Origin of the sequence: Mesorhizobium sp. LSJC269B00, from assembly GCF_000502815.1 — a bacterium.
GTDB lineage: Bacteria > Pseudomonadota > Alphaproteobacteria > Rhizobiales > Rhizobiaceae > Mesorhizobium.
In genome coordinates this window covers 1-57,671 of sequence record NZ_AYVN01000004.1, presented here as the reverse complement: position 1 = coordinate 57,671, position 57,671 = coordinate 1, and the positions used below count along the sequence as shown (strand labels likewise).

General features: G+C 60.8%; 45 protein-coding genes and 1 pseudogene (1 of these 46 running past the window's edge). 31 read left to right on the top strand and 15 right to left on the bottom strand.

What is annotated here, in order from left to right; translation table 11 throughout:
- From X771_RS153645 to X771_RS153665, 5 genes are all read left to right on the top strand, one after another.
- Window positions 1–624 carry the 3' portion of a glycosyltransferase gene (locus X771_RS153645; protein WP_023681098.1) on the top strand. The gene continues 507 nt to the left of window position 1, outside the view, so only the last 624 of its 1,131 coding nucleotides appear in the window; its start codon lies off the left edge, out of view; the stop codon is at window positions 622–624.
- On the top strand, window positions 621–1,715 hold the full coding sequence (locus X771_RS153650) for a glycosyltransferase (RefSeq protein WP_023667985.1): 1,095 nt from the start codon (window positions 621–623) through the stop codon (window positions 1,713–1,715). Before X771_RS153645 ends, X771_RS153650 begins: the two co-directional genes overlap by 4 nt.
- On the top strand, window positions 1,712–2,815 hold the full coding sequence (locus X771_RS153655; RefSeq protein WP_023681097.1) for a glycosyltransferase: 1,104 nt from the start codon (window positions 1,712–1,714) through the stop codon (window positions 2,813–2,815). The genes X771_RS153650 and X771_RS153655 overlap by 4 nt, the downstream gene beginning before the upstream one ends.
- 23 nt (window positions 2,816–2,838) lie before the next feature.
- The gene (locus tag X771_RS153660) at window positions 2,839–3,879 is read left to right on the top strand and encodes a UDP-glucuronic acid decarboxylase family protein (protein ID WP_023681096.1); all 1,041 of its coding nucleotides are present in this window, start codon (window positions 2,839–2,841) and stop codon (window positions 3,877–3,879) included.
- 94 nt (window positions 3,880–3,973) lie between these two features.
- Window positions 3,974–4,159 (top strand): hypothetical protein, encoded by a 186-nt coding sequence (locus X771_RS153665; protein ID WP_023667982.1) that lies wholly within the window; start codon window positions 3,974–3,976, stop codon window positions 4,157–4,159.
- Between the two features lie 8 nt (window positions 4,160–4,167).
- Here X771_RS153665 and X771_RS153670 read toward each other — a convergent pair whose 3' ends face one another.
- Window positions 4,168–5,982, bottom strand: a complete 1,815-nt coding sequence (locus X771_RS153670; RefSeq protein ID WP_245262557.1) for a hypothetical protein — start codon at window positions 5,980–5,982, stop codon at window positions 4,168–4,170.
- Window positions 5,983–6,067: 85 nt separating this feature from the next.
- On the opposite strand from X771_RS153670, the gene X771_RS153675 reads away from it, so the two are divergent.
- The 11 genes from X771_RS153675 (at window position 6,068) to X771_RS1000000166685 (ending at window position 15,040) form a co-directional block, all read left to right on the top strand.
- Complete coding sequence (locus X771_RS153675; protein WP_023681094.1) at window positions 6,068–7,171, top strand: myo-inositol-1-phosphate synthase; 1,104 nt, start codon at window positions 6,068–6,070, stop codon at window positions 7,169–7,171.
- Window positions 7,168–7,764 carry a histidine phosphatase family protein gene (locus tag X771_RS153680; protein WP_023667978.1) on the top strand — a complete coding sequence of 199 codons (597 nt, stop codon included), beginning with the start codon at window positions 7,168–7,170 and terminating at the stop codon, window positions 7,762–7,764. Before X771_RS153675 ends, X771_RS153680 begins: the two co-directional genes overlap by 4 nt.
- 14 nt (window positions 7,765–7,778) lie before the next feature.
- The gene (locus X771_RS153685; protein ID WP_023687793.1) at window positions 7,779–8,879 is read left to right on the top strand and encodes a glycosyltransferase; all 1,101 of its coding nucleotides are present in this window, start codon (window positions 7,779–7,781) and stop codon (window positions 8,877–8,879) included.
- The gene (locus tag X771_RS153690; RefSeq protein WP_023687792.1) at window positions 8,879–9,682 is read left to right on the top strand and encodes a sugar phosphate nucleotidyltransferase; all 804 of its coding nucleotides are present in this window, start codon (window positions 8,879–8,881) and stop codon (window positions 9,680–9,682) included. The genes X771_RS153685 and X771_RS153690 overlap by 1 nt, the downstream gene beginning before the upstream one ends.
- 3 nt (window positions 9,683–9,685) lie before the next feature.
- Complete coding sequence (locus tag X771_RS153695) at window positions 9,686–10,447, top strand: TIGR04290 family methyltransferase (protein WP_023687791.1); 762 nt, start codon at window positions 9,686–9,688, stop codon at window positions 10,445–10,447.
- Window positions 10,440–11,372 (top strand): beta-xylosidase, encoded by a 933-nt coding sequence (locus tag X771_RS153700; RefSeq protein ID WP_023687790.1) that lies wholly within the window; start codon window positions 10,440–10,442, stop codon window positions 11,370–11,372. The genes X771_RS153695 and X771_RS153700 overlap by 8 nt, the downstream gene beginning before the upstream one ends.
- Window positions 11,373–11,378: 6 nt before the next feature.
- Window positions 11,379–12,536, top strand: a complete 1,158-nt coding sequence (locus X771_RS153705) for a glycosyltransferase (protein WP_031202573.1) — start codon at window positions 11,379–11,381, stop codon at window positions 12,534–12,536.
- 8 nt (window positions 12,537–12,544) lie between these two features.
- The gene (locus tag X771_RS153710; RefSeq protein WP_245262552.1) at window positions 12,545–13,522 is read left to right on the top strand and encodes a GNAT family N-acetyltransferase; all 978 of its coding nucleotides are present in this window, start codon (window positions 12,545–12,547) and stop codon (window positions 13,520–13,522) included.
- A 4-nt stretch (window positions 13,523–13,526) separates the two neighbouring features.
- Window positions 13,527–14,429 (top strand): class I SAM-dependent methyltransferase, encoded by a 903-nt coding sequence (locus X771_RS153715; protein ID WP_023687787.1) that lies wholly within the window; start codon window positions 13,527–13,529, stop codon window positions 14,427–14,429.
- A 73-nt stretch (window positions 14,430–14,502) separates the two neighbouring features.
- Window positions 14,503–14,721, top strand: a complete 219-nt coding sequence (locus tag X771_RS153720; RefSeq protein ID WP_023687786.1) for a hypothetical protein — start codon at window positions 14,503–14,505, stop codon at window positions 14,719–14,721.
- A gap of 142 nt (window positions 14,722–14,863) precedes the next feature.
- Window positions 14,864–15,040 carry a hypothetical protein gene (locus X771_RS1000000166685; protein WP_023667969.1) on the top strand — a complete coding sequence of 59 codons (177 nt, stop codon included), beginning with the start codon at window positions 14,864–14,866 and terminating at the stop codon, window positions 15,038–15,040.
- Here the strand turns inward: X771_RS1000000166685 and X771_RS153725 are convergent, their stop codons facing one another.
- The 5 genes from X771_RS153725 to X771_RS153745 all read right to left on the bottom strand — a co-directional run bounded on the left by X771_RS153725 (window position 15,041) and on the right by X771_RS153745 (window position 20,972).
- The gene (locus X771_RS153725; protein ID WP_023667968.1) at window positions 15,041–15,604 is read right to left on the bottom strand and encodes a sigma-70 family RNA polymerase sigma factor; all 564 of its coding nucleotides are present in this window, start codon (window positions 15,602–15,604) and stop codon (window positions 15,041–15,043) included.
- A 624-nt stretch (window positions 15,605–16,228) separates the two neighbouring features.
- Window positions 16,229–17,200 (bottom strand): amino acid ABC transporter permease, encoded by a 972-nt coding sequence (locus X771_RS153730; protein ID WP_023687785.1) that lies wholly within the window; start codon window positions 17,198–17,200, stop codon window positions 16,229–16,231.
- Between the two features lie 19 nt (window positions 17,201–17,219).
- Window positions 17,220–18,500: an FAD-binding oxidoreductase gene (locus X771_RS153735; RefSeq protein ID WP_023687784.1), complete on the bottom strand. Its 1,281-nt coding sequence runs from the start codon at window positions 18,498–18,500 to the stop codon at window positions 17,220–17,222.
- Between the two features lie 144 nt (window positions 18,501–18,644).
- Window positions 18,645–19,472: a transporter substrate-binding domain-containing protein gene (locus X771_RS153740; RefSeq protein ID WP_023687783.1), complete on the bottom strand. Its 828-nt coding sequence runs from the start codon at window positions 19,470–19,472 to the stop codon at window positions 18,645–18,647.
- Between the two features lie 297 nt (window positions 19,473–19,769).
- Window positions 19,770–20,972: an MFS transporter gene (locus tag X771_RS153745; protein WP_023687782.1), complete on the bottom strand. Its 1,203-nt coding sequence runs from the start codon at window positions 20,970–20,972 to the stop codon at window positions 19,770–19,772.
- Between the two features lie 176 nt (window positions 20,973–21,148).
- Here X771_RS153745 and X771_RS153750 point away from each other — a divergent pair, with 176 nt between their 5' ends.
- The 3 genes from X771_RS153750 to X771_RS153760 all read left to right on the top strand — a co-directional run bounded on the left by X771_RS153750 (window position 21,149) and on the right by X771_RS153760 (window position 24,316).
- On the top strand, window positions 21,149–22,060 hold the full coding sequence (locus X771_RS153750) for a LysR family transcriptional regulator (protein WP_023681081.1): 912 nt from the start codon (window positions 21,149–21,151) through the stop codon (window positions 22,058–22,060).
- A gap of 289 nt (window positions 22,061–22,349) precedes the next feature.
- Window positions 22,350–22,553 carry a hypothetical protein gene (locus X771_RS153755; RefSeq protein WP_023667962.1) on the top strand — a complete coding sequence of 68 codons (204 nt, stop codon included), beginning with the start codon at window positions 22,350–22,352 and terminating at the stop codon, window positions 22,551–22,553.
- A gap of 788 nt (window positions 22,554–23,341) precedes the next feature.
- A complete protein-coding gene (locus X771_RS153760) occupies window positions 23,342–24,316 on the top strand; it encodes a L,D-transpeptidase (protein ID WP_023667960.1) in 975 nt (324 codons plus the stop codon).
- An 89-nt stretch (window positions 24,317–24,405) separates the two neighbouring features.
- On the opposite strand, the gene X771_RS153765 is transcribed toward X771_RS153760, so the two are convergent.
- The 5 genes from X771_RS153765 to X771_RS153785 all read right to left on the bottom strand — a co-directional run bounded on the left by X771_RS153765 (window position 24,406) and on the right by X771_RS153785 (window position 31,444).
- Entirely contained in the window at window positions 24,406–26,376 is a 1,971-nt protein-coding gene (locus X771_RS153765; protein ID WP_196813856.1) for an adenylate/guanylate cyclase domain-containing protein, read from the bottom strand.
- A 90-nt stretch (window positions 26,377–26,466) separates the two neighbouring features.
- A complete protein-coding gene (locus tag X771_RS153770) occupies window positions 26,467–27,291 on the bottom strand; it encodes a FecR domain-containing protein (RefSeq protein ID WP_023687780.1) in 825 nt (274 codons plus the stop codon).
- Window positions 27,288–28,505, bottom strand: coding sequence for a tetratricopeptide repeat protein (locus X771_RS153775; protein WP_197031261.1), 1,218 nt, complete (start codon window positions 28,503–28,505; stop codon window positions 27,288–27,290). Before X771_RS153775 ends, X771_RS153770 begins: the two co-directional genes overlap by 4 nt.
- Window positions 28,506–29,035: 530 nt before the next feature.
- Window positions 29,036–30,223, bottom strand: coding sequence for a magnesium transporter (locus tag X771_RS153780; RefSeq protein ID WP_023736095.1), 1,188 nt, complete (start codon window positions 30,221–30,223; stop codon window positions 29,036–29,038).
- A gap of 504 nt (window positions 30,224–30,727) precedes the next feature.
- On the bottom strand, window positions 30,728–31,444 hold the full coding sequence (locus X771_RS153785) for a pentapeptide repeat-containing protein (RefSeq protein ID WP_023687777.1): 717 nt from the start codon (window positions 31,442–31,444) through the stop codon (window positions 30,728–30,730).
- 1,435 nt (window positions 31,445–32,879) lie between these two features.
- Between X771_RS153785 and X771_RS153790 the strand changes: the two genes are divergently transcribed.
- From X771_RS153790 to X771_RS153805, 4 genes are read left to right on the top strand one after another with little or no spacing between them, the layout of a single operon-like run.
- A complete protein-coding gene (locus tag X771_RS153790) occupies window positions 32,880–34,328 on the top strand; it encodes a TolC family protein (RefSeq protein ID WP_023687776.1) in 1,449 nt (482 codons plus the stop codon).
- Between the two features lie 37 nt (window positions 34,329–34,365).
- A complete protein-coding gene (locus X771_RS153795; protein ID WP_023687775.1) occupies window positions 34,366–36,498 on the top strand; it encodes a type I secretion system permease/ATPase in 2,133 nt (710 codons plus the stop codon).
- Between the two features lie 42 nt (window positions 36,499–36,540).
- Window positions 36,541–37,830: an HlyD family type I secretion periplasmic adaptor subunit gene (locus tag X771_RS153800; RefSeq protein ID WP_023681070.1), complete on the top strand. Its 1,290-nt coding sequence runs from the start codon at window positions 36,541–36,543 to the stop codon at window positions 37,828–37,830.
- A complete protein-coding gene (locus X771_RS153805) occupies window positions 37,820–38,461 on the top strand; it encodes a ribbon-helix-helix domain-containing protein (RefSeq protein WP_023681069.1) in 642 nt (213 codons plus the stop codon). The genes X771_RS153800 and X771_RS153805 overlap by 11 nt, the downstream gene beginning before the upstream one ends.
- Before the next feature lie 85 nt (window positions 38,462–38,546).
- On the opposite strand, the gene X771_RS153810 is transcribed toward X771_RS153805, so the two are convergent.
- Window positions 38,547–39,485 (bottom strand): transglutaminase-like cysteine peptidase, encoded by a 939-nt coding sequence (locus X771_RS153810; protein WP_023687774.1) that lies wholly within the window; start codon window positions 39,483–39,485, stop codon window positions 38,547–38,549.
- Between the two features lie 2,854 nt (window positions 39,486–42,339).
- Between X771_RS153810 and X771_RS18265 the strand changes: the two genes are divergently transcribed.
- The 8 genes from X771_RS18265 to X771_RS153845 all read left to right on the top strand — a co-directional run bounded on the left by X771_RS18265 (window position 42,340) and on the right by X771_RS153845 (window position 52,555).
- Window positions 42,340–45,759 (top strand): VCBS domain-containing protein, encoded by a 3,420-nt coding sequence (locus X771_RS18265; protein ID WP_023687772.1) that lies wholly within the window; start codon window positions 42,340–42,342, stop codon window positions 45,757–45,759.
- On the top strand, window positions 45,756–47,786 hold the full coding sequence (locus X771_RS153820) for an Ig-like domain-containing protein (protein ID WP_023687771.1): 2,031 nt from the start codon (window positions 45,756–45,758) through the stop codon (window positions 47,784–47,786). Before X771_RS18265 ends, X771_RS153820 begins: the two co-directional genes overlap by 4 nt.
- 47 nt (window positions 47,787–47,833) lie before the next feature.
- Window positions 47,834–48,388, top strand: a complete 555-nt coding sequence (locus X771_RS1000000165880) for a calcium-binding protein (RefSeq protein WP_023713333.1) — start codon at window positions 47,834–47,836, stop codon at window positions 48,386–48,388.
- Between the two features lie 68 nt (window positions 48,389–48,456).
- The gene (locus X771_RS153825; RefSeq protein WP_023687769.1) at window positions 48,457–48,828 is read left to right on the top strand and encodes a hypothetical protein; all 372 of its coding nucleotides are present in this window, start codon (window positions 48,457–48,459) and stop codon (window positions 48,826–48,828) included.
- 34 nt (window positions 48,829–48,862) lie between these two features.
- The gene (locus X771_RS153830) at window positions 48,863–49,612 is read left to right on the top strand and encodes a transglycosylase SLT domain-containing protein (protein ID WP_023687768.1); all 750 of its coding nucleotides are present in this window, start codon (window positions 48,863–48,865) and stop codon (window positions 49,610–49,612) included.
- A gap of 98 nt (window positions 49,613–49,710) precedes the next feature.
- A complete protein-coding gene (locus tag X771_RS153835) occupies window positions 49,711–50,910 on the top strand; it encodes an ABC transporter substrate-binding protein (protein WP_023687767.1) in 1,200 nt (399 codons plus the stop codon).
- Window positions 50,911–50,923: 13 nt separating this feature from the next.
- Window positions 50,924–51,637: a thermonuclease family protein gene (locus tag X771_RS153840; protein ID WP_245262551.1), complete on the top strand. Its 714-nt coding sequence runs from the start codon at window positions 50,924–50,926 to the stop codon at window positions 51,635–51,637.
- A 165-nt stretch (window positions 51,638–51,802) separates the two neighbouring features.
- Window positions 51,803–52,555 (top strand): GGDEF domain-containing protein, encoded by a 753-nt coding sequence (locus X771_RS153845; protein WP_023687765.1) that lies wholly within the window; start codon window positions 51,803–51,805, stop codon window positions 52,553–52,555.
- A gap of 240 nt (window positions 52,556–52,795) precedes the next feature.
- Here the strand turns inward: X771_RS153845 and X771_RS1000000166670 are convergent.
- The 3 genes and pseudogenes from X771_RS1000000166670 to X771_RS1000000168770 all read right to left on the bottom strand — a co-directional run bounded on the left by X771_RS1000000166670 (window position 52,796) and on the right by X771_RS1000000168770 (window position 56,207).
- Window positions 52,796–53,544, bottom strand: a pseudogene (locus X771_RS1000000166670) (hypothetical protein).
- A gap of 932 nt (window positions 53,545–54,476) precedes the next feature.
- Complete coding sequence (locus tag X771_RS153850; RefSeq protein ID WP_023687762.1) at window positions 54,477–54,698, bottom strand: hypothetical protein; 222 nt, start codon at window positions 54,696–54,698, stop codon at window positions 54,477–54,479.
- A 1,317-nt stretch (window positions 54,699–56,015) separates the two neighbouring features.
- Window positions 56,016–56,207: a hypothetical protein gene (locus tag X771_RS1000000168770; protein WP_023670919.1), complete on the bottom strand. Its 192-nt coding sequence runs from the start codon at window positions 56,205–56,207 to the stop codon at window positions 56,016–56,018.
- Window positions 56,208–57,671 lie beyond the last annotated feature (1,464 nt).

Genomic DNA, 57,671 nt, shown 5'->3' with positions numbered 1-57,671 from the left:
GCGGACGATCGCCTGTTCAAGCCGCACCCGGAGATCCACCCCACCTCCGATCTGGTCTGGATCGGCAACTGGGGCGATGATGAGCGGACCGCCGAACTCAAGGAGTTTCTGATCGAGCCGGTGCACGATCTCGGCCTTGATGCCGCTGTTCACGGCGTACGCTACCCCAAGACCGCACTTGCGGATCTGGCCACCGCAGGACTGCGCTATGAGGGGTGGATCGCCAATGCCGACGTGCCGAAGGCCTTCGCCGCGCATCGTGTCACCGTTCACGTTCCACGGCGCCCCTATCGCGAGAGGTTGCCCGGAATCCCGACGATCCGCATGTTCGAGGCACTCGCCTGCGGCATTCCGCTGATTTCAGCGCCATGGTCCGATGTCGAGCAGCTTTTCAGGCCCGGTGTCGACTTCCTGTTTGCCGAGAATGGCTCGCAAATGCGGCAACAGCTTCGGACGGTGTTGTCCGACGAGGACTTTGCGGCCTCCCTGGTGACCTCGGGTCTCGAGACCATCCGCTCGCGGCACACCTGCCGCCACCGCGTCGACGAGTTGCTCGGCGTGCTCACGCAATGCGCGAACCGACACACCGCCGTCCCGACAGCCGCAAAGGAAGCCGTCGCATGAAGATCGCATTCTATGGATCGAGCCTTTTGTCGTCCTACTGGAACGGTGCCGCGACGTACTATCGCGGTTTGCTCAAGGCACTTTCGCAATTGGGTTACGAGATCACGTTCTACGAACCCGATGTCTACGACCGGCAGAAGAACCGCGACATCGAAGCTCCCGACTGGTGCACTGTCGTCGTTTATGAGGCGACCCAGCATGCGCTGATGCAGGTCGCGGCACGTGCCGCCGGCGCCGACATCGTCGTCAAGGCGAGTGGCGTCGGTTTCGAAGACGAGGCGCTGCTTCGCGCCGTTCTCGACCACGCCCGCAGCGACGCGCTTGTCGTATTCTGGGACGTGGATGCGCCAGCCACGCTTGCCCAGTTGCGCGACGAGCCGGACCACCCGCTCCATCGTGCACTGCAGGAGATCGACCTCGTGCTGACCTATGGTGGCGGCGATCCCGTTGTCTGGGCCTATCGTGCCATGGGCGCCAAGGAGTGCGTGCCCATCTACAATGCGCTCGATCCCGAAACGCACCATCCGGTCGCCAGCAAAGCGCGTTTTGCCTGCGACCTGGCGTTCCTCGGAAACCGGCTGCCGGACCGTGAAGCGCGTGTCGAATCGTTTTTCCTCGATCCCGCCAGCCAGCTGCCGAAACAGCGTTTCCTGCTCGGAGGCTCGGGTTGGGGCGACAAGCCGCTCCCCACCAATGTAGGCTGGCTCGGCCATGTCGGCACCCGCGATCACAACGCCTTCAATGTCACCCCAAAAGCCGTGTTGAACATCAGCCGCGACAGCATGGCCGCCAACGGTTTTTCACCGGCCACGCGAGTGTTCGAGGCGGCCGGCGCGGGCGCCTGTCTCATCACGGATGCATGGCTGGGCGTGGAACTGTTCCTGAAACCAGGCGAGGAGATCCTGGTCGCGCGTGACGGCGGCGATGTCGCCGAAATAATGCGCTCGCTGACCCCCGGGCGGGCCAAGGCAATCGGCCAAGCCGCACTTCACCGCGTGCTGGCGGACCATACCTACGCGCTTCGGGCGGATGTGGCGGATGCCGTCTTCAAACGTCATTTCGAGCACGGGGCCGTGGAGGCAGCGGAATGACCAAGAAACTGGACATCGTCTTTCTCGGCCTGTCGCTGTCCTCATCCTGGGGAAACGGCCACGCCACGACTTTCCGGGGTCTTTTGAAAGGCTTGCACGGACTCGGTCACCGGGTGACTTTTCTGGAGCGCAACGTGCCCTGGTACGCCAATCACCGCGATCTGCGCGATCCGGAGTTCTGCGCCTTGCGCTACTACGAAACCACTGCGGAGCTGCAACGCGACTACGCACAGTGCCTGGAGCAGGCCGACATCATCGTCATCGGATCCTTTGTTCCAGAAGGACGCCAGGTCATCGACATCGTCGCCTCGCTTTGCAAGGGGCAGCTCTGCTTTTACGACATCGACACCCCGGTGACCCTGGCCAAGCTTTCAGCCGACGATTGCGATTATCTGAGTTCGCGGCAAATTCCGTATTTCGATGTCTATTTCTCCTTCACTGGCGGACCAACGCTCAACCATCTGGCGCAAGACTTCGGCGCGCGCCATGCCGAACCTCTCTATTGTTCGGTCGATCCAGAACGGCATCACCCGACAGGAGATCCGATCCGCTGGGATCTCGGCTATCTCGGCACCTACAGCATGGACCGGCAGACAACGCTGAACGCTCTGCTGCTCGAGCCCGCACGGCATATGCCGAACCTCCGTTTCGTCGTGGCCGGCTCCCAATATCCATCCGACATCATCTGGCCGGACAATGTCGAACGCATCGAACATTTGCCGCCAGCCGATCACGCCGCGTTCTATAGCCGTCAGCGCTACACGCTGAATGTCACACGCAGTTCCATGATCACCGCAGGATGGTCGCCCAGCGTGCGCCTGTTCGAAGCGGCGGCTTGCGGCACGCCCATCGTCAGCGACCACTGGCCAGGGCTCGACAGCTTCTTTCCCGCATCGGCGATCCACACCGCCGCGGAGACGGACGAAGTCATCGATATCCTCGTTGGCGAGTCCGAGCGCGCACGCCTGGCCATGGCCGGCCGGGCTCGCAAACTCGTCCTCGCTTCCCACACCGGTGGGGCCAGGGCTCGCGAATTCGTGGCGGCGCTGACCCAACCAACGGCGACGGCCCTCGATCTCGACATTGGAAGTGCAGCATGAACGGCAGACAGGAGAAAACAGCGATGCGACAGACAAGAAAGGCGCACAGGGCAAAGACGGTGCTTGTTGCCGGCGGCGCGGGTTTCCTCGGTTCGCATCTTTGCGAAGTATTGCTCCGCAACGGCTGGCGCGTGATCTGCGTCGACAATTTTCTGACCGGGCGCATGGAAAACATCATCTCGATCATGGACCGGCCGGGTTTCCGGTTGATCGAGCAGGACATCTGCCGGCCATTGGATCTCGGCGAGCCCGTGGATCACATCTTCAACCTGGCCTGCGCCGCCTCACCGCCGCGTTATCAGGCCGACCCGATACACACCACGCGTACCTGCGTGATCGGAACCCTCAACCTGCTCGAACTCGCTGTCCGCAATGACGCGCGACTGCTGCAGGCCTCGACGAGCGAAGTGTATGGCGATCCGGAACAACACCCGCAAAGGGAGGATTATGTCGGCCATGTGAACTGCACCGGCCCACGCGCCTGCTACGACGAGGGCAAGCGCACCGCCGAAACGCTTTGCTTCGACTATCTAAGGGCCGGCAAGGCCGACGTCCGCGTCGCGCGCATCTTCAACACCTACGGTCCGAGAATGGATCCGGCCGACGGTCGCATCGTCTCGAATTTGATCATGCAGGCGCTCGAGAAGCGTCCGCTGACGATATTCGGCGACGGCCAGCAGACGCGATCCTTCTGCTATGTCTCCGACTTGATTGATGGATTGATGCGCCTGATGAACATCGACCCCAATCCGGGCAAGCCGGTCAATCTGGGCAATCCCGGAGAATTCACCATCGTGCGACTGGCGGCATTGGTGAAGGCGATGACCGGCACCAAGTCGGATCTGAAATTTCTGCCCCTGCCGCAAGACGATCCTCGGCGCAGGCAGCCTGATATTTCGCGTGCGAAAACGCTGCTCGGCTGGTCGCCGAGAGTGCCGCTCAACGAAGGGCTCAAGCTGACGATCGATTATTTCGCGGCGCTCGAAGGCACCGGCATCGGCGATCAGATGACAGGCCTTGCCAAAAGGAGACCCGCAGGCGGGCTGCAGAACCTTCCTGCATGACGCGGGCCGCGGCCGGACCTGCCCGGAGATCGTTCGGAACATCCATCCAACCTTGTAGTTTGGCGGGAGGGACCCGATACGGAGGATCATCCTCATGCAACCCAAGCGACCCGCGAAGGATGTCGACAAGATTGCCGAACGCGAGGCGGCTGCCTATCTGCGGCGCTCCTCGATCACCTATCTCGAGTGCTGCGTCAGCCTGATGATGACGCATCTGCAGCGCGAGGAAGTGGCCGCTATTCTCGAGCAGGAAGCAGACATGCTACGAAGGCTGGATTGATCGAAACGCTACACCTGAGATTCGTCCAGGAATCGTATCAGCCCCGCCCTGTATCGGTCTCCGGTCGCGGCCAGCCTTGCTTTTTCCTGGCCATTTTCGGATTGCGCAGCCGTGCTCCAGAGCCCGATTTGGAACGCCAAATAGCAGGGTTCGAAAAAATCGATGTGGCCATTGTCAATATCGAGCCCCATCCCCTCGACCAATGTCGTCACATCGCTGTCGGACAGTCCATATTCGACACGGGCGCCGGCAATGTCCCACTCTATCGGCTGGCAGCCAATCAAATCGTGTGCCCGGCAATGGTCGACGGCATCTGTCTTGACCACCGAGCCGTCGGCACAAACGAGAAACTCCCACGCGTGAAGCTTTCCGTCGATTTCCACCGGCTGCAGAACATGCGCAGGGGTTTTTTTCGAGAGCCAGCCGCGCAACGTCGCCGCTCGGTTCTCGCCCAGAGCTTCAGATGTATTGAAAACAGCCATTTCCGTGAGTGCGAGCAATGATGCACCCGGTTCGCAGGTTCGGAGATTGAGCGCCCGCCAGGTTAGATAGCGCGCCAACTCCGCGACCAGCCTTCCTCTTGGCAGCGGCGCCTGGTCCATCGTGGTGCCGTCAATCCACCGTTCGACCAGAAAGCCGTGGCAAAGCCCGACCACTTGCGATCCGAACCCGGCTTTCCCCAACATTTCCGCGGCTCGTCTCTTACGCCGTCCGGTTTCGCCGAGGCCGGCGAATTTGACGAGCCAGCGACCACACCCCGCGGACGCCAGGAATTTACGCCGCTCGATGCCGCGCGGGCTCGGCGGCCAATGCTTTTCGTCGACGTAGTGGACGCTCCTCCATTCGCCACCAGACAGTTCGGTCAGGCGTAATTCGGGGCTGCCGACCGCCTCGGCCACCCATTCGCTAAGCGTGGGAATGTTCGAGCTTTCGGGGAAGGTGCATTCGAGCGCCGTCGCCACATGTTTCGGACAGCGCGACCATGTCTCCCTGGCCTCCCGTGACGCTTCGATGCCCGGGTCGCCAGGATGGCTGGGAAACAGGTGAATGCGGTCCATACCAATACCCAGTTCCCGCAGCCACGCGACGACGGCGTGCATCGAACTGCCGGACAGACCGGGACCTTCGTCTACAACGGCGAAGCGTGCCGATGGATTGTTCTTCCAGGAAGCGATCGAGCGCGGATCGGCATTGATGTGCCTGCGGAAAGGATGGCCGACCGGACGAACGCTGAACGGCGCCGGCGCGCCAATCGCGGCAGCCACTATGGCGGCAAGCCCCAGGCCGATGCTGCGGATGCCGATCACGCATGTGTTCGCATCGAGACCTGACTCCTGCGCCGCTCCCAAATAGCTTTCGGGATAAAGCGCGTAATGCGCGTAACCCTCGGCAGAACCGGTCAGAACCTCAGCCTCGCAATCCAACCCGTCCAGCAGTTGGAGAAGTCCCGGCTCGATGCCACCGCCCACGGCGAAACCGCTTCGCCACGACTTCGCCACCTCTGCCGCAAGACCAACCAGCAATCTGGCGCCTTGCTGTTGCCGCGGCGAAAAGATGTCGATGCCCCTGTTCTCGAAATCGACATCGGCAAGCGCGCGAACCAGTTCCGATACGCTGATGAATAGGCCGACCAACGCGGCATGGCGTCGGACGCCATGAGCCATGCGGTCCAGACTTTGAGCAATTTCGCTCGCAGCATCGCGAAGCCGTTCTGCGCTCTGCCTCCGCTTCTGGTCGCCGTAAACAATCATCGATCGGTTTTCCAATGCTTCGCCTTGCGGCAACGCAGCGAGCGCTGCTTCGATCCATGCTGTCTTGCGCAATTTTTCGGCAGGCCAAGGAACATTCCGGCACGCTGGTGGTTCGGCTGCAGGAACTTACCTTTGAACAGCATAGGGCGGCAGTTTCGTGGGATCGAAAAAGGTTCGTGTCGGTATCGTCGGGGTCGGCAATTGCGCATCCTCCCTGGTGCAGGGCCTCTCCTATTATCGTCACGCAAAAAGCAACGAACCAATCCCAGGGCTGATGCATGCCGACCTCGGCGGTTACCATGTCGACGACATCGAGATTGTCTGCGCATTCGACGTCGCCAGGAGCAAGGTTGGCCTCGACGTCGCTGAAGCAATCTACGCCGCCCCGAACAACACGTTCCGCTTTGCCGATGCGGCGGCAAACGGCGTTCGCGTCGAGCGCGGACCGACACTTGACGGCATCGGAAAATACTTGCGCGACGAAATCGAGGAGGCGCCGGAGCCGGTTGCCGACGTCAGCGAAATCCTGCGCAACAGCGGCGCCGACGTGCTGGTCTCTTACCTGCCGGTGGGCTCCGAGGAGGCGACGCGCTTCTACGCCGAATGCGCGCTTGAGGCCGGCTGCGCCTTCGTCAACTGCATACCCGTTTTCATCGCCTCACGTCCGGAATGGCGCCGGCGCTTCGAGCAGCGAGGGCTGCCGCTGGTCGGCGATGATATCAAGAGCCAGGTCGGGGCGACCATCGTTCACCGCCTGCTGGCCAATCTCTTCCGCGAGCGCGGCGTGCGCATCGATCGCACTTATCAGCTGAATTTCGGCGGCAACACCGACTTCCTCAACATGCTGGAACGCGAGCGGCTGGAATCAAAGAAAATTTCCAAGACCCAGTCCGTGGCCAGCCAGTTCGATGTTCCCCTGGAGCCGGGCAATATTCATGTCGGACCCAGCGACCACGTACCGTGGCTGACTGATCGCAAATGGGCCTATATCCGAGTGGAAGGGACGACCTTCGGCGGCGTGCCGCTCAACGCCGAGCTCAAGCTGGAAGTCTGGGATTCTCCAAATTCAGCCGGCGTGGTGATCGATGCGATACGCTGCGCCAAGCTTGCGCTCGATCGCGGCATAGCGGGAGCACTGACCGGTCCCTGCAGCTATTTCATGAAGTCGCCTCCCGAACAGTTCACCGACGCCGAAGCGCGGCAGCGCACGCTCGCCTTCATCGCCGGCAAGGACGAGCCTTTGCTGGATGCCGCGGAATGACGACAACGTTCTTTTTGATCCGTCATGCAGCGCACGACAATGTCGGCTCCTATCTTGCAGGACGGATGGATGGCGTTTGCCTTGGCGAGGCTGGGAAGGCGCAGGCCGCGCATCTTGGTGGCCGCATGGCCCGGGAGCCGATTGAAGCCATCTTGTGCAGCCCGCGTGAGCGTACGCAAGAGACGGCCGTGCCGATCGCGCTTGCCTGCGGCGTCGGTGAGATTGCGATCTGCGCCGAACTCGATGAGATCGATTTCGGCGATTGGTCGGGAAAGACCTTCGACGAGTTGAACGGCGACGCCGGCTGGCGGGCGTGGAACGACCAGCGGCAGGAGGCCAGGACACCGAGCGGCGAGACCATGCTGGATGTCCAGGAGCGGATCGTCGCACTGATGAACGCAGTGCGCGAGCGGCATCCGAACCAGTGTGTCGCCCTGGTCAGCCACGCCGACGTCATCAAGGCCGCCGTCTGCAAGGTGCTTGGCTTGCCGGTCGGCGACTGCTTCCGCTTCGACATCGATCCAGCCTCGATCACGACGATCGTGTCGGGTGACTGGGGCTCCAAGCTCCTGCGAATGAACGAAGCTGCCTGACGAGGACTTTCCGGATGCAGATGGTCATTTTCGGTCTCACTGTTACATCATCATGGGGCAACGGCCATGCCACGCTCTGGCGCGGACTGATCCGCGCCCTGGGTCGGCTGGGATGGTCCATCACCTTCTTCGAACGCGATACCCCCTACTATGCCGGGACGCGTGATCTCGATCGGCTCGATGGCGGCAACGTCGTCATTTATCCGGACTGGGAAGACATCCGTCGCGTTGCGGAGCGGGCAATGAAGCAAGCGGATGTCGTCGTCGTTACCTCCTACTGTGCCGACGCCGTGGAGGCCTCGCGGCTGGCGCAGCAGACAGGTCGCGGATTGCGTGTCTTCTACGATCTCGACACTCCGGTCACGCTTGCCCGCATCGAGCAAGGCGAGCGTCCGCCCTATTTCGGACCTGAGGGTCTTGCCGATTTCGACCTCGTTTTGAGTTACACCGGCGGCTCTGCGATCGAGGCGCTTAAGTCGGTTTTAGGCGCGCGTCACGTGGTGCCTCTCTATGGGCATGTCGATCCCGACCAACACCGGCCGGCAGAGAAGCGGGCCGAATTCGCCGGTGATCTGTCCTATCTCGGAACTTACGCGGCGGATCGCCAGGCCGGCGTCGAAAAGCTGCTAGTCCGCCCGGCCGCGCGCCTGCCCGACCACCGTTTCATCATTGGCGGCGCGCAATATCCGCAGGAATTCCCATGGAGTGACAACATCTTCTTTGTCAGGCATCTTCCGCCAGCCGACCATCCGGCTTTCTTCTCATCATCTCGCCTGACACTGAACGTCACCCGGGAGGCGATGGCGCAAAAGGGCTGGTGCCCGTCGGGACGGCTCTTCGAAGCGGCCGCGTGTGGGGCTGCCATCGTCACCGATGCATGGCCGGGCCTGGCCGAATTTTTCGAACCCGGCCGCGAAATATTGTTGGCGCATGACACCGATGATGTGGTCGCCGCATTGCAATTGCCGGAGTGCGAGCTCGACGGCATTCGAAGGCGTGCCCGCGACCGGGTCTTGGGCGAACACACTTCCGCACGGCGCGCGGCGGAACTGGATCGCATCCTGAACGATGCCTTTCAAAGATCTCCCGGCGAACCGATGAGGGAAGCGGTCTGATGTTGGGCATCGTACCCGCTGCCGGGCGCGGCAGCCGCATTCAGCCGCTCGGCTTCTCGAAAGAGCTGCTGCCGGTCGGTAGCCGGATCGATGGACAGACCGAGCGTCCCTGCGCCGTGAGCGAGTATCTGGTACGGCGCATGGTGCAGGCCGGCGTCGACAAGATTTGCTTCATCATCGGATCGGGCAAATCCGACATCCTTGAATACTACGCCGCCGGCTACGGTGACGCGGCGGCTCTCTTCGTGGTGCAGCCGAACCCCGTCGGTCTGTGCGATGCGATCTTCCGGGCGGCGCCCCTCGTCGCGCCCGACGAGGTCGTCCTGGTCGGCCTTCCCGATACGATCTGGTTTCCCGAGGACGGTTTCCGCCATTTGCCCGACGATCAGCTCTCATTTCTGCTTTTCCCGGTGGATCAGCCGGAATTCTTCGACGCCGTCGTCATCGACGTCCACGAGCGCGTGATCGAAATCCAGGTCAAGCGGCAGGATGCCGCCACGAACTGGGTTTGGGGTGCGTTCAAGATGCCGGGCCATATCCTGCATCAGCTTGCGGCACTCTGGCGTGAGCGGGAGCGCAGTGACGAATATATCGGCACTTTGGTCAACGCCTATATTGCGGCCGGCGGTACAGCTTTTGGTGTCAGGGCTGGGTCGGACTATGTCGATGTCGGCACTTTCAACGGCTATCGCACAGCGCTGCGGTTGCTTGAAAACGACGCCTCATCCGCGCACCGCCGGCCCACCATGATCATGCCCGGCGCGCAGTCGCATGTACCCGTCGTTCCTGGCGAAGGAGCCTGAGCCATGCTGCATTCCCATGCCGAAATCCGCCGCCGCATCGATGCGCTCGGCCCATGGTTCCACAACATGGAACTTGCCGGCGTCGAAACCGCTCCCAACCATTTTCTGGGCAACTACCCGCTGATCAAATGGCGCAAATTTGCCAATGCCATTCCCGCTGATCTGACAGGCAAGGCGGTACTCGATATCGGCTGCAATGCAGGATTTTACTCCATCGAGATGAAACGGCGAGGTGCTGACCGTGTCCTCGGCATCGATTTCGATGACGCCTATCTGGCCCAAGCTCGCTTTGCGGCCGAGGTTGCCGATTGCGAGATCGAATTCCAGAAGCTTTCGGTCTACGACGTCGGCTCGCTGCGCGAGACATTCGATGTCGTGCTGTTCATGGGGGTGCTTTACCATTTGCGCCACCCCTTGCTCGCGCTCGACCTGATCCGCGAACATGTCGCCCGTGACCTGATGATCTTCCAGTCCATGCAGCGCGGCAGCGCGGATCTGCCCGAGTTGGAAGAAAACTATCATTTCTGGACGCATGACCTGTTCGACCAGCCGCAATTTCCCAAGCTGCATTTCATCGAGCACCGCTATGCCGACGATCCCACCAACTGGTGGATTCCAAACCGCGCCTGCACCGAAGCGATGCTGCGCAGCGCCGGTTTCGAGATCGTTCTGCACCCCGAGCAGGAGGTCTATTTCTGCCGCGCAGCCGGGGACCCGGCCGGCGGCGGCGCCATCTATCCCTCGAAAGGACAGCTCCATGATTGAAGCCGCCATGATCTGGAACGAGCCCAACAACAAATCGCATTGGGACCCAGAGCTCGATCCCGATTGGAGCCGCTTTGCCAGGATGGCGATCTTGTCGGCTGACGCAATCGCGTCGGAGAACCCGTCTTTGACGAAAGTACTCGGTGGCATCTCGCCGATAGATCCGGGCTTTATCACCCGCATGAAGGAATTCGGCGTGCTGGACCATGTCGATGCCGTCGCCGTGCACGGCTTTCCGCTCGACTGGAACCTGTGGCAGATCCACGAATGGCCGCAGAAGATCGGCGAGATCGCGACCGTCACCAACCTTCCCATCTGGGTCAGCGAAGTCGGCGTATCGACCTTCGGCGCGGAAGAAATCCAGGTCTGGGGGCTCAAGCGCACCGCCGAGTTGCTGATTGGCAACGCACCACGTATCCAGTGGTACAGCCTCTACGATCTTCCGCGCGAATGGGAAGCAACGACGCGGCATCGCGAGGCGGAGGGCTCTTCTTACTATCGACATTTCCACATGGGGCTGCTGCGCCAGGACGGCACGCCAAAACCAGCGCTGGAGGAGTTCCTGCGCTACTCGCCCGCAATGGGGCTGGTGCAGTGGTTTCATTTCGAGGACCCCCGGCTGGACGATGCTGTCGCCTGGATGAAGCGGCTGGGCGTCACCAATATGCGCACGGGGCTTTCCTGGGCAGACAGCTTCCGACCGAACGCGCTGGACTGGTTCGACCGGCAGATGGAGGCACTCGCCGATTTCGACGTGACGGTCACCTTTTGTTTTACACCGGAGCATCGGGGAATGATGCCCCACCACACCAGCCCGCCACTGGTGCCGGAGGAGTTCGCGGAATTCTGCGCAACCATGATCCGCCGCTATGCGCCCGGCATGGCGTCCAATTCGCTCCCGACGCGGCGGGCCTCGGCAGCGTGAAATGTCATGCTACCGATGCATCAGACGCCCGACACATTGGACGAATTAGCGGCACCATCGACAGGTGGTGCGGCGTACGGGACCGAGGCCCAACCAGCCGCGGCGCTCACTGTCCTCAATGTCGCCTACCCTCTCGCACCCGTCGGACCCGATGCTGTCGGCGGTGCCGAACAGGTTCTGTCGATGCTCGATCGGGCGCTGGTTCGCGCCGGCCACCGCTCTATCGTCATTGGCTGCCGCGGCTCCAGCGCGAGCGGTACCCTTGTGGAAATACCGGCTGAAAACGGCGTGCTCGACGAGGCGGCGAAGAGCCGCGCGCAGCAGGCTCATCGCAAAGCGATCGCCGCTGCCCGCGCCCGATGGCCGATCGATGTGGTTCATCTGCACGGCATCGATTTTCATGCCTATCTGCCCGACGATGGTCCGACCCTGGTGAGCCTCCACCTGCCCTTGGACTGGTATCCGGCCGAGGCTCTGCGACCGACGCGCGACGACCTGTGGCTCCATGCGGTCTCGCCCACCCAGCAGCAAACGGCGCCACCAGGGGCCAGACTGGTGGCGCCGATTCCCAACGGCGTTGACATCGAAGCACTGAGCCTGGTGCAGCCGAAGCGAGACTTTGCCCTGGTTCTCAGCCGGGTCTGCCCGGAAAAGGGCATTCACCTGGCCCTGGACGCGGCCAAACAGGCGGGCGTGCCCCTGGTCATCGGCGGCAAGGTCTACCCCTACGAAACACATACGCGCTACTTTCGCGACGAGGTCCAATCCCGTCTTGATGCTCGCCGCAGCTTCTTGGGCCCGCTCGGTTTTAACGCCAAGAGGCGCTTTCTCAACGCAGCCCGCTGTCTGGTCATTCCAAGCCTCGCCGCCGAGACAAGCTCGCTTGTCGCCATGGAGGCCCTCGCCTGCGGTACCCCGGTGGTCGCATTCCCGAATGGTGCGCTTGCGGATGTAATCGAGCACGGCAGGACGGGCTTTCTCGTCAATACAGTCGACGAGATGGCCCAAGCCATTCTTGCGGCGCCCAGCCTGGACGCCGAGGCGTGCCGGGTGGAGGCGCGACGGCGGTTTTCGCTGGAACGGATGATCTCGTCGTATATGGCTGCCTATCAGGCGCTGGCACAACTTGGCACAGATTGCCGGCGCTTCGCTGCGGCACCGTGAGAAAAGCAGTGTTGCGCAGTGAAATCATCGATGACCCCGTAAAATTCGATGCCTTGACGCCGCACTGGTGGAAACTGTGGGAGCAGAGTTCCTGTGCGACGCCGTTCCAATCCCCCGCCTGGCTGGTGCCATGGTGGCGCGCATTCGCACCCGGTGAACTGGCGACAGTCGCGGTCTGGCGTGGCGGCGATCTGGTCGGGCTGGCGCCACTCTATCTCGAGCATGGAACGGCCGGTTCGAAGCTGCTTCCGGTCGGTATTTCGCTCAGCGATTATCTGGACATCCTGGCTGTCCGGGATATCGAGGCGGCGGTCGTGTCCACAATTGCCGAAACGATCTGCTCGGTCGGGTGGTCACAATGGATATTGTCTGATCTGCCGCAAAACAGTGCCGGTCTTACGATCGCGCATCCCGGTTTAACGGTCGAGAGGCCGGTAATTCATGCAGCCTGCCCCGTGCTTGCTGTTGCCGGCGACGACACGTTGGCCGGCTGCGTTCCCGCTCGGCGCAGGCGCCAGTTGCGCCGGGCGCGCCAAGCGGCGTCCAGACGCGGCCGGCTCGCGTTGGCGTCAGCCCGGGGCGATCAGAACTTCCTGAACCAATTGATCCGCCTGCACCATGCACGCTGGGTTGGACATGGAGGTGGTGTATTGGCCAACCCCGCCGTGCAGCACTTCCATGGGCTTTCACTTCCCTTGCTCGATGCTCACGGTCTGGTCCGATGCTGGTTGCTCGCGATCGATGGCACGACTGTCGCCGCCTATTACGGATTTCACCACCGCGGCCGCGCCTATGCCTATCTCGGCGGCCTCGATCCTGCTTATGCCGAGGAGAGCCCAGGGGCGATCCTGATCGGCCACGCGATCGCGGAGTCGATCCGCGAGGATGCGCGCGAGTTCGACTTCCTGCGCGGCCAGGAGGCCTACAAATACGGCTGGGGCGCCGTTGACAGGTGGACGATGCGGAGGATCTGGACGCGGAGTTGATGTCATGAGTGTGCACGCGCAGCGCCGGACATCGGTCAGACGGGCGGTCGAAGGTTGTGTGGCCGATGGTGCCTGCGCCGAAGCTGTTCTCGTCAGGCTGGCGCTTCACCTGCCGCCCACAATTGAAGCGGCGGAATTGGCGGAGGTCGTGCTGAAAGTCCGTCCGGCGGATACCGGCGATGCTGAAAGACTGCGAAAGGTCGCTGGACTGCTGCGCCACAAACCGGGCGTCCTTGCCACTTTGCGAGCGACAGGCGGCGCCGTTCGGCATGAACGCGGTAACGGCGAGACGGATATCGCCGTCGTCACGCGGCTGGCCTCGAGTTTTGATGCCGCGGCAGCAATTTCGACAGCCGCAAGTGTCCAGTTAGGATCCCTTGGCGATGACAAGCGGCTGACAGCCATGACCGACGAAATCGTTGAATGGCTCGAGGCGCGAGAATTCACCGGAATTGAACGAGACATTCTCGACATCGGTTGCGGCATCGGACGTTTCGAGCGCGCGCTGTTCAATTCCTTCAAGCGGATGGTCGGCATCGACATATCGTCGCGGATGATCTCTATCGCCTCCGAGCAATGCGCAACGCTCGGCAATGTCGAACTGCGCCAAACCTCCGGTCTCGATCTGGCCGACTTCGACGACGACAGTTTCGATTGCGTGTTGGCGGTCGACAGCTTTCCCTACCTGGTCCTGGCCGGCATGGCTGAGCGGCTTTTCGATGAAATTGCGCGCGTTCTCAAACGGCCGGGCCGGCTCGCATTGCTGAACTATTCTTATCGCGGATCGCTTTCTTTGGATCGGGCCGACATCGGCCGTCTTGCGCAAGCTCACCAATTGCGGGTCGTCATCGACGGCGAGAAGCCGTTTCGGTCATGGGATGGCGACGCCTTCCTGCTTGCTGGGTGAGACGGAACATTACAGCGCGATGCCGGTTCGGGCGTCGGCACCGATCGGTGTCCTGAATTCGAAGGAGGAGATCATGGCATCCGGCAGCAAAAAGCATTTCGGACAAGGCAGCCAAGGCAAAGGTGCCGGCGCCGGCGCAATGACCACCTTGGACAAGGACAAGATCGAGGAAAACGCGGTTTTGTCCAACCGCGACAGGAAGCAACATGGCCGAGAGCGCGGGCTGGACGGCAATCGAACCAAGTCCGATCAATTTCAGGATCACGCCGCAAACCGGTTGCTGAAGGACTGACGCCACCGCGCCGCGTCTTGCCGCGGCACGGAGAAAAAACTGTGCAAGGGCCGCCGGTGAGCCTCTCGGCGGTCGACAACGCCTTGTAGTGCCGAGCGCTCATCATCAGACTTGGATCTAGGGATGCTATCAAGAGAACGTGATGTCTCATTCGAGCGACGATACCACGGATCTGCTTGTCGAGATGGCAGTGGATCAGGAGATTGCTTCCCTGCTGGCCGCCATAGAGCAGGAAAAGATACCAGACCGCCTATCCAAGCTGGCGATCCAATTGCAAAATGCTCTCGTCGAGAAGCGTCGGCGAGACGTGAAGAGCTGATTATCTGCGGCTGTCGACCTCTATATCGAGCTGACCATCCGACAGCTGATTTCGCCTTTCTATCAATGTCTGCAACGAGCTCTCCCCGAGTAGCTCAAGGATGTTGGCGCGGGCACGGTTCAGCCGGCTCTTGACCGTCCCTACCGCGCAGCCGCAGATTTCGGCGGTTTCCTCGTAGCCCACTCCTAAAACGCCGATCAGCATCAGCACCTCGCGCTGATGTTCGGGCAGCTTTTGGATGGCGCCGTGAACTTCCTTGCTCTGAACGGTCCATTCCTGGGTAGCTTCCGAAATCGGTCTCGAAGACGCGCAGTCTAGAAGGCCTGGCGCTTCCCGTGCAGCGATCTTGATCCGGGTGTAGTAGGTGTTGCGCATGATGGTGAAGAGCCACGACTTCATGCGTGTACCAGGTTCGAACTTGTCGATGTTGGCGAGCCCTTTGGTCAACGTTTCCTGCACCAGATCGTCGGCATCGTCTGGAACGCGGCAGAAGGTGCGCGCGAAAGCCCGCAGGGCAGGTATCAGATCAACGATGGAAACGTCATTGGTTTGTTGGTCGGCCAAGAGATAGCCTCCGGATGACAATGGTCCAGCTCCCAGAAGAAAGAGTGAATGAACGAAGCCAGAGCTAAATGCATGGAAGTTTGGTTCGTTCCCGCCGTTGGAAACAACTCTTCGAAAATTCCACCGGGCGCGAACACGCCGACTACGGTCTTCCCCCAACCACGCCCACTTCAAAGGAACGAAACACCATGCCGAGCTTCATTCCCGGGAAGTCTCGCCGGTGCGTTTGGCTGTGCAGGGCATGGACCGAGTCGTGCGGCTGGTAACGCGCAAACCACTGCTGACAAACCTATTGGCGAACCACGTGGCGAACTCGGCTACCATCGATACATAGCGATAATGGTTGGCCCGGAGACATGTTAGAGTCATTTATTTTGTTAACTTATTGGCGCGGGTGAAATCCAGCAATCGGTCGTAGTTGCCGGGCGGTCGGCCAACGAACATGCTCGTCCAGCACTTGCTCTATTCTGCCCTCCGATCGGGCTAAGCCGATGAAATACCGGGTTGATTCACCCCTCACGACGTCGCCGAACGGCATGCTGTCGCGTACAATCTGCAGCTGCTCTCCGAAGCTGGCTGTTGCGGTGCTGTGCAACTCGCTTTGGCGAAGATCACGGATGACGATCAGCGCTTGAGTGAGCGCCCGAACCGGTCCTCGATCCGCGACTGAAGGAACTCGAGCCCCATCGAGAGCAGCCAATAGATCATCGAGGCGGTGATGAGCATCTCGATGTGGCGGAACTCGGTCTGGCCCTGCGTGCGTGCGAGATACATGATCTCCCAGACCCCGACCACCGAGACCAGCGAAGAATCCTTCAGCATCGCAATGAACTGGTTGCCGGTCGGCGGCACGATGACGCGCATCGCCTGCGGCAGGATGACCAGGAACATCGTCTGGTTAGCGCTAAGGCCGAGTGCCGTAGCACCCTCGGTCTGGCCGCGCGAGATGCTTTCGATGCCGGCCCGGAAGATCTCGGTCATGTACGCGCCGTAGCAGAGCGACAGCGCCATGATGCCAGCCGGCACGGCGCCGATCACGTAGCCAATCTGCGGCAGGCCGAGATAGATGATGTAGATCTGCATCAGCAACGGCAAGCCACGAAACAGAGAGGTATAGAAGGTCGCCAAGCCATAGACCACGCCGTTGCGGGAAAGTTTGGCGATGGCGCCAACGAAGGCGATGAGGGTGGCGATGGCGATCGAAATGGCCGAAATGTAGAGGGTCGTCACCACACCCTTCGAGACGAGGAAGCCGATCTTCTTGGCGATGAACGCGAAGGACAGGTCGAAGGAATAGAAAAACAACATTAGCAACACGAACAGCTCTATCCAAACTGCCACAATCTGCTGTTTGCGGCTGAGATACCGCAGCGCGTTCCAGTTCGCCACCAAGATCAATGCGATCAGCACCGCCGAGACCGCCCGCCCGACGTCCGGGTTGGCGGCGAGCCACTCGACCGACCCCGGAACGAGCTTGCCGAGCCAACTGGCTTTGATGCCGAGCCCATACAGGCCGGCGGCGATGGCGGCGAGCACGAAGAACACGCCAACGCGGCGCGCCGCGTCCGGGTGGTTGAGCAATAGTCGGCCGATCACGTCTTCGATCTCCCTGCGGTCAGCGGGCCCGCTCGCGCCACCAATCCTGCGCCTGCAGCTTCCAGTAGGTGAGTTGCGCAACCGCAAGTCCAGCCGGGCCGCCCGCCCAGGCAAGGCCGAATGGTGCAAACAGCCGGTAACGGTCCGATTGTCCCAGTATGGCTTCGGCGATCAACTTGCCGGCGATCGCCGTGGTGTTGATGCCATGGCCACCAAAAGCCGTGAGGTACCAGACGCCCGGCTGCAACGGGCCTATCTGGGGCATCATGTGCCGGGCATAAGACATGAGCCCGGACCAGGCGAGTTCGGTCTTGAGGTGTTCGAGCTGCGGATAAGTGGTGACCATCTCACGGCGCAATTGCCTCGCCAACACGCCCGATGAGGCTGCCCGGGTGGTGATGCGCCCTCCCCAGAGCAGCCGCCTGCCGCCTTCGACAACACGGTAATAATCGCCTGCGCGACGGTTATCGCCGACGGCGTCGGTCGTCGTAATCGCCTTGGCGATGAGGTCAGGCGCCTCCTCGCTCACCATAACGTAAGTGGCGATAGGCAGGAATGCCCGCTGCAGCCGGCCGACCAGTGGGCCCGTATATCCGCCGGTGGCAACTACGGCCTGGCGGGCGCGCACTTCGCCGCTGTCGGTACGCAAGATCTTTTCGGCGCCGTCAAGGTTGGCTTCAACGGCAGCCGTTCTCTCGTATATCCTGCCGCCCAGCCGCTCGATCTCGCCAGCAACGGCGCGCAGATAGTTAAGCGGATGCATGTGGAAGGCGCTGGGATCGCGCAGGCCTTGGTGGTAGCGATCCGAATGCAGCACCGCTCGCACCTGGTCGCGATCGAGATAGTCGAGCCGGTAGTCGAAATCCCGCGCCAGTTGCTCGGCATATGCCTTGAGCACGGCGCCGCCATCGTGGCGAAGCACGCTCAATATACCGGAGCGCGGCTCTGCCGCCTTGACGTCGAGATCGCGGATCGTCTGCCGCACGAAGTCGACGCCTTCGATGGACAGGCGGTGCAGTTTTTGTGCCGCGTCGACGCCGGCCATCGCGGCGATGTTGTCGGTGCCGGTGGCGAAACCGGGATTAACGAAGCCGCCATTGCGACCGGAAGCGCCGAATCCTATCCGCTGCGCCTCAAGCACGACGACCTGCTGGCCGGCGCGAGCCAGCTGCAACGCCGTCGTCAGGCCGGCCAGTCCGCCGCCGACAACGACTGTCTCGCACTCGGAAACGCCGCTCAGCGGCGGTCTGATGGTGTTGTCGGCAAGCGTGCGTCGGTAATATGTGTCAGGACATGTCATGATCAATATGATGAGGTGGCGGCACTAGAGCATTTTGCAGGCAGGCGGAGCCGCCCGGTGTCGTGGAAATGCGGCTGAAACAAAACAGATGGAGCGGGATGTTCAATTGAATGCACCCCGCTCAAGCTTTATCCACGATGCCTCTCAGTCAGAGCTGTAATCCTTGCCGTACCACTTGGTGGTCAGTTTCGCGAGGGTACCGTCCTTCTTCATCTCGTCGAGAATGCCGCCGATCTTGGCATTCCACTCGGCATCACCTTTTTCCGCGATCACCACCAGTGGCTCACGGAAGGCATAGCCGCCTTCCAGGACACGCAACGGGTAGCCGTTCTTTATCGCGTTCTGAGCCGTCTGTTCTGGTGCGATGACCGCGTTGAGGCGCACGCCGTCGCCGAGCCTCAAATCGTCGAACGGCAGCATTGAGTCAGCGAAAGTCCTGATCTCACCGGGCTCCAGCTTGTATTCGATGGGCGGCAGGCCGGGAGCATCGATCTCGAGTTGTCTACGGATGAAATCCTCCGACGTGGTGGCGGTCTCGACGCCGATGATCTTGCCGTTCAGGTCGGCGACCGATTTGGCCGGGCTGTCCTTGTGAACCACGTAAACGTAGGGGCTATAATAATAGATGCCTTCGAAATCGATCACCTTGGCCCGCGCTTTGGTCGGCGTCACCGAGCCGACACCCAGATCGTAGCGTCCCTGCCAATGGCCGCCCGTCATCGTCGCCCAGTCCGGCGTGTCGAAACTGACCTCGACACCGAGGCGCCTTGCGATCTCTTTCGAGACGTCGATGTCGAAGCCGACCAACTGATTGCTGTCGTCGAGGAAACTCTGCGGCGGCCAACCGCTGTTTGTGGCGACCACCATTGCCTTCTTCGAGGTAACCCGGTCGATGGTTTCACCCGCCGACGCCGCAGACGCGAACGCGAGCGTGGTAGTGGCCAAGGCCAGCCACGCGATCAATTTCCTCACTTGAACCTCCCTCTTCATCGTTATTCAGACATGCTTCCCAGAGCGCGCTCCCGTAGAGAAATAGCAATTGAGAGCGCGGCATGAGATCGATCTCATATCAGCACACATATCGACGAGGGGATCAAGTCCTTTTTCAAGTAGCCAGTTGTCCTCCGGGGGCGCAAAGCATCGGCACCCGCACGGTGCGGCGGAACCCGCGTTTGATGTGACGCGCGTGACTTTCAAGACAGAGGAAACGAAGATCTACTTCAACCTATCACATCATTGTCGGATGGGCGGCACAGGATGGCTTGCTGTCTACGAGTTTCCGATGTTCCGGTTAAGCATGGGTGCGCGGCACACCGGCAGCAGCACCAGCAGGATGATGGCGGAGTCGACCCAGAGGACCCTGTTCACGCCCATCGTGTCGACGATCTGACTGGTCGCTAGGGTACCCACGGAGATGGCAAGATTGAAAGTGAAGCAGTAGATGGCCGTCGCGGTCTCCGCGCTTTCTGGTGCTGCACTCAGCACCCACGTCTGCAGCGTGATGGGCGCCGCGCCATACGCGAAGCCCCACACCAGCAGCAGGATGGTTCCTGTGAGCGGCGTGACCCCGAGCAACGGGAAGAGAGCCAGCGTGGCGCCGAGCCCAATGACGATGCAGGCCAATGTGCGACCGACGGATTTGGCGGCCCAGACGCCTGCGACGGCGTTGCCAATCATTCCGAGAATGCCATACCCCAACAGTAACCAACCTATGCTCCCTGCAGTGACGCCCGAGACCTCCAGCAACACCGGGCTCACGAAAGTGTAGGCACCGTAGTGGGCAGCCACCAGCAGTGCGGTCGCAACCACGCCCGACAGGAGGGCGGGATTGCGCAATTGCGCACGCAGGGCTTTCACCTCCACAGGCTGCGCCGCCTCCAGCTTCGGAAGCACAAGCAGGGCGGCGAGCAGTATGGCAAAGCTCAGGCCGGCGAGAGACCAGAACGCGCCGCGCCAGCCGACTAGATCACCGATGATCGTGCCGGCCGGCACGCCCAGCACCGCAGCGGCACTTACACCGCCGAAGACAATAGTCATGGCGCGCGGCACGGAGGGTCCAGGAACAAGGCGTACTGCGATGCTCCCGGCTATCGCCCAAAAGCCACCGATGGTGATCCCGACGAGCAGCCTGGACGCAAGCAGAACGGGAAAGTTCGTTGCGAGCGCTGAAATCACGCTCGCCGCAGCCATTACCGCGAGCAGGCCCGCCATCAGAATACGCCGGTCGAGCCTCCCCACTGCCAACGGCAAACCGATAGAAGCGAACGCCGCAATTACGCCGGGTATCGTCACCGTGAGACCGCCACTCCCAATAGAGACATTCAACTCGGAAGAAATTGCCGGAATCAGCCCCACAGGGAGTTGCTCCGCAGTGATCATCGAAAAAATACCCAGCGATACGGTGAGCACGGAGAGCCACATGCGAACAGTGGCTCCCTGTTTCTCCTGAAGGGCTGCTTTGGTCAGAGACATGATCACCTCCAGCCCGCGAGAAGGCACTCGACGCCGACGTTTCGGGCAAATGTTAGAGAGACGGATCGGGCAATTGATCCCGGCCTGGCTTCAGATAATCTGTCCACTGTGGATTGATAATCGAGGGAAATATGGATGGTGAACTCACGAAACGTGAATGAAAGAGGTGATTGCAGTTGGACCGGCTGACCAGCATGACCGTGTTTGCCAACGTCGTCGGTGAAGGCAGCTTCGCTGGAGCGGCCAAGCGGATGCGACTATCGCCAGCGGCTGTGAGCAAGCATGTCCAAATGCTGGAAGAGTGGCTTGGCGCACGCCTTCTCAACCGGACGACCCGGCGCATCAGCCTGACAGAGCTCGGCGCCTCCGTCTACGAGCGCAGTCTGCGCATAATCGAGGATGTCGAGGAAGTTCGTACGAGCGCGGCCGAGAGCAAGACACGTCCGACCGGCTCACTGCGTGTCAGCGCGCCGATCTCCTTCGGCGCGATGCACCTTGGGAGAGTCGTTGCAGAATATCTCGCGGTCTACCCGGAGGTGTCGGTTGAGTTGGTGTTGGACGACCGTGTGGTTGACATCGTGGAAGAGGGCCTGGATGTCGCGGTACGCATCGCTCCACTCACGGTTTCCAATCTGGTTGCTCGCCGAATCGCGCCGTCACGCGAGGTGGTCTGCGCTTCGCGCGATTATCTGGACAGACGCGGGCGTCCCACAAAGCCGTCGGATCTCCACGACCATGATTGTCTGGACTACGCGTTGCGCGCCAGCCGCGGAAAATGGCGGTTCGACGGACCAAAGGGGCAAGTGGCGGTAAAAATCACTGCACGGATGACGGCAACGAACGGGCAGCTCCTGCGCGATGCGGCGCTGGGTGGAGCAGGCATAGTACTTTGCCCCACTTTCCTTGTTGGAGAAGCCATTCGTTCGGGCCAGCTGGAGACAGTGATGCCCCAGTTCAAGCCGGTAAGCCGGTCGATCTACGCGATGTACCCGTCAAGAAGGCATCTTTCCGCCAAAGTTCAAAGCTTCGTGACGCTTCTCGCCGCCCACTTTGGTGAGAACCCACCTTGGGACAACTTTGGACCATGACGACTGGAATGTTGAGCCCAGAGGCCGCGCGCACTTGCACGGCCTTACTGTGCATGGGACCAGCACCGAGGGCCAAGGGCCGGTGCATATCGAGCCGTCCAGCACCTTTTCGAGACTGAAGCATCCGCTATTTGCCGACGGTCAGTCGCTGAGGCTCAATCCACCGCCCATGCTAAGCGCCGCCACAGCGCGAGTTGTAGCATCTGCGGTGTCTCTGGTTCTCTGCGGCCACCGGCGGAACGGGTTGTAAGCAGGCGCGTTCCTCCAGCGTCAAGCTTGGAGAACATACATGGATGACGAGCTGCGCCTGAAGTTACAAGAGCTGAGCCAAAGCATGCAAACGCGAGCGGCCGAACTTTCGACGCTCGGCGGCAGCGCAGACATAAGTACGGTGATGTCGGGGATCGCCGTCGCTCTGGAGGCGCTGCTGGTGATTGCCGAAGAGATGAAAACGCCACGTTCCGGCCCTTCGGTCCTGCCCGACGCTACATGAACATCTCCGATCGTTTGGGAGAGGCTCCAGAGCGAGAGCGCCTACCGCCCACCAGCAAATCGCTCGCCGAGGAACTGGCTTTAATCCACATTCCGGGTTGGAGAGTGGAGAGCGCAATCTACTCGGTGGAGTACTCCAGGTGGGGTGAGCGTCGGCAGAAATGGATTTTGCACTCGACGATGCCTTTTGGGTAATCGAGGACGGCCTTAGGACGGAGGACCACGATGGCTTGGATGGCCGCAATTTGCCCGATTACAGATGAGCAGGCGCTCGTTAATTCGGAGACAGTTGGTGACATCCGGGAGTTTCGCTGTCCGAGTTGCGGCGACTTCAAAATCACGAACTCGGCCACCGCGATGTTCAAAGGCCTATCGGCAGAAGTTGGAGCGCTTCGAATACGCTAGGGCAATCGCGGGCGACAACGCGATCACAGTGACGACGGAACATGGATCTATCGATCCCGAAGATCAATAGAATACCCGCCCGACAAGCTGGTTCCCAGCGCATCTCCTCACTTGCTGCCCTGAGACCATTTGACTGCCGGTCCAGGTAGTGGGCAGTTTGAAGGTAGAAGCTCACGTCAACATGGCCAGGCCATTTTTACACTGCCGATCTGCGCGGCCAGCAACGCCTCTCGTGAGGGGCAAGGCATGGGCATCGAACGTCTCGGACCGGTCGGCGGCATAAGGCTGGTTGCCTATGATCCTCCTACCGGCGAATGGAACCAGATCTGCGACAGCGCGTCATAGAAGCAGATCAGGTGCGATTTAACGTAAGGAGTGAAATCGATGATCAGGCTCCTTCTCCTCCTCGCCATTGCACTCGCCTTCGCATGCGGCGGGACGGAGGCGGCCAAGCTGGACCTAGCCGCGGTAAATCAGGCGCAATTCTCCGCCGGCGATCCGAAAGGGCTCGATCCTGCCGTGCTGAAGGCGCAAATTTTTTTGGATCGTGCGCGCTTCTCACCGGGGCTCATCGACGGCCGCCTTGGAGAGAACTTCGCCAAGGCGGTCAAGGCCTTCCAGGCGTCGAACGGACTGGCGCCAGATGGCAAGCTCACCCAGGCGACTTGGGACAAGCTGATGGCAACCTCCACCAGCCCAGCTCTGGTCACCTTTGAACTGACCCGCAAAGATGTACGCGGCCCCTTCACCAAACGCATTCCGCGGCGCATGGAGAGGATGGCTCGCCTGAGAAGGCTTGGCTATCACGACTCGATCGAGAAGCTGGCGGAGCGCTTCCATGTGAGCGAACCATTGCTCAGGAGGCTAAACCCAGGCACCGGATTCAGGAAAGCTGGAACCACGCTGCTGGTACCAGATGTTGGCCGGGGTGAACCTCCCGCCACCATTGCCGGCGTCGAAGTCGACAAAGGCGCTCATCAGGTGCGCGTGCTCGACCCCTCCAATAAAGCGCTTGCCGTCTACCCTGCCTCGATCGGGAGCGACGAGAAGCCGGCACCAAGTGGGCAGGCAGAGATCCAAAGGGTGGTGCACAACCCGACCTATCACTACGATCCCGATTTTGCATTCAAGGGAGTCAAAACCAAGCGGCCCTTCACCATTGCTGCCGGCCCTAACAATCCCGTGGGATCAATCTGGATCGACCTCTCCATCGAAAGCTACGGCATTCACGGCACGCCCGAACCCGGCAAGATCGGGAAGACCTTCTCTCACGGCTGCATCAGGCTCACGAACTGGGATGCCGAGGACCTCGCCTCAATGGTGCACAAACATATGAAGGTGACTTTCAAGGACGAGTGAACGCAAGCCGTCGCATCCCTCGATGGTCGCCGAAACAAGATGTCCGTCTGTGCCCGTGACAATTGCATCTTGCGATCCGCTGGATCCGATCAGCGGATGCTCCGGGTTCGGGGTGTCAGGTCAAGCGGCGCCATTTGCACGGATGGCGGCGAACCAACCACCATGGCGGGGGCGCCAGATTGCTCACCACGTTGGCTCTCTACTTCGCGGCTCATACCTTGTTGAGCAGCTTGCATCTCCGGAACGGTGAAAACCGGGACCTCGCCCTTGAAACCCTGGAGCTCAAAGGCGCCCGCCTGAACGACCGGCATCGATGCTCCTGCCGCAAAGCCGGGTCCAAGCACCAGGGGGATGCCCAGCTTCTTGGTCGTCGATTCGAGCCGTGCCGCGCGGTTCACGGGGGAGCCGATCGCGGTGTAATCGAAGCGCCGTTCGGAGCCGAAATTGCCTACCGAGCAGATGCCGGTCTCGATGGCGACGCCGATTTCGATGGATCGATGGCCATCCGCGGTGAAGGCGGCGTCTTCGCGCCTCACCCGCTCGATAAGGGCAAGGCCCGCGTCCAGCGCACGCTCACGATGATCGGGTTGATCTAGCGGTGCGTTCCAGAAGGCCAGTACCGCATCGCCCATGAACTTGTCGATGGTGCCGTCGCGCTTGAGGATCTCATCGGTCGCAATGCCGAGGAAATGGTTGACCACCTTGGCGATCTCTTGGGTGTCGAGCTGTTCGCTCATGGTCGTGAAGCCACGTATGTCGCTGATCAAAATGGTGATCTCGCGCTTCTCGCCGGACAGGATTGCCTCGGTGTCCGAGCTTGCGAGGCGCTGCACCACGGAGGGCGACAGATATTGGGAGAACTGTCGCGTGAGGGTGGACCGGCGCTGCTCGCTGCGCCTGTAGAGGACATAGCCTTCGAAGCCCGCAACCATGATGGTTGCAAGCGCCGGCTGCAGCGGGTCATAGAGTGCACCCTGCAGGCTGTACTCGAGAGCGCCGAACACGAACGGCGTGACGGCCAGCAGCGCCAGGGAGAGGGCGCCAAGCACGACACGCCCGGCGAGCACTCCGGAAACCCCGATGAAAACGACGGCACTGAGGAGAAACCAGAGCCGCTCGAGCATACGCGCGTGCGCTGGCTCTGCCAGGAAGCGCCCGGCAAGCATCTGGCCGATCGCATCGGCGTGGATCTCCGCTCCTGGTCGCGCTGGACTCGTCGGCGTGGGCAGGTACTGCGTCAGGCCCACAGCCGACAGGTCGACAATGGCGATGGCGTCCCGCAGCCGCGGATCGCCATGGCCCGAAAGGATAGTGCTGGCAGACAGGCGAGGCGTGTCGGTGGCGGTTTCCCAGAGGCGGATGCTCCCCTCCGGCTCGAGCGGCACAATGGCGCCTGCCATCCTGAGTGCGTCGAACCCGGCTGCATTCATCCGGGCTGTGTAACCGTCCTGTCCAGCGTAAAGGCGCAGGAGCTCGAGTGCGAAAGACGGCCACAGCTGCGCGCGTTGAGGGGTGTTGCGAAGCCAGAGCAGCGGCACATGGCGCAGTACGCCGTCGGGATCGGGCAAGGTGCGAATCACGCCGAGGCCTGCGGCGGCGTTCGAGAATTCGGCAAGCGACCCGGTAAGACCGGTGAAGCCGGGAAGTGTATCGGGTACTTGCCCGACGATCGACCAGCCGGCTTTGGGTTCTGCTTCTGAAACCGTCGCTTCATTGCCCAGGCTGACGGCAAGCGCCGTTCGATTTTTGGACAGCGCCGCTGCCAGGCGCTTGTCTCCGGCCATGCCCTCAGGCGAGGTGTCAGCCTCGGGGAGTACCAGCGCAAGCCCGACCACCGCCGCACCGGACTGCGTGATGCCATTGACCAGATCGGCCAAGAGGCCACGGTTCCAGGGCCATCGCCCATGTGCCTTGAGGCTGGCGTCGTCTATCGAGACGATCACGACAGGATTGCTCGTCGCCTGACGTGGGGCGAGAAACTGATAGAAGTCGTACGTCCGCTCACGCAGGCGCGACAACGGCCCGTCAAAAGCCAAATGGCAAGCGAGCAGCAGGAGCACGACCACAAGGCCGGATATTTTGCGTCTGCCGGCTTGCCGCCAATCAGCCCAGCGCCTACCGACCGAGTGGCTCATCTCGTGCAGCCAGGCCTAATCGCAGTTGTAGTAGTAGCAGCAACCCTCACCCTCACACTCGCCCCGCCGCCCCCCGCTGCCCGCAGGTGGCGTTGGGCTGTCAGGGAATTCCATGACCACTCCTGGCAGTGCGCCGTCCCTGGACCCGCAGACTTTGAGCGAGGAGCCTAGAGCCGACGCACAAATTGCGCTTACGTCCAACCCAGGACCCGGTGCGCCCGGCAGGCCGGTTCCCGCTATCCGGTCGATACTGTCCAAGATCGGGAAGGCGTCGATGCCGCCGTAGCCGGCCAGAAGCTTGCCATCGTCCGACGTGCAGGCGTAGCCCGGGTTCGTGATGACCAGCCGTTTGCCATTGATCGTGCAGGTCATGCGGCCGGCGCGCAATATGCCGACGGTCTGGCCGGCTGCCACCAGCACTTCGATGATGCCGCCTCTCGCTCCGAGCACCATGTGCGGCGTCGCAACCTGCATGACGCCCCCTTTCGAAACCTGGCCGCCATAAAAACGGGCCAGGCCGCTGTTCATCCCGATGTCGATCTTTCCCGACCCGGAGCCCGGATTGTAGACGAACTCATCGATCGTCAGGCTGGTGTTTGGACCAATTTTGGCGCTCGATTCATCCCGGAACACCAGCATTCCGAGACCGGTGGGATTGCTGCGCAACTGGTCGCCGAGTTCGACGCCGGCGCCAACGTTCATCGTCCCGCCGTTATTGCGGACGATGATGGTCTGGTAGGCCGTCATCGACCCGACCGTCTCAGCAGCGGATGGTGCCGCGAAGGCGAGGCAGGCGATAAAAATGACGATCTGATGATACCTCATCGCGGCCTCTTTCAATTGAGCGTCAACGTATAGCTCATGAGCATTTCGAACGATTTTCGGTCGCGGTTGGCGAGGGCGAAGTTGGTTTTGCGGTAGGCGAGATCGACGCTGATCTTCTGCGCTTCCGTCAGCTGAAAATCGCTTTCCGAGGCAATGCGCCAGAAGTCGCTCTTGATATTTGTGCCGATGCCGACGGACAGATCGGGAGTGTCGCTGTGGCCGGCCGATAAGGCGATCTGGTGCGACCATGCGAAAAAATCCGGTACGTTCATCAACAGGCCGCCATAGCGGACCTCGCCCGTATAGCTGCGGCTGATTTCGCCCGATCCGGAAGCGAAGTCATTCGAGCCGACAAAGCGCAAGCCGAGCGCCTGGCCATTGCGGAAGCGGTAGCTGCCGCCTGCCTCATAGAAGACCCTGCTATCCGCGAAAATGCCTTGCGAGGCGCTTAGATCGATGTAGCCGCCACCGGCGAAGAGCGTCGTCTCGACCGTCGGGCGAACGACGAAACGTCCACTGAGGCCGATACCGGTTTCGTAAATGTCGCTGTCGAAACGATCCGTAACGGTGAACGCGGAAAGCAGCAGGCGCAGCGAATCGATCCCGCTGTTGGGCAGTCCCTTGTCCCAGGTTATCGCTGCGTTGCCGTGGATAAAAGTCTTCTCGCCACCCGGAACCGACAGGTCTTCCGTGAAAAGACGCTCAGTCGCGGTCAACGACCCCGAAAGAACGAGCGCGTCGGCACTTGGCGTGCCGAGGTCCCACCGCACAAAACCTTCCGCCTGCCCGTAAGGCGAGACGAAGCTGTCGTCGTCCTGCGCCCCGCCTGGCTCAAAATCGGTGAATGCGCTGAATACGCCGCCGGTCAGGGCGAGTTCCCAGGTGACGCCACGCAACGCGCGCTCGATGCGGGCGAGCAGGCGAACAGCTTCCTGTTGCTCACTTGCGGTCAGACCCCCGACTTCGATGCCGTACTGCACCTGCCGCCGGGCCAATTCATAGGACCCGACATGGTAATACAACCGGCTGGCCGCAAGCCGGGCGCGCGCATCGCGGGGGTACTGGATCAGATACTGCTCGATCGAGGAGATCGCCTGATCGTATTGCCCAGCGTTGACCGCAACCGTGACGAATTGGGCGAGCGTTCCATTGTCGGCCGGACTGGCGATGCGGGCCGCAAACGCATCGTCATAGGCCCCAAAAAGACCTTGTGCGCCGGCCGGCAACACGCCGGCACAAAGCAGCGCTGCGGCGAAGCCGAAGATCGTTCGAAACGAAGATTGCATGCCGAGAACCCACCCCAAACCCGACTAGTGCGAGGGATTTAGCACGACTGCAAGAAAAAGGCGACTGAACGGTCGCCGGACTTATGCGAGTCCTCAGCAGCTGTTGCAGCTGCGCAACAAGATATCGGGTTTATTCCTATTTCGGCTGCGCTGATTGTCAAAAACTCTTCTCAACATTGCTGCACGTGATTGAAGTATTTGGCCCAAGGCTTAACAAAATCAAATCTCATCAGTAGTGGATCGCACAGCCGACAAGATTAATATTGGGTGGGCGATCCTGCGTATCTGGTCACCAGGCTTCAAGGTCACCCACGGCTTCTCCAAAGGCCTTCCGTCGCGTTTCGCAAGGGACGGAGAGCTGCCGGAGGTGCTTCTCACGAGGCGTGTGCGATTCGGCCCGGCTTGCAATTTCTTTGAACGCGAGGTCAGCTCATTGCCTCAACGCCCAGGGACGCGTCACCGCACGCAGCTTGCTACAGCACGAGCATGGTGGCCAGCCCCAGCATCAGGCCCATGCCTACAATATCGGTCACGGTGGTGAGGAAGATCGCCGAGGCGACCGCCGGATCGGCGCCTACCCGGCGCAGGCCCAACGGGATCAGCACGCCGGAGATGCCGGACATGAGGCACGATCCGGACATGGCAAGCAGGATCACAAGTGCCAGCATCGGCGCCTGCGCCGCCGACGCCGGTTGCCTCGAGGCATAGAACCACATCGCCGCAGCCGCAACAACGCCGACGAGCACGCCGTTGGCGGCCGCGAGCGCGCCCTCTCTCATCACCAAGTGCAGCTTCGGTCGTTTGTCCACATCCCCCAGGGCAAGGCCACGCAGCGTCATAGCCAGTGCCTGGCAGCCGGTGTTTCCGCTCTGCCCGGCCAAGACCGGGAGAAACGCCGCCAGAGCAACGATCTTCTCGATCGTGCCTGTGAACGAACTGACCACGAATGCGGCCATGAAGGCCGTCAGGAGATTCAACTGCAGCCACGGATGACGCTTCAGGAAGGCTGAAAACAGCGGCGTAAAAGAGCGCTCCTCCTTCTGGAGGCCTACCATCTGGCCAGACTGGGCGGAAATCTCGATGATTTGCTGCTCGAACAATCGCCAGCCGCGAACCTGCCCGAGCAGCCGGTTCTCCGCATCCACCACCGGATAGACAGGATAGTGACGCCGTACCGCCGCCTTGCATGCGTTACTCAAAGAGAGACCGACATCAAGAGCGAACGGCCTGGGCAGCATGATGTGATCGACAATCGCGTCGGGTTCGCTCAGCATCAGATCGCGCAGGACCGCCAGGCCAACCAGTCTATTGCCCTCGTCCGTGACGTAGAGATAAGTGAGCTCGGTCGGCACCTGGGCGCCTCTGACAGCTTCCACCGCGGCAGCAACCGTCGTCCCGACAGGAACGCTGGCGGGGATCGGGTCCATCACGTCGACGAGCGACTCGGGGATCGCGAAACCCATCTCACCGTCATGAGAGCTGATGGGCCGCATATGCAGTGGCAAATGCTCGGCCACCTTACGGGCGTGCCCGTCCGGCAACAGCTTTAGTGTGTCGCGGATGAACTCGGGAGACTCTCTAGCGAGCAATTCAGCTGCGTCATCAGGTGCTCGAGCACGCAGCGTGCGCACCAACTTCTGAACGCCGGTCTCTTCGTTCATTTGCTATGGCCCCCCAATTGGAAAGTGAAAAAGTTGTGAAGTATCGGATCGCACCGGGGCGGAAATACGACAGCTTCTTCCGGCCCCAGCAGTCCGCTTTGTGGTTGTCGCAAGCGCCGCCTGCACACTCCTAGCTTGAGAAGGCAAAGCAGACGTCTACATTTTGGGCGTGCCTTCGGTCAGGTCAGCATGGGAGTGTCCGCGCTACTTCCCTCGCTTTTCAATCTTTAGATCTGGGAGGTCGGGTCGCTTGGATACCACACCGGCCTCCTTCAAGGCTGTGTATCCAACCTTTTTGAGGAGCTTCTCTGTTTTGGCGCGCTCCTTGTCCAGAGCGGTATCACCTTTGACCTTGGGCATCCGTCCTCCATTTGGTCGTTGTCGTTCGCCGGTAAATGAGATTGCCGGAAATGTCCCGCAGTGTCGTGCTTTGACCCGCGGCCGAGGACTGAATTGAGGCGCTTTGCCGCCCGGCAGCCTTTGGGCGGGAAGCGGACGGGCGGGCTATTCCTGCTGGAATTGACAGGGCCAATCTTCTGGCCTCGTCATGCCAGAAGGCAACTCGGTCCGGGCGTCTCCACAAGCCATGTTGAGCTGCCACTGGGACAGACCCGCCGAATTGGATAGATCGAGGCCCTCGATACGGGTCAGAAAGAAAAAAGCGCCGTCAAAGTCTATCGGTGCGGTGAACTTCGCTCCTCGGAAATCCGCCCGCGCGAGATTGGCAAACGAAAAGTGGCTGCCGCTGATATCGGCGTCATGGAACTGTGCACGCCCCAATTCCGCCTTTGTGAAATCAACATTGACCAGATTGGCGTTCTGGAAATTCGAGCGCTGCACTTCCGCGCCCGTAAACACAGCGCCCTGCGCGTCCATCTGGCTGAAGTCGGTCCTGTACGCCTCGATTTTGTCGAACCGGGCGCCTTTGGCGGTCGAGCCGGCCAGGGAAGCGCGCACAAGCGTTGCCTTCTCAAAATTTGCCGCAAGGAGATTGCTGTTCCTGAGGTCGGTCGAAGTGAAATCAACACCGAACAGGTTTGCCCCGCTCAGGTCCTGTCCTTCCAGGATGAGAAGCTTTTTGTCACACTCCTGCCAATTGACGCCAGGCGTCGCGGCTGCGTAGCAATCTTGAGCGGCGGTGGCGTTTTGCCAAGCCAATACAGTGCAAACCGCCAGAACCAAGCCGGATCCGCCGTAAGCTCTGGTTCGTCTCAAAGTCATTGTTGCTGGACCCCTCTGCTACTCGTCGACAATCAGCCTTACCACATCTGCTGACACTCGAGCCACGGTAACGACCGCCGTCACAGTTGCGCATCAACGATCCGCCGATAGCCAGCGGCAGCTTGCGAAATTATCGAGAGGTGGGGAAAAGCTTTGACGGTAGAGTGCTTTTTCGCGGATGCGATCACAAAACAAAGAGTTCGGCGTAAGCCGTGAGTTATTGGTGGGCCCGGAGGGCAAACGGAAATTGTTGATTTTGCTGGATTTTGGTGGGCCAAAATCTGAAAGGTCCCGTATCATCCCGTATGCTCCCGCGACCCCAAACTGCCGACCATAGCTGACCTCGTTTTGCAAACGTTGGGAGACAGGGTCCAGAACGGCGGAAATGGGGACGGTTGCAGATCGGCAGCTGTGGCAACAGCGCGCGACCAGCTGACGGTCTAGCGCCTCGATATGGCCGATGAGACTTGGGAAGTAACAAACAAGCGGCAGCTTGCAGGCAGTTGTGATCGGTGGAATGGATTTACGAGTCGAGGCGCCGGACCAGGACCGGCTCACTTGCCTCGAAGTTCAGCCTGTTGGAATGGCGCGGAGGAACGAGTAGTGGTATCTAACGAGCCGGCGGCCCTCGATGTTTGACCGCGCTCGTCCTGCAACTCTCGTATGTCGTCCCGCAAAGTGGTGGCGCAACCGACCACTTCGTTCCGCATTGTTTAAACAGCGTATGACTCAATTCCAGTCAGATTTTTTTCTGAGCTGCGAAAAGGCGGACACTAACCGTCAAAAAAATTGCGCTTTTGATTTTAACGGAAAATCGCCGCAAGAACTATTTTGAGGTTTCACCAGCTATCGGGTTCAATGGAGCGATTTTTGGACCTTGCGGCATTCGATGGCCTACAGAACCGCCTCAAAAAGTACCGTCACCTCTTCGGTTGACCGAGTCGTTGATCGGCCGTCATATGAGCCCTATGCTGGCACGCTGGCCAGTGAAGCAGTTGTCGGCCTTTATTCGCCGGCTCAGGGATTTATGCCCACGCTTCAGGTCCGGGGTGTCGGTTCCAGGCTCTGGCAAGCGGGCTAAGATTATCCTGCCGATTGTAGCCGCCAACCAAGATGTTGTCGGTCACCTCGCTGAAAAAATACACCCAGAAATAGTCAAGCTATCAGGAGCAAATAGGTCGTAAGGTGGCCTTGCGGTCCTCCTTCCCGGAGCGGTTTCGCTTGCCTGTTCAAACTCGGACGGCTGTTACTCAAAAACCGCAGTGGGTATTTTATGTGCCATTTTTGCGACATTCTATAGAATTTTGCTTGAATTTAGCGTTTTAGCGGTCACTAAATCAATAAGTGCTCCCATATTTTGCAAATTTGTGAACAATCACGGTTGAGTTGTAACGCCTGGCAATAATGGCGCAGGGGAACGTTGGGGTGGGGTGAAATGAATACGACATCTATGTCGGCGATAGGCAAGCGCCTCGGCCTGCTGACGACGGTCGCCATATTGAGTTGTGGGAATGCTCACGCGCTCACTCTCCAGGAGGCGATGGCGGTTGCGGTGGAGTCCAACCCCGAAATTGGCCAAGCGATCGAAAACCGCGAAGCAATCGAATTCGAGCTACGCCAAGCGAAGGGACTTTATCTTCCCAGCGTCGATGTCGAGGCGTCGGCGGGGGTTCGTCGTCTCGACAATTCCTCCCGGCGTTCGCTGTCCATAGAGGATGACGCGCTCTATCCGTCGGAAGCCGATGTCGTTGTCACGCAGACGCTTTATGACAGCGGCGCAAGGCGGGCGGAACTGAACCGTCAGGCGTCGCGGGTCGACGGCGCATCGTTCCGGGTGCTGGAACGGTCTGAATTCATTGGACTGTCTGTCGTCCAGGACTATCTCGAATACATGCTGCAGGCTTCGATCGTTTCGGAAGCGAAGAAGAATCTGGGCTTTCACCAGGCAATCCTCGGCGACATCCGGCAAGGTATTGCAGGCGGCGCGTTGAACGAGGCTGATCGCCAGCAGGCCGAGGAGCGGCTGTTCGCTGCCAAGGCACGTATGCAGGAGGCGACCGAAGAACTGGAGGCTTCCAAGATACGGTTCTTCAAGACGGTCGGTAAGCCGCTGACCAACGCGTCAAGGCCAGGCGATGTCTCGAGCGCGCTGCCAAGGTCGCTCGACGACGCGCTAGGGCTGGCGCGACAGAACAATCCGCGCGTCCACATGGCCAACAGCGATATCGACGCCGCCGCCTCCCTGGTGGATGCGGCGCGGGCGAAATTCGGGCCCTCCGTCATCGCCGAAGGCCGCGCCCGCGGCGGCTATGACATCGACGGCGACGATGGCGACGCCAGCGACCTGCAGGCGCGGCTGGTGCTGCGCTGGAACCTCTATCGCGGCGGCATCGACAAAGCCAACGAGCAAGAGCAGGTCCGCCGCACCAGCGAGCAGCGCCTTGTGCTGCACCAGGTTCTGCGCGAGATCGAGGAAGCCGTCCGTACGTCATGGGATCGCCGCTTCCGGCAGGCCGATCTGGCAAAGACATTGAAGCTTCAGGCTGCCGCCAACGAAAGGCTGGTGGCGTCCTATCGCGAGCAGTTCAAGGTCGGACAGCGCTCGCTGCTCGACGTGCTCGACGCGCAGAACACGCGGTTCAACACAGCTACGCTTGCCGACACCGCATCCTACGCGTCGCTTTTCGCGCAGTACCGGCTGCTGGCGGCAACCGGGCAGTTGCTGAAGACCATGAATCTTCAGCCGGCAAAACAGGCCACCGCCTATGCCAAGGCCGAGTTCAATGCGCCTGAAACGGCCGACACCGAAACCTATGCGCGCACGCCGTCGGAGCAGACGAACGATCTGCCTTTCGACATCCTCGCACCGGTAAGAAAGAAGTAGGAAGGTCAAGGACGAACGATAGTCCTGCGGGCCGATCGTGAACCCACAACCCAAAATCCTCTCCCCAAAAGAGGCGTTCAAGGCCTGCTTCTCCGCTGTTGCCGGGTACCTCGGCAGGCCGAGTTCCGAGACCGTGCTGTTTGCCGGCGTGCCGCTGTCAGACACCCGCATCGATATCGACGCCATCCGGCATCTTGCCGAACGCATCGGTCTTGAAATCACGGAATTCAGCCATCGCGACTTTCTTCGCGGACGCATCGACCTTCCCGCCATTCTGTTTCGCGTCAGCCAGTTGCCTGTAGCGCTGCTTGCCCAGACCGAGGACGGTGGATTTACGACCGCTCCCCAGGAAGACGGCCGCACGACAATCAGCAAATCCGAGTTTTCCGGAAGTTATATTAGTGGCGGCGTTTCGTTCTCGATAACCTATGCCAACGCAGTAGAGGCGATGAGCGTCGGTTCGGCGGCCAAGATCGAGCGGCGACATTGGCTGACCGGCACGATGGGGCCGTTCTGGCGCACCTATTCGAAGGTCATCCTGTCGGCGGTATTCATCAATCTGCTGGCTCTTGCCTCACCGATCTTCACCATGAACGTCTACGACAGGATCTTGCCGAACAAGGCGATATCGACGCTCTGGGTGCTGTCGATCGGGATCGGCGCGGTCATTCTGTTCGACCTGCTCTTGAAGACCGCCAGAGCGTCACTGATCGACTATGCCGGGCGCAAGGCCGATCTTCGCATCTCCTATATGCTATTCGAGAAGGTGCTGAACTCGTCCTTGTCGGCAAGGCCCGGCTCAACCGGCGAATATGCAAATCGGGTGACCCAGTACGAGTTCGTGCGCGAGTTTTTCACGTCGAACACCATCAGCGTCTTCATCGACACAGCCTTCGTCTTCGTCTTTCTTCTTGTCATCTATGCGATAGGCGGTTGGCTGGTCGTCATACCGGCCATTGCCTTTGTCGCCTCGGTGATCGTCGGGCTGATCACGCAACGGCGCATCGGCAAACGCGTTGCCGCTTCCATGAACGAGGCTTCGCAGCGCCAGGCCCTGCTGGTGGAATCCATCTCCACGCTGGAAACGATCAAATCGCTACGCGCAGAGGCGTACCTTCTGCGAAAATGGGCGGAGCATTCCAAGAACGCATCCAACACGTCCGAGAAGATCAAACAGCTTTCGGCTGCCGCCGGCAACATAACCCAAGCCATCCAGCAGATGGTCACCGTCGCCTTGATCGTGGCCGGCGCCTATGCCTTTTCGGAAGGGCATGTCTCGACCGGCGCCATCATCGGCACCGTCATGCTGGCAGGCCGGGCGGTGGCCCCGCTTGGGCAGATTGCGATCACCTTGTCCAGACTTCGCCAGGCGATGCTGTCCCTGCGAATGGTGAATTCGATCATGGCGCAGCCTGAGGATCGGCCGGACACGGTTGGTTTCGTCAACCGCCCCATTCGCAACGGTGCAATGGCATTCAGGAATGTCGGCTTTGTCTACCCGGGTTCCGAAAACGAAGTGCTGACCGGCCTGAATTTCTCGGTGAAGCCCGGTGAGCGGATCGGCATCATCGGCCGCATAGGCTCGGGAAAGACGACCATGGGGCGGCTGATCGGCAGGCTTTTCCTGCCGACCTCCGGCGAGTTGCTGCTGGACGGGATCGACATCCGTCAATACCACCCGTCGGAGGTTCGCGCCGCGGTCGGGATCGTCGCGCAAGCCAACGATCTGTTTTCCGGCACCATCAAGGAAAATCTCCTGATGGCGTGCCCGGAGGCGACCGATGAGCAGATCGTCGACGCGGCCAAGGCTGCCGGCGTCGACGACTTCGTCTCCCGCCATCCGCGAGGTTACGACATGAATGTCGGCGAGCGCGGCACCAATCTCTCGGGCGGTCAGAGGCAGACAATGGCAATTGCCCGCCTGTTGCTGACCAAACCGAAAATCGTGTTCCTGGACGAGCCGTCCGGCTCGATGGATCTGGCTTCCGAGCGCCAGCTGATCAAGCAGCTCAAAGTGGCTTTCGATCGCAACACGACGCTGATCGTTTCGACGCACCGCTTCAGCATGCTCGAGCTGGCCGACCGCCTCATTGTCATCGAGCAGGGCAAGATCGTTGCCGATGGACCGAAAGACCAGGTGATACAGGCGCTGCAGAAAACAAGCGCCTGACGAACAGAATTATGCGTGAACACAGCACGTTGGGACGTGGTAATGCTAGCCAGGGAAGACCGTCCGCCGCTTTTTGCGTCGGCTTCGATATTCATTATCGGAGCGCTCTTTGCGAGTTCGGTAGCCTGGGCATCCTTCGCCGAGGTCGATGAAATCGCACGCGGCGACGGCAAGATCATACCGGCGTCGAAGACCCAGATCATCCAGGCCAGCGAGCCGGGCGTGGTTCAGGAAATCGCCGTGACGATCGGTCAGGTCGTCAAGAAGAATGACCTCATCATTCGTCTCGACAACACCTTCAACACTTCCAGCCTTGGCGAGCAGCAGGCCAAGGCGCGGGCGCTGCAGACGCGCATTGCACGGCTCCAATTCGAACAGACCGGCAGCCTCGAGGGCGCGTTTCCCTGTCCGTCCGAGATCCAGAAGGTGGCGCCGGAAATCTGCGACAACGAGCAGAAGCTGCTAATCGCGCGGCGCGACAACTTCGAAGTCAAACTGTCGGTTCTCAAGTCGCGGCTCGATCAGCGTGAGAAGGAACTCGACGAAGCCAACGCCAATGCCGATCGCCTCACCAAGAACCTGGCCGTCAGCGACCAGGAGGCGAAGCTGGTCGAAGCGATGGTCAAGAAAGGCCTGATGGCGCGAACCGAGCAGCTCCGCGTCGAGCGCGAGCAGACCGAGCTCAATGGTCAGCTGACGCTTGCCGGAGAGACCATCAAGAAAGCCAGGTCGGCCATCACGGAAGCCAAGCTTCAGGTCGACGAACTTGGCCTGCAGCTGCAACAGGAAGCGCTCAGCGATCTGACGCAGGCGCTGGCCGATCTCTCGGTGGTGGACGAGACGATACGCGGTGCCACCGACAAGGTGGCGCGTACCGATATCCGTTCGCCTGTCGATGGTATCGTCAACACGCTTGACATCAACACGGTCGGCGCCTTCGTCCAGCCCGGCGCGGTCGTCGCGGGTATCGTGCCGACGTCCGAGACCCTGCTGGTCGAAGCCCGGGTCTCACCGCGGGACGTCGCCTTCATCCGGCCGGGCCAGGATGCCCTGATCAAGGTGACCGCCTATGACTTCTCGATCTTCGGCGGCATCGAAGGCAAGGTCTCGAACATCACTGCCGACAGCCTGGTCGACCAGAAGACCGGCGAACCCTATTATCAGGTCCGTGTCGCCACCGACAAATCGACCCTGACACGCGACGGCAAGACCTATTCGATCATCCCCGGCATGATCTGTTCGGTCGACATCAAGACCGGACGCAAAACGATTCTCACCTACCTTATGAAGCCGATCAACAAGGCGCGAGAGGAGGCAATGAGTGAGCGATAGCGCGGTCTCCCTTCCTGCCGATCGCGACCGGCTGCTGCCACCGCTGGCGGCAGAGGATTTCGGACTGGAGTTCCGGGTTGTGGCGCGTGGCGGCATGCGCCGCGGCATTCGTCTGGAACGGGCGTTCTGGACATCGCTGAAGCAGATGGCGGAAAGCCGCAAATGCACGATCGGCACACTGATCGAGGAAATTGCAGAGAGCCACGCCAACGCCGGAAACCTGACATCGGCAATTCGCGTAGCCTGCATGCGTGGATTGGCCGACCAAAACCTCACCTTGCAGAGGCTCGCGTCGATCAAGACCATCAGCGCCATTCTCGTCGCCTGTCCCTCGCCGGCCTTTGCCCTGGCATCGTCGAAGAAGATCCTGACCTTCAATGCGCCGTTCCAGCAACTGGTGCGGCGGCAATTGCCGGTGGCGCCGAACGAGGACGCGCGCCAGGATCTCAAGTTGGCGCTGGACCTCAATGTCGCCGACATATTCGCTAGGCTCGACGCCAATGGCGAGACGCCGGTCGCGACCGGTTTCGTCATAGGCGCCGGCGACCGCCGCTACCGCGGTCAACTGAGCGCGGTGCGGGCGCCGGTGGTCGAGCCGGAACTGCTGATGGCGTTCGTCTTCGGCGGCTAGAGCAATTCCGGGAAAAGTGTGAGCGGTTTCCGTGGAAAATTGCGTCAAACAAGAGATAGAGCGCTCAAGACTCTCTGATGGGAGCTTACGGCTGCACACCTTCACCAGGCGCGACCGTCGAAAGGCCGCCCTTGATATCGGCTATTTGAGCAGAACCGGTCTTCGCGCCATGGATCCACGCGCGATCGGTGCTGAACGAATACAGCGGCACGTAGGTCGGCAGGTCTGTGTCGCGGGAAACTACATTGCTCAAACTGTCGAGAATGAAGACGCCGCTGCCGGTGCTGACCGACAGCACGGCATGAAAGAAACCGCGCTTGCGATCCTGCAAGACGACCAGCGACATGCTCTGCGCCGGGATGCCTGCATGCAGCAGCGCGGCCATCTTGAGGATGGCGAAATCCTCGCAGTCCCCTGCCCGCCGCTCAAGGATTTCCCGGGGCTTGGCCCAGTAGTCGAGCTTGCCGTAAACCACGCTGTCCTTCTTGTAGGCGATGGCGCGATTTATACTTGAGTTGACGAAGGACAACTTGTCGATGAAGCGCTTGTTCCCGGCTGCCTTGACTATCTCGGCAAAGGCGCTGTTCTTGCGTTCGCACGCGCTGCTCGCGGTACAGTCGACAATTGCCTTGTAGACCGGCGCCCAGCGCGCCGAAACCGGGAAATTGCGCATCGACAGGGCAACAGAACCGAACACGCCGGGAATGATCGCCGCCGTCTGGATCAGGTCGATCCCGGCGGCGGGCGGCGCGATCGAAGAACCACGCTTTTCATCAACGGCAACAGAGCTGCTGAAAATCATGCCGATCCGGTAGGCTGAAACCGGCTGCCATGGCTGCGGCCGAGCCAGCGAAACGCCGCCGAGACTGGAAGGGGTTTCGACCGCCGCCAGAACTCCAGCGGCAGCGCCGGCATTCACGGTAATTGCTTTCGCGGATGATGGCTGCGGCAGGCTTGTGATCGCCATTGCCAGCAGGATGAGCCTGAGCCCGGTTATTCCCAGGGCAGATTTTTCTTTTTTCATAACGCCCACCTCTTGACTGTGGACGGTACCAATCTTGTCTCAAATTACTGGAAAGGAAGGTGGATAAGTTTCCTTCAATCGGGAATACCTATTTTGTGTAAAACTCTATTCAAACTTATACTTCTGTTTACCAATCCAGCTCAGCCGGCGGATATAAACGAAGCGCGGCGCGGTCAATGTATATCAGATTATATCTTCCGGGTTTACCACACGTAAAAAATGCCGAGACATACCGGGATATATGAAATTGATTGCGGGACAGTTGCAAAGCAGAAGTCGTCACTGTCTCTATCCGGGAAATGCCGGAGGGGTTTGGCGATGACGACCAGTAACGATTTGGATACCGTCTCGAATTCTTGGGACGAGCACTCTTCACATGAACATGGCGGCTCGCCATCGCAGGCAGGCATCCAGGTAGCGCAGGCCGCTCAGGCGGCGCCTGCCGAGCCGGTGCCGGTCGATGTCGGCAGTGGCGCACCCGTTCAGCCGGCAGCACCCGCGGAGGCGAAAGCGCCGGCGGCAGCCGCGCCGCATGAATACGTGGCCGACGCCAGCAACATCGTGAAGCTTCCGGCGGACGTCTCCATCGACAACATCAAGGTCGACGGCCACAATCTGTTGCTGGAACAGGCCGACGGTTCAGTCATCCTCATCAAGGATGGCGCGCTCAACGTGCCGACCTTCATCATCGGTGATGTCGAAGTTCCGCGCGTGGCCTTGCTGGCCGCTCTTGAAGCGAGCCACGTCGATGTCGCCTTCGGTGCCGATGGTTCGATCTCGGCCGGCCCGGGCGGCGCCCCAGGCAGTGCCGGCGGCGACTTCACCATTCCCCCAGGTGGTATCGGCGACGGCTTCGATCTTTCCGCATTGTTGCCGCCGACGGACCTGCAATTTGGACGGCTGGAGCCGCGTGAGCTGACGATCGGGGTCAGGGAAGAAGATACGACGCCGACAATCGACATTGGCTCCGGATTTGTCGTCAACGAGGCCGCGCTTTCCGACGGGACGGACCCGGCCAGCACCGCCGAGCAGGTTTCAGGGACCTTCAACATCGTCTCGGGTGATGGCATCGGGACGCTTGTCATTGACGGTGTGGACGTGACCAACGGCGGCAGCGTTGCCGGGCAATACGGCACGCTCGTGGTCACCGGCAATCCTACGAACGGCTATAGCTGGATTTATACCCTTGCCGACAACACTCTTGATCATCACGACAACTCATCGACCGGAACGACCGAGGGGGTTTCCGACAGCTTTGCCGTCGTGGTTACAGACACAGACAATGATCCGGCCACCGCGACCCTCAATATTGGTGTGCTGGACGACGGCCCAACGCTTTCGGTCCAGGCAACTGCGCAAGCGGCACAGTTGCTTTCGGTCGAACTCGACGAGACGGTCGGCGGCGACCGCTACAATAGCGGCGAGACTGAAGATGCCGGCGGTAACGCCAACACGGATGACGGCGTTGGCCTGGCCCAGGTGACGACCGGCCTGGCGGGTGGCCTTTCTTCGCTATTCGCCGTTGGCGGCGTCTACGGTGCAGACGGACCGGGCAGCACGACCGGGCAGTTGGCATTCACCGGCATTCCGGCCGGTGGCCTTGCCACGAATCTCATTGCCACGGACGGCGGGGCCATTACGCTCTTCCTCGAAGGAGGAGTGATTGTCGGCCGCGACACGCAGGGTGATCAGGTCCTGACCATTGCGATCACCGGCGCGCCCGGCGCAGAGCAGTTGCAGACCACGCTCTACGAAGCGCTCAACCATGGCGCCGACGGCAACAAGTTCGATTCCGAACTCAATCTGTCGCTGACCAATGGCGGCCAGGTTCAGCTGCAATATGAGGTAANGTTCGATTCCGAACTCAATCTGTCGCTGACCAATGGCGGCCAGGTTCAGCTGCAATATGAGGTAACGCGCCAGGACGGCGACGGCGACACCATTACCGAGAAGGCGACCGTCGACCTGATCAACGGCCAAGGCTCCGCATTCTCCTTCGACGACGATGGGCCAAGCCTAACGGTCGGCGCCCACGATGGAGCGGCTGGCCTGCTTTCCGTCGAGCTTGACGAGACGGTTGGCGCGGATCGCTACAATGGCGCTATCGGCGAGACCGAAGATGCCGGCGGCAACGCCAACACGGATGATGCCGGTCCGGGCCTGGCGCAGGTCAACACCGCGGTAGCAGGCGGACTGACCAATCTGTTCACTGTCGGCGGCAGCTATGGTTCGGACGGTCCTGGTACCGTTACCGGGAATCTGAGCTTTACCGGCATTCCGGCCGGTGGCCTTGCCACGAATCTCACCGCCACCGACGGCGGCGCCGTCACGCTCTTCCTCGAAGGAGGAGTGATCGTCGGCCGCGACACGCATGGCGATCAGGTTCTGACCATCGCGATCACCGGGGCGCCTGGCGCCGAGCAGCTGCAGACCACGCTCTACGAAGCGCTCAACCATGGCGCCGACGGCAACAAGTTCGATTCCGAACTCAATCTGTCGCTGACCAATGGCGGCCAGGTTCAGCTGCAATATGAGGTAAANGCTGCAGACCACGCTCTACGAAGCGCTCAACCATGGCGCCGACGGCAACAAGTTCGATTCCGAACTCAATCTGTCGCTGACCAATGGCGGCCAGGTTCAGCTGCAATATGAGGTAACGCGCCAGGATGGCGACGGCGACACCATCACAGAGAAGGCGACCGTCGACCTGATCAACGGCCAAGGCTCCGCATTCTCCTTCGACGATGACGGGCCGAAGGTTACTGGCACCGCCCAGGTCACCGCGAATGTCGACGAAGACGGTCTGCACAACAGCCAGTCCACCGGAAATGCCGACAATCTTCAGCCTGGCGAAGTGACCGGAACAAACTCCGCGGTTGCCATCGGTGCTGCCGGCGCATTGAATGCAATCGTCGACTTCGGCTCTGACGGCCCGAATGCGACTTCGGCCTTCGGCCTTGTCACCCAAACCACCCCATCGGATTCGGGATTTGATTCGAAAGGCGGCAATGTCCTCATCGTCTCCGACGGCACGACCCTGACCGGCTATGTCGATGTAGGCGCCGGCGCCGGCTATCAGGCGGGCACGGATCGTCCTGTTTTCACCCTGACCGTCGGTGCGGACGGCTCCTATGTCTTCACCCTGATCGATCAGATCGATCATCCGACTCTGGATATGCTCCCGGGCGACAACACCGAAAATACGCTTGCCAATGGCGGTATCGATCTTTCGGCCTTTGTCGTTGCCATGGACGGTGACGGCGATACCATCGGACTGGCGGCTGGTACATTCAAGGTCCAGGTGCTCGACGACGTTCCGCAGATCGTCGCGCGGGATGCCGGCACGACGACCACAACCACGACCGAAACGATCGTCTACACGCTGCAGGCCGGCAACACCGATGTTCGCGGCATGGATGGCGCAGGCAACCACGACATCAAGCTCAGCGCCGTCGACATCAACGAAGGCGACAATTCCGTCAACACCACCGGCACCAAGATCGGCGTTGGCGACGGCCAGATCATCGACGGATACGAAACCCATCCGCATTTGACCGGCCCCGAAATCGTGACGATGGACTTCGTCAACAATCTTGTCATCGCCCCCAACAATCCGAATCCGCCCAGCATCACCGACGGTGGTTCATACGACGTCGACTCGGTCAAGTTCACGATCGATGTTGCGGAAGCCCAGGGTGTCGAAGCCGCCGTGATGTTCATCGGCGCCAAGGACGGTGGCACATTCGAGCCGTTCACCGTGAGCATCAATGGTGTGCTGACGGCCGGCACGGCTGTCTTCGAGGGCGGCGTGCAGGTGGGCTATGCCTTCGCCGGCGTGCCCGATGGTGCGACTGTCGAGGTCATCGGCAGCACCCCGTTCGACCAGCTCAAGGTGGGCAACTACAACGATTTTACCTTCGATTCCAACGCTGGCGGAACCGATGCGACCCTGACTGGCGGCAACCCGTTCAAGATCTTCGGCATCGAAGCCAAGGTCACGACAGTCACAACGCAGACCGAGGTCTTCCGGGTCAGCCACGACGAGTCCGCCGGCGTCAACAACGCCGCAGATCCCAATCCGGCGGATGACACCGCTCTCTCCCCGCCAGCTCTGGTGGACGAGCCGGGGGCGTTGGGCTACGCAAAATCGTCAGCCAGCGCGCTCGGCCTTTTCAACGCCTCGGTCGGCGCCGATGACGACGCGACATTCTCGTTTGCCGTCACCGACGCGATTGGCAATCCGCTGTCAAACGTCGATTCCGGCCTGAAGACACTCGACGGCTCGGCGATCATGCTCTCGACAAATGCGGACGGCGTTCTCGTTGGTTCTGCCAACGGCGTCGACGTCTTCAAGGTTTATGTCGATCCGACCGGAGCGGTCTGGATCGGGCAATATCAGCCGATCGCTCACAATGTCGACGGTTCAAGCACCGCAGCCTTTGACGACATAGCGACCGTCGCCGCCGACCTGCACGTCAAGGCCACCATCACCGATTTCGACGGCGACACGAGCACCGCCGTATCCCATGTCGCGTTGAGCATCGAATTCCAGGATGATGGCCCGGTTGCGGTCAACGATCAGGACTCGGTCACCGAAGATGGGCCGCTCACGGCAGACGGCAATGTGATCACGGGCGTGGGTGGCGCCGACGCAAACGCAACCGACGGCCACGCGGATCACCTCGGCACCGACGGCTTGGGCTCGATCACCTGGGACGGCGCCGTTGCCAACCACGTTGCTGGAACCTACGGCCAGCTTACGGTGGGCGCCGACGGCAGCTACACATATGTGCTCTACACCCAAGCCCAGAACCCGGCCGGGTATGCCGCGGTACAGGCGCTGGATGTCGGCCAGACCGTGGCCGAGAGCTTCGACTATGCTGTGGCGGATGGCGACGGCGATACCGCTCTGGCGTCCCTGACCATCACCATCAACGGCACCAACGACGTGCCGCAGATCGTCGTCGACCAGGGCAACCCGGCCGGCGCGCACGACCTGGTCTATGAAGCCGGCCTTGCGGCGGGCTCGGCGGCCGGCAACGGCAGCACGGTGGCGACCGGCACCTTCACGGTATCGGACCCCGACGGTCTCGACGACGTCCAGAGCGTCACCATCGGCGGCACCACGGTTGCCATCGGCAGCCTCAACGGTTCGACCTTCCCGGGCGACCACGGCACGCTGCTGATCACCGGCTACAACGCGGTAACTGGCGTAGCGACCTACCAGTACACGCTGACCAGTCCGACCACGGACGTTCCCGCCGTCACCGAGACCGAGACCTTCTCGCTCACCGTGTCGGACGGCACCTCCTCGTCAGCCCCGGCGGCAATCGTCATCACCATCGTCGACGACGTGCCGACCGCACACGCCGATACCGACAGTGTTGCGTCCAACCAGTTCACCGCCGAGNTGACGGCCAGCTATGTCTACAATGCAACCACCGGCATCGGCACCATCAGCTACGCCTATACGCTGATCGACAACACGCTGACCGATCCGTCGAGCACCAGCTTCGCGGTCGTCGTCACCGACGCCGACGGCGACAGCGCTCCAGCCGGCAATCTCGTCATCACCATCGTCGACGACGTGCCGACCGCACACGCCGATACCGACAGTGTTGCGTCCAACCAGTTCACCGCCGAGACCGGCAATGTGCTGAGCGCGGTTGGCACCACCTCGCCGGTCACCGGCATCGACGTCAAGGGCGCCGATGGCGCTGCCGTGGTCGGCGTTGCCGCCGGCAACACCAATCTCGATGTCGACAATGCCGCAACGCTCGGCACCCAGGTCCAGGGCAGCTACGGCAAGCTGACGCTCAACGCCGACGGCTCCTACTCCTATGTTCGCGATGCCGGCACGCAGGGCGGCGTCAGCGATGTCTTCACCTACACCATCAAGGACGGCGACGGCGACACCTCGCACACCACGCTGACCATCGCCATCGGCGATTCAACCCCGACCGACGCCATTCCGGCTGCCGGCGGCGCCACCACCACCGTCTATGAAGCCAGCCTGCCGGCACGCGCCGGCGAACCGGCCGGCTCCAACGAGCCTGCAACCACCGAGACCACTTCGGGCACCATCGGCTTCACCTCGCCCGACGGCCTGACCACCGTCTCGCTGGGTGGCCATGTGCTGACCGGCTCGGCCCAGACTTTTGCCGACGGCACCACAGGATCGCTGACGGCCAGCTATGTCTACAATGCAACCACCGGCATCGGCACCATCAGCTACGCCTATACGCTGATCGACAACACGCTGACCGATCCGTGACGGCCAGCTATGTCTACAATGCAACCACCGGCATCGGCACCATCAGCTACGCCTATACGCTGATCGACAACACGCTGACCGATCCGTCGAGCCCCAGCTTCGCGGTCGTCGTCACCGACGCCGACGGCGACAGCGCTCCAGCCGGCAATCTCGTCATCACCATCGTCGACGACGTGCCGACCGCGACGAATGACACCTGGGGGCCAACGATCACCGGTGCGACGGTCCTCACCGGCCTCCTGACCAACGACAAATTCGGCGCCGACGGCGTCGACACCGACAACAATCCGGTCAGCGGCCAGGTGACCGCCACCAACGGTGCTCACGGCACCGTCACCTACAACAACGATGGAACGTTCACCTACACACCGACGGGCATCTATGTCGGGTCGGACTCTTTCACCTACACGATCAAGGACGGTGACGGCGACGCTTCGACGGCCACGGTGACCCTGAATGTGCAGACCAACACCGTTCCATCGGGTGGCGGGACAGCGTCGTTGACATTGAACGAAGCCGCGCTCGACACCACGCTCGATGCTTCGGCGCCTGCGGATCTCCAAGCCGGGGCCGTGACCGGCACCAACCCAGGCAGCCGCGGCGAGACGGCGCAAGCAATCAGCGGCATCACCTTCACCACGACCGGCGAAGCCATTAATGTTGCATTCGCCAACCCGACCGGCGATCCAAACTGGGTGGCGCCGACTGTTTCTGGCCTAGCCTCTGGATACACAATCAGCTGGGCGCTCGTCGGCAACCAACTCGTCGGCAGTCTGATACAAACGGCCGGCAGCGTGAACCTCGGCGCATTCGTCTATCTGGCGCTGTCAAACACAAGCGCCGGCGCCAACAGTTCGTTGACACCCGTCGTTACCGCGACACTGACCGACCAGCTCCAGCATCTTGCCGGCTCGGGCAACGTCACCATCAACGGGCTTCAGGTGGTGGCAACCGACACCAGCGGTGATCATGTTTCCGGATCGGTCAATCTGACGGTCCTGGACGACGTTCCGCTGCCATTCAAGCCGGATGGCATCTTCGTGGAAAACACCACGCATACGGTGCTGACGGAGAGCATCAATTTTGCCGCGAGCGCCGGTGCTGACGGCGTTGGCAATGTCGTGTTCAACGTGACCGAAGGCGCGGCCGTCACATCAGGCAGCACAAACATATTCCTGAATGGCGAGCAGGTCTTCTTCCACGTCGTCGATACGCATACTGTGGAGGGACGGACCTCGGCCGCGAACGGCAGCGACCTCGCTTTCACGGCGACCCTGAACCCGGCGACAGATACTTGGACATACACCCAGGCCGCGACGATGTTTGCCGGCAACCAGTTCAATACGGCGAACTTCTCGCCAAGCGGCGGCAACAACCAAGCGATTGTCCTGGACTCCATCGGCTCAACCAGCGACCTGCTTGCAACCGCCAACAGCCCCAATTTCGTGAACACCAGCACGGGCAGTTGGGGCGTCGATGGCGGAAACAGCATCAGCCCTGGTGAGAAGATCCGCTTCGATTTCGTCAGCAATGCAACCACCGACGGCACCATCGCCGGAACCCCCGCGGGCATCGGGGCGGGAACCCACTATACGGATCACTACGAGGTGGCTAGCTATACACAGGGGATTGGCAATGTCTCGGGACCGGGCCTGGTTTCGATAACGATCCGCCCGGTCAACGCCGACTATGATAACACCTACATAGGTGATGTTACCGGCGAAAGCACGGCCCTCGGCGCCTTGGTCACTGTCGTCAACGGCTCCGGCGGAGCTACTCCGACCGCAACGAACAATGGGGACGGAACGTGGACGATCACCGGTCTCGCGCAAGGCGACACCTTTACCGTGGTTGCAAATTCGGACCCGTTCAGCGCAATCGAAATTTCGGCCAATGTTGGCTCGAATGACTTCAAGCTAGGCCCGGTCACCTACACGACCGCCAACGCCGTCACACCGTTCGACATCTCGATCCCGGTCACGGCGANGCGACCGACGGTGACGGCGACCCAATTGCCGGGTCAGTGACGGCACACCTTTCGCCCGATCTCAGCACCTGGCAAGGAACTTCGGGCGTGGACACTCACACCACGACCGCGACAGAAACCACGCTGCTCGGCGAGGACGGCAACGACACCCTCAATGGACTCAATCTCCAGGCTGATATCCTCTCCGGCGGACGCGGCGATGATACCTTGTCGGGCAACTCCGGTAACGACACGCTTTACGGCGGCTCGGGAGCGGACATACTGTTCGGCGGCGACGGCAACGACCTGCTGATCGGCGGTTCCGGTCAGGACACGCTCACCGGTGGTATAGGCGTCGATACGTTCAAGCTCGAGCACCTCGACATCAAAGATCTTATCGCTGACTACAGCGGTGTCGGCGGCCATGGCGACATCATCGACCTTACCTCCTTGTTCGATACAGCCGCCGGAGGGGCCAATGTCGGCGACTTCGTGAACTACAATGCGGGAACGAACACTGTCAGCGTCGACGCCGACGGTTTGGCCAACGGCGCCAATTTCGTGGACGTGGCCACCTTGACGAATGCACCCGTCGCCAACACGATCACCCTGCTCTACGATGACGGAGTGACGCAGCATACGACAACGGCAAACGTGGTCTAGGAGCATGGTGCGGGGCCACGCGACTATGCTATGTATTAGAGATTAGGAATACAGAGGGGGATCTCATCATGAAACGTTCCGTAAGACTGTTGGTTTCCGCTGCGGCGCTGTTGCTGGCAGTCGGGTCGACGGGCTATGCCGCCGACATCATCGACGGGCCGGTGGCCGACTATTGCCGGACCGTCGGCACATCGAACCTGGTGTTGAACGACAACATCGTCGATCTCAAGGTCCAGGTGGTCAAGCTGATGGACGAGTCGGTGGCCGTCGCCAACAGCTCGGAATGGATCAATTCGTCCCGCCCCGCCTTCGTCTGGGCGTCGGAAGCCAAGGTCGCCTGCGGCATGGCCTATGGCTACCTCAAGACGAACTACAAGGACGAGGACACGCTCAACAAGTGCGAGTGCTTCCACGACCGCATGGTCGAGTACATGAACTGACCGAAAGGGATCAAGTCGCGCCGACAGGCTGACGATGATCGCCCGTGGAAGATTGTCGAGAGCGATTGCCGGAGCGATCGCACTGGCCGTTTTTGCCCCTGAAGCCCGTGCCAACTGGCTGGAACGACCTGCCCTCGAGCAGCAAGCTCCGTCCGGCTTGACGCGGCCGGTTCGCTGCGATGTCGCTCCGGAATGGACGCGCGAGACATTCAAGGCGTTCGCGACGTGCCAGGCATCGCTCTACGGCCTGGAGCCGGTGCTGGCGCACGCGGTGATGGAGATCGAAAGCGGATTCGATCCCGATGTGCACGGCGCCGATGGTGAAGTCGGGTTGATGCAAGTGATGCCGGCGACGGCGCGAATGCTTGGCTTTCGCGGTTCGCTCGACGAACTCGCGGTCCCTGCGACCAACATCGCGCTCGGCGTCAGATATCTGGCGCAGGCAAACAGCCTTGCCGAAGGCGATCTTTGCACGACGGTCATGAAATATCGCGCCGGGCACGGTGAAACCCGGTTCTCCGAACTTTCGGTCCGCTACTGCCGGCGTGCGCGTGCAATCCTGGCGAGAGAAGGTTTTGCGGTGGCCGGGCCATTGCCGGTGGCGACGTTCGGATTCTCCGCATTCCCGACAGCAGGAGACGATGGTGCCCCTGCCCCGGCGAGGCGGATTTGTGTGCGCCGGCTGTTCGTGCCGGGCCCGCGATACATGAAATGCACGGACTATCGAAGCGCCGGGCAAGCCAGAATGATCAAGGCGCTCCGGGCAAGACTTTTCGACGGCTGAGCCATAATCCAGCAATTGCAAAGACGGCGAGGCAAGTCTGCCGTAAGATGAACGGATGAGACCGGGACAAATACCCGGCGGGATATGAGGGAGGCATCATGGATTCTGGCCGGCAGCGACACGGTTCGTGGACGTGGGCGATCGTCTTTGCGTTCGCGGGCATAGTGTCGGGCTGCCAGTCGAAAGGCAGCGTCTCGGACGCGCTCGATCCGGCGGCGATCGCCGCACCTGGAGCGCCGGTCACCGGCGCCGTTGCCGGTCCCGCCCAGGCGACGCAATCGCTCGGCACGGGATCGACGAAGGTCACGATGCTGCTGCCTTTGTCGGCCCCGGGCGACGCCGGCGAAAACGGCAGGAAGATGCTCGATGCGACCAAGCTGGCGATGGCCGACCTTGGAAATGTCCTGCTCACGGTCACGGTCGAGGACACCATGGGCGACAGCGCGCACGCCAGCGAATTGGCGGTGAAGGCTATCACCACCGGAGCCACGATCGTCATCGGCCCGGTGGAACTTGCCGCGGCTCAGCACATTGCCAAGCTGTCGGGATCGAAGCGGCCGCCGGTGCTGGCGCTGGCCGACAATTTCGCCGGCGGCCCGGGCGTCTATGCGGTGCGCCTCAACGAGGCCGACAGCGCGGCCGCGGGCGCAGCCGGCCTGGCGGCCAAAGGCAGCAAGAAGTTCGTGTTGCTCGTTGCGGCAGGAGCGAATGCCGGCGCGGTTGAAAAGCGGGTCGCCAACAGCCTCAGCATCTATGGCGCGACGCTCGCCGTCACCATTCCGTATCCGGCCGGCGATGGCGGCACCAAAGTGGTCAATGATATGGGCTCGCTGGTCGAGGCTCCCGATGCCATCATCATCGCCAGCGGCGACGACAATCCGGCGCAGATCCTTGCGGCGCTCAAAACGAAAGGCATTCCTGGAAAAGCAATTGCCGTCGTTGGAACCAACCGCTGGCTGGAACATCCGATGGAGCCGCTGTTTGAAGGCTCCTACATCGCCACGCTCGACCCAACCGAAACCGGCCCGATCGCCGACCGCTTCAGGACGACCTACAATTATCCAGCCGACGCCAATGTCGCCTACGCCTATGATATGGTCGCCCTGACAGCAGGAATTGCAAGTTCGGCCGGGCCTGACGGCTTCAGCAAGCAGGTGCTCGAAAATCGGAGCGGATTTCGCGGATCGACCGGCCTGTTCCGGTTTCGGGCGGATGGCTCCAGTGAGCGATCCATGCCCTTCTACCAGGTTCGAAAAGGCGCACTCAAGCTGGTCGCCAAATCGACATCGGGGTATTGAGGGGCAAGGAACCTTGCTTGAGTTGATGGGCTGGCTGAGGCACAATCGCTTGATATTGCTCGGAAGCCTGCTCCTCCTGGCCGGGGTCTTGTTGATCATCCGGGCCGCCGATCTGCTTCCCATCGATCGGCCGATACCAGCGCCGCGTCAATCCATCGACGATAGCCAGCCAATGCGACCAGTTGCGACCGTCGCCAATACGCCATGGCGAGGACGGGCACGCAAGATTGCTCAGGACCTTATCGCGCCGCCACAGCTTGATTCGGCGCAAATCGAACGGGTCGAGCCGCGCCCGCCGCTCAGCGACCTTGGTCTGGCCGCGCCTGCAGGGATGCGAATGCCAAAGGATTGGCCAGGGGTCTTGCTTTACCAACCGGTTGCCACCTCGTCGGCAACCTTCGAATCCATGGGGCGCAAGGTAGTCATCAGCGGGATCCAAGGCATTGACCTGGATGAGACCTGTTCCTTTCGTGGCATCGCCTGGCCTTGCGGCCAGCGTGCGCGCGCGACGTTCAATTCCTGGCTGCGCGGCCGGGCGCTGAAATGCGTCGTGCCGCCGGAAATCGATCGTTTTGCCATTGCGGCACCGTGCAGCTTGGGCAAGCAGGATGTCGGCGCGTGGCTTGTTTCCAATGGCTGGGCGACGGCCTTGGCGAGTGGCATCTATGGCAAGGCGGAGGCAGTGGCCAGAGACGCGCAGATGGGGATATTCGGCCCGCCGCAATAGCCGATAATTCGGTGTCGTTGCTTTTGCCGCCGTAGCCTTGCTTTTGAAGGGCTGATTTCGGGCCGATGGTAGGTGATTGCGCCATTACTAAAATTGTATGTTTCCTCGAAACTGAAAGTGCAGCACCTTGGCCTTATGACAGCCGATCAGGCGGGAGATTGGCTAATGATGACACCAATGGCGAATAGCTCGCCCCGGCAATGGAAAGATATCGCATGGCTGACCGCCCTAGGATCGGCGGGAATTCTGCTCCTCTCGGTTGGCCTAAATTATCTGCTTCTGTTCTCGGAAGCCTTGACGCCCTTCGGCCGCAGCATGGTCACAGCGATCCTCTTGCCGGTCATCGTCGGTGGCCCACTTTTCCTGTTCATTGGACTGCAGCGGACCGAGCTCGTCCGTTATCGAAGAGAACTCAACAAGTCGGCGACCTTTGACAGCCTGACAGGCTGCCTCAACCGGACAGTCTTCACGTCGATGGTCGAAAGGAGAGCAACCAGGCCGGAATCGTCTGGTCCAAGATCTGGCGCCTTCCTGGTCATTCATCCCGAACACATCAGGTCGATCAATCTGCGCTTCGGCCTTGGCTGGGGTGACGAAGCCTTGCGGCTCATAGCCTCGACCATCCAGTCATCGGTACGCAAGGAAGATCTGGTGGGCCGGATCGGAACCTCCATGTTCGGGGTCTTTCTGCCCGGTGCGACAGAAGACGACGCCAGGGAGATCGGCGACCGTATCCGCGCGCGCGTGGCCCAAGCCTATTTCGCGCCAAAAGGAACCGCGGACACGCTGACCATCAGCGTCGGCGGCGTGGTGTTTGAAAACGAGTTGGAATTCGAGGACATGTTCCGATCGGCGGAATCGCTGTTATCCGGCGTCGAACGCCAGCCCGGATTTCAATTGTCGCACCTCCACAACTAGCTGAAACAAGTCGTTGCCGGAGGAACACCGCCGCAAATGTCTTGCCGCACGGCTGCGGCAGCGATCATCTTGGCCCTTGTTGCCAAACCGGACGATTGACCCATGGGCGGTTTCAACCCGTGGGAGGTCTGGTTCCTGACGGTGCTGACGGCATCGCCGCGCATCGCTGGCAGTATTTGCCGGACCGACCAAGTTCTGGTTGCCGCTGGTTGCAGCAACCTTGATCGCCTTGATGGCCGGCTATCGGACCATGCTGCTGCCGCCGAACTCCTGACAGGTCGAGACACCCGCCGCGCGAGTAGCATCAGGTTCGGCGCTCAGGGTACGAGCGACAAAGCTTGAGGCACACAGATGCTGGCCCCCCACGGCTCTCTCTTCATCGGTGGGGATCACAAGCGCGTCGACGTCGGAACCAGCAAGGCTGATGACCTCGTCGCCTCGCCCATTCAGCTTGTGGTCGATATTAACCGCAAGCCAGCCGGCCACAGCCCCGGCCCTCTCTCGAATATATGGCGCGTTTTGGCGTATGCCTGCCTTGAACACCAGCGTGTCCAGTCCGCCTATCGCAGCGGCCAGCGACCCGATCTCGCGTGCGATACGATAGACGAAGAGATCGACTGCTTCGGCGGCAAGAGGATCATCGGAGTCGATTAGCGTCCGCATATCACCGGATATCCCCGACACTCCGAGCAGGCCGGATTGCTCGTAGAGAAGGGTGACCAATCGTCCGTCTGCAGCTTCCGGTCATTCAGCAAATGGAGGGTGACGCCAGGATTGAGCGCGCCGCAACGCGTGCTCATGACGAGGCCGTCCAATGTCGAAAACCCAACACTTATTCCAGCATTCATGGCGCACAGACTGGCACCGCTGCCGAGATGGGCGACGATCACCTTGCCGCCAGCTGCGGGTCCGTAGCGGGTCCGAAGCTGCGAAGCGATATGGCTATAGGTAAGCCCGTGAAACCCATAGGAAATGCCGGCATCGGTCATCGCATGCGGAAGGCCATAGATCTTGGCGATCCGAGGCCGAGCGTATTCTTATGGATGACGATCTGGATGCGCCCAGGTAGTCGTCTTCATACGTGTCCTCGCCATACGGAGTTCAGAACCCGCCTAATTGCACGTGGTTGCCGCCGATTACCGCACGCATCGTTGCAGGTTCTTTCGAGACCGGGAGGCTTAGCTACTGTGACAGGCGCCAACGAAAGACCGACAAATTGACGAACAGGCCCAAAGCCATTTCACTCTAGCGGAAAGACTTAGCCAATAACGCTCAATTCAAACTTTGAGAATTAAGCGTAATCCATTGATGTAGTAAGTTTGTGGGCCCGGAGGGTCAGCGTTTTCTACAGGAAATCAGTACGTCAGTGGTTGGTTCGCCAAGCCGTTTCTCTCGTATTCTCTCGTATGGTCTGGCGAACCAAAGGCCAAGAAGACAACTAGTTCCATGAGAGCTGTATTTGACCATGGTAGTATGAGCGCTGCCGCATTTGGCCGGAAGCTGACTGGCCGCTTCTGGCGCAAAACGATAACGGACGTTTAACCTGGTCTGGTTCAAGCACCGTTGTCGGGTTCAAATCGCGTGACCACGCCAATGCTACTCCAGTATGGCGCTTCGGAACCTCCAGGTTGCGGGGCCTTGTGATCGCAAGTAAACAGTCGCGGAATTTGGTCACACGAAATGGCCAATGACCGGTTTCGAACGTCCGCAATTCGTGGCGTCAACGATATATTGCACACCGACGGGACCTTACTGACCGATGCCGGCCTGCTCGCCTGGAGGCTGGGGAGGAGCGGCCCGGGGAGTCTCTGGGCCGGCATCGGTCACCGCTGGCATTACGCTGTTGCCGGCGGAAGCTGAGAGTCATTGTGATAAGGGCAATTCGCCCACCTCGTCGTCAAACTGCGCGGCCGTGAATGACCTACTGCATTCCGCGGAGGGAATTCACGTCGGCGCAGAACTCGGCGTAGGGCTTGCTCATTGCCGCGTCATTGCATTCGCGCATGATCATTTCGCGCATGGGCTTTGGCTTGGCCATGAAGACCGCCTTGAACTCGGGCATGGACTTCAGTGTCTTCATCGAGGCATCGGTGTAGAATGGCACGATATTGTCGACGACATCAACCGCGCCGGCAACTGCCATGCTCCCTAGATTGCCGGCCGAGCACCCGCCGCGTGAAAGTGCTGCTCAGGGAGAACAATAGCGAACGCGCTCATTGCCTCTCCCTTCGCTGCGCGCTTTGCCCCAGCCAGCCCACGCGCCTTTCTCGTTCGCCGGGCTTTGGGCTTACAATTCCAATCTCGACATAACCAGCTGCACCATCATCACNACGCGCCTTTCTCGTTCGCCGGGCTTTGGGCTTACAATTCCAATCTCGACATAACCAGCTGCACCATCATCACATGATCAACAGCCTCTCATTCTCTACCAGGCATACTATGACGCCTGGCTGGACCCGGGGACCAAAGGACCAGCCTCAAGCACATTCTCAGCCACGACATCGACGGTCAGCTGCAGTTCAACCGCGTTGGACGTGAGGTGAACACGAGCGCCGTCAANTTCCCTACACGACGCTCTTCCGATCTCCAAAGGACCAGCCTCAAGCACATTCTCAGCCACGACATCGACGGTCAGCTGCAGTTCAACCGCGTTGGACGTGAGGTGAACACGAGCGCCGTCAACAAATTTCCCAACGACCATCCCGGCCTGGTCGGGCGGAGCCGGCGACTTTCTCTGTTCGCCGAAATCGTCAAGCACGCCCCTGCTGGGGCGAAGCTTTCTAAAGCACGCTCCGACCACATATTTTCAGGAGGGCGGGATGACAGAGCGTGAGCAAGAGATCGTCGCGAATGCATGGGCACTGGCTACGGGCGCACAACAAATCCTAGAGGCGCTTCTCATCATGCTGAAAAAGTCGGGAACGTCGCGCGATCTTCGATTGCCGGGTAGCCGGGAAGTGGACCATCAGTTAGGGGTCCGTAGCTAGAGCGTGATAAAGCAGCAAACACACTATCATAGAAACGGCGCTGCCTAGCAGCTGGTCTGCCGTCAGGCCGGAAAAATAGACAAGATGAAACGCCACCAACGCTCTACCAATCACGGTTCGGAACACTGCCGAACTAACCGTTAGTCGGCGCTAATGTTCCGGTCTGGACTCGCTACCGCTTTGGAAGCATTCTGCACTCGGGGGAGAGGGCGTGGGCAAAGTCCAGCGTCATCAAGGTGCGGATCAGGCCGACCGCTGGCGCAAGACCGCAAAGGGGCGGTGGATGTGGCGACGGCAATATCTGCCGGCGCTGGTGATGGTTCCCTGACCGGCTCATCCCAGCTGGCTGGCTGAGTGGCACCCGCACGGCCGGCGCGGGGAGCTGCGATATCAAGGGCAACATTTCCACCAGTACCGATGAGCGATTTATCACGTTCCAGGGCAGGAGCATTACTGGAAGACGACGATCAGTTTCAGTACAGCGAGCGCTGGCTGTGCAGCGAGGCAGAGGCATGGGCCGCCGGCTGGCGCAAAGCAAGGCGGTAGCGCGGTAGCCACCACCATGTGCAGGCCCGCCAGCCCGTCATCATGGTCCGAACCTGATCGCACCCGCCGACCTTGGTCTCAACGTCGTTGATTGGCACTGCCACGCGGCTTTCCTTCATTCGCATGGTTCGCAGACATTAGCATGATCGCATACTCTCATCATCCGGCGTCGTCTCCCTCACAAAGCAGCGCCGGTAAGGCTCGGCGCCCTTCTTGTTTGTCCCGTGTGCCAAAGGAGGTCGCCGGGCCTGCCGTTGCTCATCTTTGCGGGTTGCTCCTGATGGCTCCGCTTGGCGCCGTGGCCCTGCGTCTTCCTTCGGGTAAGGCCGGCGAGGCGCTTGTCAGACGGCCTGGCATGTAGAATTATGGTCCTCGTTGCGGCGATGCCCTCAATGGAGAGCGCCAATGGCCAGAACAAACCTTCCGAACAGCTTTCCCGGGCTGAAATCGAGCGCTTCCTGGCGGCAGCCGAAGCGCTGCACAAGAGCATCGNCCTTCCGAACAGCTTTCCCGGGCTGAAATCGAGCGCTTCCTGGCGGCAGCCGAAGCGCTGCACAAGAGCATCGCCGGGCCGCTCCTGGCGTACCACAGGGAGCACTGCCAAGCTCTACCTGAGGCCCATGGACCGCTGTTGAAGTCGATTGAGACGGTCACCGGCCAGAAGGCGCAGTTCATCCGCTGGAACGGGACAGCCCCGGAGAAGCCTCCGGGCTGGTTCTCCTCGCGCAACTCTCGCGCCGCATCACCTCTAAGAGCAGTTCGAAGACGCTTTCGATTTCGCCGTTGATTTGGTCGGCAGGGATGCCAGGCTTCTCGGCCGCTGTCGTCAATTGGTCTGCTAAGTCGCTGGCGGCGATCGGATCGCCCCGCGTCACAATCGCGGCGCGGAGGGGTTTTATTAGCTCCCCCTCATCTTGACGCCGGCGCCGGCTACTCCAAAGTCTTGGGCGTCGCTCGGGGAAGTATCAAAGTTGGCGACGAGGTCGCAGTCACGGCGATTGTGCGCGGCCGGGTGACGCCCGATCGCATAAGCGTGACGATCCCCTCCTACGACTTCCCGCATTCTGTTGTCGATTCGACTTGGAAGACTGTGATTGGCCAGCATATGGAATTGATCGGCCCTGTCACACGCATCGACGGGGACAAGGTAACCGTCAGCCTCCGNTGTGATTGGCCAGCATATGGAATTGATCGGCCCTGTCACACGCATCGACGGGGACAAGGTAACCGTCAGCCTCCGGCCATTGGTGACTGTCGAGGCCGAGCACGTGCGCCTTGTCGAAAGACATGTGGCGCTTCCACGCGGGCGAAAAAAGTCGCTGGTTGACAAGGCTTAAACTTCGTTGCCGACCCCAGGAACAGCCCACTGAAACTTTCTCCTTCACATCGGCTCTGGTCGCCTCCCGCTAGCTGCCGGCGCGTTGCGATATCGGCACAGTAGACGGGTTGGCATTTTCCGAACTTTCCGCCATGTCGTCGCGATGACGTTGGCGAAGGCGCTTCAGCAGATCGCGTGAGGCTTGAATCGCCCTGCGCGATTGATCCATGTTCTGGCGAAACGTGGCGCGTTCCTCCATGGACTT

Excerpts from the sequence above, each read along its gene's own strand:
- X771_RS153650 (WP_023667985.1), top strand. The coding sequence starts at position 621 with ATGAAGATCGCATTCTATGGATCGAGCCTTTTGTCGTCCTACTGGAAC.
- X771_RS153655 (WP_023681097.1), top strand. The coding sequence starts at position 1,712 with ATGACCAAGAAACTGGACATCGTCTTTCTCGGCCTGTCGCTGTCCTCA.
- X771_RS153660 (WP_023681096.1), top strand. The coding sequence starts at position 2,839 with ATGCGACAGACAAGAAAGGCGCACAGGGCAAAGACGGTGCTTGTTGCC.
- X771_RS153665 (WP_023667982.1), top strand. The coding sequence starts at position 3,974 with ATGCAACCCAAGCGACCCGCGAAGGATGTCGACAAGATTGCCGAACGC.
- X771_RS153680 (WP_023667978.1), top strand. The coding sequence starts at position 7,168 with ATGACGACAACGTTCTTTTTGATCCGTCATGCAGCGCACGACAATGTC.
- X771_RS153685 (WP_023687793.1), top strand. The coding sequence starts at position 7,779 with ATGCAGATGGTCATTTTCGGTCTCACTGTTACATCATCATGGGGCAAC.
- X771_RS153690 (WP_023687792.1), top strand. The coding sequence starts at position 8,879 with ATGTTGGGCATCGTACCCGCTGCCGGGCGCGGCAGCCGCATTCAGCCG.
- X771_RS153695 (WP_023687791.1), top strand. The coding sequence starts at position 9,686 with ATGCTGCATTCCCATGCCGAAATCCGCCGCCGCATCGATGCGCTCGGC.
- X771_RS153700 (WP_023687790.1), top strand. The coding sequence starts at position 10,440 with ATGATTGAAGCCGCCATGATCTGGAACGAGCCCAACAACAAATCGCAT.
- X771_RS153705 (WP_031202573.1), top strand. The coding sequence starts at position 11,379 with ATGCTACCGATGCATCAGACGCCCGACACATTGGACGAATTAGCGGCA.
- X771_RS153715 (WP_023687787.1), top strand. The coding sequence starts at position 13,527 with ATGAGTGTGCACGCGCAGCGCCGGACATCGGTCAGACGGGCGGTCGAA.
- X771_RS153720 (WP_023687786.1), top strand. The coding sequence starts at position 14,503 with ATGGCATCCGGCAGCAAAAAGCATTTCGGACAAGGCAGCCAAGGCAAA.
- X771_RS1000000166685 (WP_023667969.1), top strand. The coding sequence starts at position 14,864 with ATGTCTCATTCGAGCGACGATACCACGGATCTGCTTGTCGAGATGGCA.
- X771_RS153735 (WP_023687784.1), bottom strand. The coding sequence starts at position 18,500 with ATGACATGTCCTGACACATATTACCGACGCACGCTTGCCGACAACACC.
- X771_RS153745 (WP_023687782.1), bottom strand. The coding sequence starts at position 20,972 with ATGTCTCTGACCAAAGCAGCCCTTCAGGAGAAACAGGGAGCCACTGTT.
- X771_RS153755 (WP_023667962.1), top strand. The coding sequence starts at position 22,350 with ATGGATGACGAGCTGCGCCTGAAGTTACAAGAGCTGAGCCAAAGCATG.
- X771_RS153760 (WP_023667960.1), top strand. The coding sequence starts at position 23,342 with ATGATCAGGCTCCTTCTCCTCCTCGCCATTGCACTCGCCTTCGCATGC.
- X771_RS153780 (WP_023736095.1), bottom strand. The coding sequence starts at position 30,223 with ATGAACGAAGAGACCGGCGTTCAGAAGTTGGTGCGCACGCTGCGTGCT.
- X771_RS153785 (WP_023687777.1), bottom strand. The coding sequence starts at position 31,444 with ATGACTTTGAGACGAACCAGAGCTTACGGCGGATCCGGCTTGGTTCTG.
- X771_RS153790 (WP_023687776.1), top strand. The coding sequence starts at position 32,880 with ATGAATACGACATCTATGTCGGCGATAGGCAAGCGCCTCGGCCTGCTG.
- X771_RS153800 (WP_023681070.1), top strand. The coding sequence starts at position 36,541 with ATGCTAGCCAGGGAAGACCGTCCGCCGCTTTTTGCGTCGGCTTCGATA.
- X771_RS153810 (WP_023687774.1), bottom strand. The coding sequence starts at position 39,485 with ATGAAAAAAGAAAAATCTGCCCTGGGAATAACCGGGCTCAGGCTCATC.
- X771_RS153825 (WP_023687769.1), top strand. The coding sequence starts at position 48,457 with ATGAAACGTTCCGTAAGACTGTTGGTTTCCGCTGCGGCGCTGTTGCTG.
- X771_RS153830 (WP_023687768.1), top strand. The coding sequence starts at position 48,863 with ATGATCGCCCGTGGAAGATTGTCGAGAGCGATTGCCGGAGCGATCGCA.
- X771_RS153835 (WP_023687767.1), top strand. The coding sequence starts at position 49,711 with ATGGATTCTGGCCGGCAGCGACACGGTTCGTGGACGTGGGCGATCGTC.
- X771_RS153845 (WP_023687765.1), top strand. The coding sequence starts at position 51,803 with ATGATGACACCAATGGCGAATAGCTCGCCCCGGCAATGGAAAGATATC.
- X771_RS153850 (WP_023687762.1), bottom strand. The coding sequence starts at position 54,698 with ATGGCAGTTGCCGGCGCGGTTGATGTCGTCGACAATATCGTGCCATTC.
- X771_RS1000000168770 (WP_023670919.1), bottom strand. The coding sequence starts at position 56,207 with ATGAAGGAAAGCCGCGTGGCAGTGCCAATCAACGACGTTGAGACCAAG.